Annotated in this window: 41 protein-coding genes (2 of these 41 running past the window's edge); 15 read left to right on the forward strand and 26 right to left on the reverse strand. The window is 68.8% G+C overall.

The window, feature by feature from the left end; all coding sequences use genetic code 11:
• The 6 genes from KEG57_RS16030 to KEG57_RS16055 all read right to left on the reverse strand — a co-directional run.
• On the reverse strand, positions 1–1,617 hold the beginning of the coding sequence (locus KEG57_RS16030; RefSeq protein WP_272418764.1) for a serine/threonine-protein kinase. The gene continues 2,049 nt to the left of window position 1, outside the view; 1,617 of the gene's 3,666 nt are visible here — the first part of the coding sequence; it begins with the start codon at positions 1,615–1,617; its stop codon lies beyond the left edge, outside the window.
• A 131-nt stretch (positions 1,618–1,748) separates the two neighbouring features.
• Positions 1,749–2,198: a hypothetical protein gene (locus KEG57_RS16035; RefSeq protein ID WP_272418763.1), complete on the reverse strand. Its 450-nt coding sequence runs from the start codon at positions 2,196–2,198 to the stop codon at positions 1,749–1,751.
• Positions 2,199–2,603: 405 nt separating this feature from the next.
• Positions 2,604–3,023 (reverse strand): hypothetical protein, encoded by a 420-nt coding sequence (locus KEG57_RS16040; RefSeq protein WP_272418762.1) that lies wholly within the window; start codon positions 3,021–3,023, stop codon positions 2,604–2,606.
• On the reverse strand, positions 3,020–3,406 hold the full coding sequence (locus KEG57_RS16045; RefSeq protein ID WP_272418761.1) for a hypothetical protein: 387 nt from the start codon (positions 3,404–3,406) through the stop codon (positions 3,020–3,022). Before KEG57_RS16045 ends, KEG57_RS16040 begins: the two co-directional genes overlap by 4 nt.
• Positions 3,393–3,941, reverse strand: a complete 549-nt coding sequence (locus tag KEG57_RS16050) for an RNA polymerase sigma factor (protein WP_272418760.1) — start codon at positions 3,939–3,941, stop codon at positions 3,393–3,395. The genes KEG57_RS16045 and KEG57_RS16050 overlap by 14 nt, the downstream gene beginning before the upstream one ends.
• A 12-nt stretch (positions 3,942–3,953) precedes the next feature.
• A complete protein-coding gene (locus tag KEG57_RS16055; protein WP_272418759.1) occupies positions 3,954–4,952 on the reverse strand; it encodes a Spy/CpxP family protein refolding chaperone in 999 nt (332 codons plus the stop codon).
• A gap of 704 nt (positions 4,953–5,656) precedes the next feature.
• Between KEG57_RS16055 and KEG57_RS16060 the strand changes: the two genes are divergently transcribed.
• A complete protein-coding gene (locus KEG57_RS16060) occupies positions 5,657–6,667 on the forward strand; it encodes an AraC family transcriptional regulator (RefSeq protein ID WP_272458594.1) in 1,011 nt (336 codons plus the stop codon).
• Positions 6,668–6,752: 85 nt separating this feature from the next.
• On the forward strand, positions 6,753–9,143 hold the full coding sequence (locus KEG57_RS16065; RefSeq protein ID WP_272458595.1) for an Ig-like domain-containing protein: 2,391 nt from the start codon (positions 6,753–6,755) through the stop codon (positions 9,141–9,143).
• Here the strand turns inward: KEG57_RS16065 and KEG57_RS16070 are convergent.
• Positions 9,133–9,867 carry a tetratricopeptide repeat protein gene (locus KEG57_RS16070; protein WP_272458596.1) on the reverse strand — a complete coding sequence of 245 codons (735 nt, stop codon included), beginning with the start codon at positions 9,865–9,867 and terminating at the stop codon, positions 9,133–9,135. The genes KEG57_RS16065 and KEG57_RS16070 overlap by 11 nt on opposite strands.
• A 67-nt stretch (positions 9,868–9,934) precedes the next feature.
• Between KEG57_RS16070 and KEG57_RS16075 the strand changes: the two genes are divergently transcribed.
• From KEG57_RS16075 to KEG57_RS16090, 4 genes are all read left to right on the forward strand, one after another.
• Complete coding sequence (locus tag KEG57_RS16075; protein WP_272458597.1) at positions 9,935–10,492, forward strand: endonuclease dU; 558 nt, start codon at positions 9,935–9,937, stop codon at positions 10,490–10,492.
• A 10-nt stretch (positions 10,493–10,502) separates the two neighbouring features.
• On the forward strand, positions 10,503–11,051 hold the full coding sequence (locus KEG57_RS16080) for a glycine cleavage system transcriptional repressor (RefSeq protein ID WP_272418754.1): 549 nt from the start codon (positions 10,503–10,505) through the stop codon (positions 11,049–11,051).
• A 151-nt stretch (positions 11,052–11,202) separates the two neighbouring features.
• The gene (locus tag KEG57_RS16085; protein ID WP_272418753.1) at positions 11,203–11,700 is read left to right on the forward strand and encodes a bactofilin family protein; all 498 of its coding nucleotides are present in this window, start codon (positions 11,203–11,205) and stop codon (positions 11,698–11,700) included.
• 170 nt (positions 11,701–11,870) lie between these two features.
• A complete protein-coding gene (locus tag KEG57_RS16090) occupies positions 11,871–12,536 on the forward strand; it encodes a type II toxin-antitoxin system RatA family toxin (protein WP_272418752.1) in 666 nt (221 codons plus the stop codon).
• On the opposite strand, the gene KEG57_RS16095 is transcribed toward KEG57_RS16090, so the two are convergent.
• The 8 genes from KEG57_RS16095 to KEG57_RS16130 all read right to left on the reverse strand — a co-directional run bounded on the left by KEG57_RS16095 (position 12,537) and on the right by KEG57_RS16130 (position 25,483).
• A complete protein-coding gene (locus tag KEG57_RS16095) occupies positions 12,537–14,477 on the reverse strand; it encodes a DUF2169 domain-containing protein (protein ID WP_272458598.1) in 1,941 nt (646 codons plus the stop codon). It lies immediately after the preceding gene.
• On the reverse strand, positions 14,474–15,121 hold the full coding sequence (locus KEG57_RS16100) for a TetR/AcrR family transcriptional regulator (protein WP_272418749.1): 648 nt from the start codon (positions 15,119–15,121) through the stop codon (positions 14,474–14,476). Before KEG57_RS16100 ends, KEG57_RS16095 begins: the two co-directional genes overlap by 4 nt.
• The gene (locus tag KEG57_RS16105) at positions 15,121–15,954 is read right to left on the reverse strand and encodes an SDR family NAD(P)-dependent oxidoreductase (RefSeq protein WP_272418748.1); all 834 of its coding nucleotides are present in this window, start codon (positions 15,952–15,954) and stop codon (positions 15,121–15,123) included. The genes KEG57_RS16100 and KEG57_RS16105 overlap by 1 nt, the downstream gene beginning before the upstream one ends.
• A gap of 416 nt (positions 15,955–16,370) precedes the next feature.
• Positions 16,371–17,018, reverse strand: coding sequence for a hypothetical protein (locus tag KEG57_RS16110; RefSeq protein WP_272418747.1), 648 nt, complete (start codon positions 17,016–17,018; stop codon positions 16,371–16,373).
• A complete protein-coding gene (locus KEG57_RS16115) occupies positions 17,015–18,418 on the reverse strand; it encodes a selenium-binding family protein (protein WP_272418746.1) in 1,404 nt (467 codons plus the stop codon). The genes KEG57_RS16110 and KEG57_RS16115 overlap by 4 nt, the downstream gene beginning before the upstream one ends.
• 173 nt (positions 18,419–18,591) lie before the next feature.
• The gene (locus tag KEG57_RS16120) at positions 18,592–19,692 is read right to left on the reverse strand and encodes a hypothetical protein (RefSeq protein ID WP_272418745.1); all 1,101 of its coding nucleotides are present in this window, start codon (positions 19,690–19,692) and stop codon (positions 18,592–18,594) included.
• A gap of 12 nt (positions 19,693–19,704) precedes the next feature.
• Entirely contained in the window at positions 19,705–24,063 is a 4,359-nt protein-coding gene (locus tag KEG57_RS16125; protein WP_272418744.1) for a sigma 54-interacting transcriptional regulator, read from the reverse strand.
• A gap of 19 nt (positions 24,064–24,082) precedes the next feature.
• Complete coding sequence (locus tag KEG57_RS16130) at positions 24,083–25,483, reverse strand: hypothetical protein (protein WP_272418743.1); 1,401 nt, start codon at positions 25,481–25,483, stop codon at positions 24,083–24,085.
• A 305-nt stretch (positions 25,484–25,788) separates the two neighbouring features.
• On the opposite strand from KEG57_RS16130, the gene KEG57_RS16135 reads away from it, so the two are divergent.
• Positions 25,789–28,902, forward strand: a complete 3,114-nt coding sequence (locus tag KEG57_RS16135) for a GAF domain-containing protein (protein ID WP_272418741.1) — start codon at positions 25,789–25,791, stop codon at positions 28,900–28,902.
• Positions 28,903–28,909: 7 nt separating this feature from the next.
• On the opposite strand, the gene KEG57_RS16140 is transcribed toward KEG57_RS16135, so the two are convergent.
• Entirely contained in the window at positions 28,910–29,365 is a 456-nt protein-coding gene (locus tag KEG57_RS16140) for an STAS/SEC14 domain-containing protein (protein ID WP_272418740.1), read from the reverse strand.
• A 381-nt stretch (positions 29,366–29,746) separates the two neighbouring features.
• Here KEG57_RS16140 and mxcK point away from each other — a divergent pair, with 381 nt between their 5' ends.
• From mxcK to KEG57_RS16170, 6 genes are all read left to right on the forward strand, one after another.
• A complete protein-coding gene (gene mxcK, locus KEG57_RS16145; protein WP_272418739.1) occupies positions 29,747–30,955 on the forward strand; it encodes a myxochelin export MFS transporter MxcK in 1,209 nt (402 codons plus the stop codon).
• Positions 30,956–30,974: 19 nt separating this feature from the next.
• Positions 30,975–32,441 carry a 3-deoxy-7-phosphoheptulonate synthase class II gene (locus KEG57_RS16150; RefSeq protein ID WP_272418738.1) on the forward strand — a complete coding sequence of 489 codons (1,467 nt, stop codon included), beginning with the start codon at positions 30,975–30,977 and terminating at the stop codon, positions 32,439–32,441.
• 86 nt (positions 32,442–32,527) lie between these two features.
• A complete protein-coding gene (dhbC, locus tag KEG57_RS16155; RefSeq protein WP_272418737.1) occupies positions 32,528–33,754 on the forward strand; it encodes an isochorismate synthase DhbC in 1,227 nt (408 codons plus the stop codon).
• On the forward strand, positions 33,754–35,400 hold the full coding sequence (locus KEG57_RS16160) for a (2,3-dihydroxybenzoyl)adenylate synthase (protein WP_272418736.1): 1,647 nt from the start codon (positions 33,754–33,756) through the stop codon (positions 35,398–35,400). The genes dhbC and KEG57_RS16160 overlap by 1 nt, the downstream gene beginning before the upstream one ends.
• A gap of 19 nt (positions 35,401–35,419) precedes the next feature.
• Positions 35,420–36,349, forward strand: coding sequence for an isochorismatase family protein (locus KEG57_RS16165; RefSeq protein ID WP_272418735.1), 930 nt, complete (start codon positions 35,420–35,422; stop codon positions 36,347–36,349).
• Entirely contained in the window at positions 36,333–37,109 is a 777-nt protein-coding gene (locus tag KEG57_RS16170; protein WP_272418734.1) for a 2,3-dihydro-2,3-dihydroxybenzoate dehydrogenase, read from the forward strand. Before KEG57_RS16165 ends, KEG57_RS16170 begins: the two co-directional genes overlap by 17 nt.
• Positions 37,110–37,128: 19 nt before the next feature.
• Here the strand turns inward: KEG57_RS16170 and KEG57_RS16175 are convergent, their stop codons facing one another.
• From KEG57_RS16175 to mxcG, 5 genes are all read right to left on the reverse strand, one after another.
• Complete coding sequence (locus KEG57_RS16175) at positions 37,129–38,022, reverse strand: PepSY domain-containing protein (RefSeq protein ID WP_372518165.1); 894 nt, start codon at positions 38,020–38,022, stop codon at positions 37,129–37,131.
• Positions 38,023–38,096: 74 nt separating this feature from the next.
• Positions 38,097–39,350 carry a DUF4374 domain-containing protein gene (locus KEG57_RS16180; protein WP_272418732.1) on the reverse strand — a complete coding sequence of 418 codons (1,254 nt, stop codon included), beginning with the start codon at positions 39,348–39,350 and terminating at the stop codon, positions 38,097–38,099.
• Positions 39,351–39,381: 31 nt separating this feature from the next.
• Complete coding sequence (mxcH, locus tag KEG57_RS16185) at positions 39,382–41,937, reverse strand: TonB-dependent siderophore myxochelin receptor MxcH (RefSeq protein ID WP_272418731.1); 2,556 nt, start codon at positions 41,935–41,937, stop codon at positions 39,382–39,384.
• Between the two features lie 7 nt (positions 41,938–41,944).
• Entirely contained in the window at positions 41,945–43,264 is a 1,320-nt protein-coding gene (locus KEG57_RS16190; RefSeq protein ID WP_272418730.1) for an aspartate aminotransferase family protein, read from the reverse strand.
• A 35-nt stretch (positions 43,265–43,299) separates the two neighbouring features.
• Positions 43,300–47,670: a myxochelin non-ribosomal peptide synthetase MxcG gene (gene mxcG / locus KEG57_RS16195; RefSeq protein WP_272418729.1), complete on the reverse strand. Its 4,371-nt coding sequence runs from the start codon at positions 47,668–47,670 to the stop codon at positions 43,300–43,302.
• A 633-nt stretch (positions 47,671–48,303) separates the two neighbouring features.
• Between mxcG and KEG57_RS16200 the strand changes: the two genes are divergently transcribed.
• Complete coding sequence (locus tag KEG57_RS16200; protein WP_272418728.1) at positions 48,304–48,960, forward strand: 2-hydroxychromene-2-carboxylate isomerase; 657 nt, start codon at positions 48,304–48,306, stop codon at positions 48,958–48,960.
• Positions 48,961–48,981: 21 nt separating this feature from the next.
• Here the strand turns inward: KEG57_RS16200 and KEG57_RS16205 are convergent, their stop codons facing one another.
• The gene (locus tag KEG57_RS16205) at positions 48,982–50,646 is read right to left on the reverse strand and encodes an Aq_1262 family (lipo)protein (RefSeq protein WP_272418727.1); all 1,665 of its coding nucleotides are present in this window, start codon (positions 50,644–50,646) and stop codon (positions 48,982–48,984) included.
• 4 nt (positions 50,647–50,650) lie between these two features.
• On the reverse strand, positions 50,651–53,056 hold the full coding sequence (locus tag KEG57_RS16210; protein ID WP_272418726.1) for a PhoX family protein: 2,406 nt from the start codon (positions 53,054–53,056) through the stop codon (positions 50,651–50,653).
• A 119-nt stretch (positions 53,057–53,175) separates the two neighbouring features.
• On the opposite strand from KEG57_RS16210, the gene KEG57_RS16215 reads away from it, so the two are divergent.
• The gene (locus tag KEG57_RS16215) at positions 53,176–55,194 is read left to right on the forward strand and encodes a serine/threonine protein kinase (RefSeq protein WP_272418725.1); all 2,019 of its coding nucleotides are present in this window, start codon (positions 53,176–53,178) and stop codon (positions 55,192–55,194) included.
• 19 nt (positions 55,195–55,213) lie between these two features.
• Here KEG57_RS16215 and KEG57_RS16220 read toward each other — a convergent pair whose 3' ends face one another.
• The 3 genes in view from KEG57_RS16220 to KEG57_RS16230 are tightly spaced (at most 22 nt apart) and all read right to left on the reverse strand, a layout consistent with a single transcriptional unit that may run on beyond the window.
• The gene (locus KEG57_RS16220; protein ID WP_272418724.1) at positions 55,214–56,476 is read right to left on the reverse strand and encodes a type 2 periplasmic-binding domain-containing protein; all 1,263 of its coding nucleotides are present in this window, start codon (positions 56,474–56,476) and stop codon (positions 55,214–55,216) included.
• A gap of 19 nt (positions 56,477–56,495) precedes the next feature.
• Positions 56,496–56,906 (reverse strand): hypothetical protein, encoded by a 411-nt coding sequence (locus KEG57_RS16225; RefSeq protein ID WP_272418723.1) that lies wholly within the window; start codon positions 56,904–56,906, stop codon positions 56,496–56,498.
• A gap of 22 nt (positions 56,907–56,928) precedes the next feature.
• Positions 56,929–57,671 carry the 3' portion of a PEGA domain-containing protein gene (locus tag KEG57_RS16230; protein ID WP_272418722.1) on the reverse strand. Its footprint extends 253 nt past the window's final position, so 743 of the gene's 996 nt are visible here — the last part of the coding sequence; its start codon lies beyond the right edge, outside the window; the stop codon is at positions 56,929–56,931.

Genomic DNA, 57,671 nt, shown 5'->3' on the forward strand with positions numbered 1-57,671 from the left:
GCATTCGGCGGCGAGCCAGTCCTCGAACGCGCGGCGGACGTGGTCGCCCATGAGCCGTGCGTCCTGCCGCGCCGCGCGGAGCGGGACGCTCGTGTCGTCCGGGAAAGGCACGTCCGTGAGCTCGCCGAGGAACTCGACCACGCGGCCCGCCGACGCGGGCGAGAGGTGCCGCGCCAGGCGTTCGAGCAGTTTGTCGCGCCTCGCGGAGAGTGAATCCGCGCGGGAGAGGCCGGCGGCGTTACGAACGAGGTCGGCCGCGAGGGCAAAGGCGGCGCCCTGGGCGAGCGGCGCTGCCTCGGCGGTGAAGACGGAGACGGGGCGGACGATGCCCTCGGCATCGAGCAGGCCGCCGCGCTGATCGAGGGCGCGGACGACCTCGGCGACGAGGCGGGACTTTCCCACCCCGGGCTCGCCGGTGACGACGAGCGCCGAAGGTTTGCCCGTGGAGACGACCGCGCCGAACGCCCGCAAGACCTCGTCGATCTCGCGCTCCCGACCGACACACGGCGAGGGCCGGCCGAGGAGCGTGTGGGGGACGAGCGTGGTGTCGTCCTCGGAGCCTGCGAGCGCGAGCGCGGCGCCGGGGAGCACCTGCGTCTGCGGGGCGGAGGCGGAAACGCTCTGGCGATACCAGGCGTCGAGGGGCAAGGTCGACGCGCCGCCATCGGGACGCGGGGACGTGTTCAAGGTGGGCACGTCATCGGGGAGCCCGACGCCGGTGACCTCGAAGAGATCCTCGATCGGCGTGGCCGCGCCGAGGCGATGGAAGGGCACGCCGCCCTGGACCCACGCCGTCTCCGCGTCGTCGAGCATGGCGATCTCGACCGCGACGGCCGCGCCGTCAGCAGGCCTGTGCGCGGGCTCGTGCGAGAGCATGCGCGCGATGATTTCGTCGAGCGCGGCGGGCGTGTCGGGACGAACGTCGGCGGGGCGCGGCGGCTCGGGCGCGAGCATCTTGGAGAGCAGCACCATGAGGTGCTCGGCCTCGAAGGCGGGTCGCCCCACGAGGCACTCGTAGAGGACGCACCCGAGCGCGAAGACGTCAGCGCGAGGATCGACGGTGCGCGCGCCGAGGGCCTGCTCGGGGGCCATGTAGCCCGGTGTCCCGAGGAGGATGCCCGTGCGTGTCGCAGGCCGCGTCGCCTGGGGCCGCGCGATGCCGAAGTCGAGGATCTTCACGCGGCCGATGTCGCGATCCGGGAGGAAGAGGTTGCTCGGCTTGATGTCGCGATGCACGACGCCACGCGCATGCGCCGCGCCGAGGGCCTCGGCGACACGCACGCCAAGGGTGAGCGTCTCGGCGATGGAGAGCGGTCCGCGCTTCAAGCGCTGCGCGAGGTCCTCGCCTTCGAGCCACTCCATCGCAAGGAAGAGCTCGCCAGAGGGCGCGGCGCCATGCGCGACGTACCGGACGATGCCGGGGTGATCGAGCTCGGCGAGCACGTAACTCTCGCGCGCGAAGTGGCCGGCAAACGGAGCGCCCGCGGCGTGCAGGACCTTGAGCGCGACACGCGCGCCGGTCGCCCGATCGAGCGCGCGATACACCTCGGCCATGCCGCCCGCGCTGGCGAGCCGCTCGATGGCGAAACGGCCGCCGAAGAGCTCGGCCGGGGTCACGGGCGGCAGCCTACCTCCACGACGCGGGGCGCGTAAAGCCGGCCTCACCTCCATCCCCTCTCCACGCGGTTGCGAGGTCGCTCTCCGCATCCGTCACGACGGCACCGTCGAGGGCCCGACGTGCTGCGCCGTCATTCTCGCGTCGATATGCGCACGACCAGCCGGTCCTCGGTCGTCTCCAGGATCTGGATATCGAACACGAGCGTCTTGCGCGTCAGCGGATCATAGCACTGGGCTCGCAGTGTGCGCTCGGTCAGCGTGGCGAACGTGCCACGGCACAAGTAGTGCGCATCCGCGGGGTGGAGGCGGAGCGTCGAGAAAGAGCCGTCGCGGCCAAAATGTAGCGTGTTTCGGTAGCGCGAGGGCCCGAGGTCGACGCGCTGGGGCACGAAGACCATCCGGTCCTCCGTCGAATTCGCGCGATCCTCGTGCCAGTCGCCGTGGATCGTCGCCCGAAATTCCGCGATCCGGAGCAACGGCAGCGCGTCCTCGGAGACGTCCGCGCGACCGGCAGCGGGCGAAAGGAGCAAAAGGGCGCATAACGCGCGGGACGCGCGCGGCCGACGGGTCGTTGTTTTCACGAATTCCTCCTGGACGATGGCCCAGTCGGGATCCTGGGGCGGGCGGAGGCAGCCGTCGACGGGCGCCGTGCTGAGCATTGGTCTCATCGCAGGCCGCCGCGCCGGGGCGCCGCCCCGGACCCCGCGGGGGCTGTTCGCCCCTCGACCCGAACCAGCGCAAGCGCTGGACCTTTTGTGGAAGAACTGCGCTCCGCGCAGTTCTTCCGCAGGCCGGTGGGACCGCCCCGCCCGTCGAGACGTCAGCGCTGCTGTCGCCCGTCTCGACCGGGCCTGTGCGATGAACTGCGCATCGCGCAGTTCATCGTCCTGGGTCCAGCCCCTGGCTGGTCCGGGTGCAGGGGCGGACAGCCCCTGCTGGGGCCTGGGGCAACGCCCCAGCACAGCGGCGTCGACATGAGACCGAACTCATTCAGGCGGCGGGCCTGGCGGCGGCGGCGGCGGGAACGGGCCGTGTGGCCTTCGCTTGCGCTTCTCGACGAACTCCTGGAAGCGCACGCGCTGGGAGGCGTCGAGGACCTCGACGATACGATCGTCGGTGCTCTTGTGCAGCGCTTCGAGTCCGTCGCGACAAGGCTTCATCGTGCGCTCGAGCTCGCCGTCGGAGTCGCGGAAGATGGATTCGACCCGGACCACCTGATCGGCCGTGAGGTCGAGGTGCCGGCGCATGGACTCGACCCGGAGGTGCGTGCGCACCTCGCCCGGCGGGCCGCCGAAGCGGGAGCGGAGGTCCTGGAGCATGTACGCGCGCATCGCGCCCGCGCCGGCGACGCCGCCGAGCACGAACACGCCCGCGAGCACGAAGGCGGGGAGCAGGCGGGATTTCATTCGTACACCTCGACGGAGGCCACCGACTCGAGGACGGCCGAGTCGTAGCCTGTCTCCGCCGTTCGCGACAGCCAGAGGCCGAGGACCGCGGCCGCCGCGGCGCCGATCAGGGCGAACCGGCCGAACCGGACGACGCCGGACGACCACGGAGGTTCGGCCGGACGCGCGCCGCGGCCCGCGCCTACCTTGGCCATCACGGACGACGCGAAATCCTCGCTCGGGGCGAGATCCGAGGTCTCGCGGGCGATGCGCGCGAGCCTTTCGTTCGGAGGCTCGATGGCGAGGAGCACGGCCTCGGTGAGCTCGTCGGTCGGGCGCAGATCCTCGGTGGCGTGGGCGAGGGCTGCGAGATGCGAAAACGGATCTTGTTCACGCGTGACCATCGGACACCTCCCCCGCCTCGGTCTTCGTGCGTAGCGCGGCCCTCGCTCGCACGAGGCGCTGCTCGAGCGCCCCCTCGCTGCATCCGAGCGCCTCGGCGGCCTCCTTCGCCGAGAGTCCCTCCACGGTCACGAGCACGAGGGCCGCGCGATCTTGTGGCTGGAGGGCCTTGAGCATCGCGTCGAGCTCGTTCAGGGCGACGCGCGCCTCGGCGCGCACGAGCCCGTCGAAGCGGGGCTCGCCCGTCTCCTCGGCGGGACGCTCGCGGCGCTTGCGAAGGAGGTCGACGCACGCGTTCGTCACGATTCGGTAGAGCCAGGTCTCTATCTTGGCGCGGCCATCGTAGCGACCATCCGAGAGGGCGCGGAAGGCGCTGGCGTAGGCGTCCTGGAGCGCGTCTTCGGCGTCGGCGAGGTTGCCGACGAGGCGCGCCGCGAGCCGATAGAGCGGCACGCGCGTGTGGTCGACGATCGGCCGGAAGGCCGCTACGTCTCCACCGGCCACGCGCGCTGCGACGAGCCTCAGATCGACGGACATGCGCGCCGGACTCTACCGCGAGGGCGGCGCCTGCGTCTCGCCGTGTTCGCGTCCGCCGTGCTTGCCGCGGAAATGCGGCGGCATCTGGGGGCCTTCCTCGATCCGCTGAGCGAGCGTGCTCCGCTGCTCGGCGTCGAGCACCGGCACGATGGCGGAGAGCGCCTTCACGAGGTGATCACCCATCTCCGGCCGCATCTCCTTCGAGGGCAGGAGCGCCTCGGCGTCGAATTTTTCGCTTCGGAACGCGTCGAGCCCTGCCTTCATCCGGGTGCGCATCTCCTCGTGCTTCTTCGCCCACGCCTCCCGATCCATCCCCTCGGGCTTCTCGGGCCGCGACGCCTCGAGTGCCGACTTGATCTGCGCGCGTTGCTCGTCGCGGAGGTCGAGCCCGTGCAGGAAGAAGCCCATCGGCCCGTGCTCGCCGCGAGGACCACGCATCGCGCCCTCGGGGCCGCGCGGACCACGCTCGCCGTCCTCGGGACCACGCGGGCCGCGCGCGTGCTTCATGCCTTCCGGCCCGTGCTTCGCCATCCGCTCCTCGACGTGCGCCACGAGCTCCGCGCGCTGGGCCGGGGTGAGCGTCGCGTGCAGCGTGTTGAGCGCCTTCGCGACGGCCGCGCGCCGCTCGTTCGCGATCTTCTCCCCGTCGCCGAGCTTCGCCTTCACGGCGGCCTCGTCGATCTTGCCGGCGCGCACGCCGTCGGCGAGCGCCTTGTGGAATGCCTTCCGATCGGCCTCGTGCGCGTCGCCGAGCGTCGAGAGCGCGCCCTCGATGGTCTTGCGCTGGGCGTCCGTCAGGTCGAGCTCGTGGAGCGCCGTCACGAGCAGCTCGCCGCCGCCGTGGTGACGACCGAACTTGCCGCCGCGCTCGTGCGGGGCCGCCTGGGCTTCCTGCGAGGCTTCCGAGGCCGAGGCGACCTCTTCGTCCGGGCTCGCCGACGCACAACCGCCCAGGGCGAGGGCAAGAGCGAAGGTAAGGGGCGCGAAGAACTTCTGGGTACGGGTGAACATGATGGTCTCTCCTCGGCCTCGCTCGTGATGCATCAGCGAGGTCTCGATCCAACTGACGGGGCGAGCCGGCCGATCCCTACGCGGGAGCGATGTTTTTCTCTCCGGCGGCAAGGGCGGAGGTTCGTTCCGCAAGGGCGGGGTCGTGTTCCGCGACGGCGGGGGCGTGTTCCGCGACGGCGGGGTCGTGTTCCGCAACGGCGGGGTCGTGTTCCGCAACGGCGGGGTTTCGTTCCACTTGGGCGGGGTCCTGTTCCACTTGGGCGGGGTCCTGTTCCACTTGGGCGGGGTCGTGTTCCGCGACGGCGGGGTTTCGTTCCACTTGGGCGGGGTCCTGTTCCACTTGGGCGGGGTCGTGTTCCGCGACGGCGGGATCGCTCGCGCCAAGGGCGGGGTCGTGTTCCGCAAGGACACGATGCCTCGCGCCAAGGACACAACCGCTCGCGCCAAGGACACAGCCGCTCGCGCCAAGGACACAACCGCTCGCGCCATGGACACAGCCGCTCGCGCCATGGACACAGCCGCTCGCGCCATGGACACAGCCGCTCGCGCCATGGACACAACCGCTCGCGCCAAGGACACAACCGCTCGCGCCAAGGACACAACCGCTCGCGCCAAGGACACAACCGCTCGCGCCAAGGACAAAGGTGCCTTTCGTTCCGGCTATAGTCTTCGCCGCGATGCCTGCGCGTGCCCTCGTACGACCGATGCGCTCCCAGATCGTCGGCCCGATCCTGTCGCGTCTCCGGAGCCTCGGCGTCGATCCTTCCCCGCTCGTCGAGGCCTTCGGTCTCCCTCCCAGCGCAGAAACCGAGCCCGACGTCGTCCTGCCGCTCGCGAAGCTCTACGCGTTCCTCGACGAGGCCGGGCGCCTCGCGAACGATCCGTTCCTCGGCGTGCACCTCGCCGCGCAGCTCGAACGCGGCACCTACGACCTGCTCGAGTTCAGCTGCCTGAGCGCGCCGACCGTGCGCGAAGCCCTGGTCCGCGTCGCTCGTTACACGGCGCTGCTGAACGATCTCGTCGTGGCGACCTTCGAGGAGCGCGGCGGCGTGGGGCTCCTCCAGCAGCGGATTCCAGGCGCGCCGCTGTGCCTCGGGAGGCACGCGAACGAGTGCTTCGTGGTCCTCGTGCTCCTTCGCACCCGCGCGCTTTCGGGTGTTTCCGTCGTGCCGGAGCGCGCCTGGTTCGGCCACCCCGCGCCGCGCGATACCTCGGCGCTCGCCGACGCGCTGGGGACGCATCGGTTGGAGTTCGACGCAGGCGCGACAGGGCTCGCGCTCCCCGGCGACGCGCTCGATCTCCCGCTCGCGACCTCGGATCCACGGCTTTTGTCGGTCCTCGATCGTCACGCCGAGCGCTCCCGCGTGGCGCGCGAGCGGCCGCACGACTTTTGCGGGGAGGTGCGGCAGCGCGTGTTCGAGAAGCTGCGTGATGGCGCGCCTGATCTCGAGGTCGTCGCGCGCGAGCTCTCCATGAGCCCGCGCACGCTTCAGCGACGCTTGACAGAGGAGGGCACGACGTTCCAGGAGCTCGTCGACGGGCTGCGCCGAGAGCTCAGCGGCGCCTACGTGCGCGATACGGAGATGCCGCTCGCGGAGATCGCGGTAGTCTTGGGGTACCGCGAGACGGGCGCGTTCTTGCGCGCATTCAAGCGCTGGTACGGCGTCGCGGCGAGCCAGATGCGCGGCGCGCGGGCTCGCTCTGGCGCGCCCTGATCTCATTTCTGGCGCCCGCGGATCTCGCGTGAATCGGAGGGGCAATGGGAAGATCGCCCCGTCACCCCATTCACGAGGAGCCTTCATGCAGAGCCGCGTTGCCATCTTCCTTTTCACCGTCGCGAGCCTCGCGGGCGGCGTCGGATGCGACGCCGAGTCGCAGACGACGAGCGGGAGTTCCAGCAGTGGGACGGGCGGACCGGGCGGACAAGGCGGCATGGGTCCCGGCGGCGCCGGTGGCACGGGCGGCATCGGCGGGATGGGTCCCGGCGGCGCCGGTGGAATGGGCGGCGAGGGCGGCGCAGGCGGGAGCGGAGGCGCTGGCGGAAGCGGCGGCGGGAGCGGAGGCGCTGGCGGAAGCGGTGGCGCTGGCGGAAGCGGAGGCGCGGGCGGCGCAGGCGGCATGGGGGCGGGCGGGATGGCCGGCTCCGGTGGCATGGGCGGCGAGGGCGGCTCCGGTGGAATGGGCGGGGCCGGCGGCATGGGCGGCATGGGCGCAGGCGGCGCGGGTGGCATGGGCGGCGCGGGTGGCTCCGGCGGCTCGGGCGGCGGCGCCCCGATGTGCGTGACTCCCGCCGATTGCCCCTCGCCCGGCACCCCGTGCATCGTCGCCACGTGCGAGGCCGGCGCCTGCGGCACTTCGTTCGTGGCCGCGGGGACGCCCACGGCAAATCAGCACGCCGGCGATTGCCGCGTCGAGCAATGCGATGGTGCCGGGAGCACGACGAGCGTCGTCGATGCGAACGACATTCCGAACGACGGGAACGTCTGCACGAGCGATCTTTGCGACGCGGGCGTCCCCGTGCATCCGCCCCTCCCCGCCGATACGGTCTGCAACGCGAATGACGGCAAGCTCTGTGATGGAAGCGGTGCCTGCGTCGAGTGCAACACCGGCCCGCAATGCCCGAGCGGCGTGTGCATGGGCCACGTTTGCCAGCCGGCGAGCTGCGACGACGGCGTGAAGAACGGCTCGGAGACGGACGTCGATTGCGGCGGCGGAACCTGTTTGCCCTGCGCCTCGGGGCAGGCCTGCACCACGGCGGCCGATTGCCAGACCGGCGCGTGCATCGGAGGCATCTGCGATGCCCCCGCGGTCGTGAGCACCACGCCGACCGACGCGGCGACGGGCGTGGCCGCGGGCGCGACGGTGGCCGTGACGTTCAGCATGCCCATGAATCCGGCGACGCTCGGCGCGCAGACGGACATCGGCCCGTGCACGGGCACGATCCAGCTCTCGACCGACGATTTCGCCTCGTGCCTCGGCTTCGCCGCCCAGGCGCCCACGATGTCGAACGGCGGCACCGTCGCGACGCTCGTCCCGGCGCCGGCGCTTTCGTACGGCACGACGTACAAGCTGCGCGTGACCACGGTGGCAGAGGATCCGTATGGGAATGCCCTCGGCGCGGCGTACACGCAGATGACGGGCTTTTCGACCGGCGCGCCGCCGCCATCGTGCATCGGCTCCGTGGTGATAAGCCAGGTCTACGGTTATGGGGGCGAGTCCGGTGCGACGTACTTGAACGATTACATCGAGCTGCACAACCGCGGTAAGACGCCGGTGACCCTGAAAGAGTGGTCGCTGCAATTCGCGTCCGGAAACGGGCTCTTCTACACCTCGTCGTACCTGACCAACAAGACGATTCCGCCCGGCGGTTATTTCTTGATCCAGGAGGGTTCCGGGATCGGGAGTTATGGCACCTGGCTCCCGGTGCCGCCGGACGTCACGCACACCGCCTCGGTCTACAGCGGCAATGGCAAGGTAGCGCTCGTGAGCAGCTACACGCAGGTGACCGGCGGTTGCCCCCTTGGCAACACGTCGCTCGTCGATTTCATCGGCTATGGGCAGTTCGCGGATTGCTACGAGGATGTGGACAAGGAAGACGCTTTGCCCGGGCCCTATACGGGCGATCCGAAGAAAGCGGTTTTCCGCGTCGACGACGGTTGCAAGGACACGAACGACAACGGGGCCGATTTCGTGGTCGGCACCGCCGCCCCGCGGAGCACCTACGGCACCCCGGCCCACATCTGCGATTGCGGCGCCGACGACGCGACCATGAACGAGTCGGATCTGCCCGCCGAGATCGATGATTGCAATCTGCAATTCCCGACGTCGCTCACGGTGGCCGCCGGTCAGGCGACGCCGCTCGTCTACGGCCGCGTCTACGAGGCCGACATCACGAATCTGAACGGCGTGAATGCCACGGTGAAGGCCGAGGTCGGGTACGGCCCGGCCAACGTCAATCCGACGAGCCAGAGCGGCTGGCAATGGTTCCCGGCCACGTTCAACCAGCAATACGGCAACGACGACGAGTACCAGCGCTCGTTCACCGCCCCGGCCGCCGGCACCTACCGCTACACCTACCGCGTGAGCCTCGACGGCGGGCGCTGGACCTACTGCGACACGGACGGCGCGGGCTCGAACCCGGGCCTCAGGTTCGACCCGGCCAAGCTTCCGGTCCTCACCGTCACGCCTTGATGATCGACATCTGGCGCAGCAGGATCTCCCCCAGCAGGCGCTCGAGCCGCTGACGGAACCCGCTCTCCCTGCCCGGCGGCGGCGCTGGAAGAGCCTCGAGACAAGCTGTCACATGCGCGCGAGCTTCCTCGCATCGTCCGAGATCCAGGAGGCTCCGTCCGATGAAATAACCTGCGATCCGCAGAAGCCGGCTTTCGGTGCGGCCTTGCGGCATCTGCTCGACGGCTCGGCATAACCGCTCGGCGAAGTCGAGCGCTTCCAGGGGCTCTCCGAAGTCCAGCAAGAACTCACAGAGCCCGAGGTGCCTGTCGTCGACACGGCTCGTGGTGGAATCGCCTTGGCTCCACGCCTGCACGGCTCGACGCACGAGGGCAAGGGCCTCGTCACGGTGACCCATGGCCTGCTTGTAGATGGCCAGGTCCGCGGCCACGGCGACGATGTAGCGACCCTCGGCCGGAGGAGACGTGCCTGCCAGCCGAAGGGCCCGTTCGCCCAGAGCCACGGCCTCGGCCCAGTCACCCGGTTCGTCTTCTTGCCACGCGGAGAACGTTTGAAAGACCCAGAGAAGACAAGGCCGCAGCTCGGGGGCATCCGGGCCGTAGCGTTGCTCTGCGAGGAGGACGGCCTGGCGAAAGACTTCCCTCGCGCGCACGAGCTCCTTGGCTCGGAAGAGGGATTGCCCTCGAGCCATGAGCTCGCGCAGGTCGGGATCCTCGATGGGCATGGGCTGGCCTTCTCCTGTATCAAGGATGGCAGGGGGCGCGCGAGTCATCCTCCGCGCCCCGAAGCCCATGAGCCCTTTCTCCCACGTCATCGGCGTCGACGACGCGCCCTTCCCGCGCGCGCACCGCGGCGACGTGCCGATCGTGGGCGTCGCGTTCGCCGGAACGAGGCTCGAAGGTGTGCTCTCCTCGAAGGTGCGGCGCGACGGCGCGAACGCCACGGATGTCCTCGCCTCGATGATCAGCCGCTCGCGCTTCGCCGCGCATACACGGCTCGTGATGATGGAAGGCATCGCGCTCGCGGGCTTCAACGTGGTCGACATCCACGCCCTCGCCGCGCGGCTCGGCATGGCCGTGCTGGTCGTGTCGAAGCGCGAGCCGAACGTCCCGGCCGTGCGGCACGCGCTGCTCGAAAAGGTCCGCGGCGGCGCCCGGAAATGGAAGCTCGTCGAGAAGGCGGGGCCGATGGAGCCGTGCGCCGACCTCTTCATCCAGCGCGCGGGCCTCGGCATGGACGAGGCCACGGCGGTGATCCGACGGCTCGCCGTCCACGGTCGCCTCCCCGAGCCCGTCCGGGTCGCGCACCTCGTCGCCAGTACGCTCGCGGTCCCCGGCGCGATTGACTAGGATGCGCCGCATGACGCAACAAGACGTGTACGTGGTCCTGTCCTGCCTGGGACCCGATCGGCCGGGCCTCGTCGCGGAGGTGACGGAGTACCTCACCAAGCACGGGGGCAACGTGGAGGACAGCCGCATGGCCATCCTCGGCGCCGAGTTCGGCATCCTCCTGCTCGCCTCGGGTCCCCCGGAAACCGTGGGCGCCATCGAGAAGGACCTCGGCGAGCTGCAGAAGAGCACGGGCCTCACCGTGCTCGCGCGCCGCACGAAGGCGCCCGAGGAGCACCGGCGCGCCCCCACGATCCCGTGTGCCGTGACGGCCGAGGCGCTCGATCACGAGGGCATCGTGCGCGCCGTGACGCGGGCGCTCGCGCACGCAGGCGTGAACATCGTGTCGCTCGAAGCCACCGCGTACGCCGCGCCGGTCACGGGATCGCAGCTTTTCCGCATGGAAGCGCGCATCGACGTGCCCCAGTCGGTCGGCGTGAGCAAGCTGCGCAAGGCGATGGACGTGGTCGCCGAGGAGCAAAACCTGGAGATCGAGGTTCGCTCGCTCATCAAGTCCTAGAGCGCCGAAACGTTCGGCGCTCTGCGAGATCGCGAAGCGAACTCGCCTCGGGGGTGAATCGGCCGGGCTTTGCCCGGACGAGAGGGGGACGCGAGGCGTCCCCCTCGGGACGGTTGCTCTTGGGGGTGGGGGTGGAGTAAGGCACGGAGGCATGGAGCCGCTCTCCGGACAGGATGATCTGCCGCCGCGCGTGGAGGCCTCGGCCGCACAGGCTGGGCATCGGCCCACGGAGATCAACGCCCTGCTCGGGCGAGGTACCCGCTTCGAGGGCAAGCTCTACTTCGAGGGCCGCGTCCGCCTCGACGGCGACTTCCAGGGCGAGATCCGTGGCGACGACGTGCTCGTCATCGGCGACGGCGCCCGCGTCTCCGGCGACATCCTTGTCGGCGCGTGCATCGTCACGGGGGGCGAGGTCAACGCGAGCATCCGCGCCCGCACCGCCATCGAGCTCTACGCCCCCTCCAAGGTCACGGGCGCGCTGCACGCGCCGGCCATCTTCATCGATCGCGGCGTCCAATTCGACGGTACTTGCAAGATGGCCCCCCTCGACGAGGCCGATACGCGCACGAGCAAGGAAGCGGCGCCGCCTCCCTCGACGCCGGCGCCGCCGACCCCCGCCTCCCCGGCACCGCCGGCAGGGCGGGAGTGAACGAACTGTCACGCCCCCGCAGGATCCGCGCGCCGGAGAACGCCGCGATCCTCTGAAATCCTGCGGTTTTCGTGGGTCACTCCCATCTTCCGACGTGGCCGGCATGCCTCGTGCACTTCGGGAGGGCGACGACGACGACGAATCCACGTTGTCGTTTTCCGGAGACACCCATGATGCTTCGCCTGCGCCACATCGCCTTCGCGTTGCTCACGACCCTGACCACCCTCGGCGCCGTGCCGAACCTCGCGCGCGCGGGCGATGAAGAAGCCGCGCGGCTCGAGGCCCGCGGCAAGGCGCAGCGATACACGCAAAAGACGACGGATCCGGAGAGCTCGATCGACACGGGCGGCGCGGCGATCCTGGTGCACGCGCCGATCGACGAGGTGCGGCGGATCGTCACGGATTACCGGCACTACGAGAAGGTCATCAAGCCCTTCAAGCAGAGCAAGCTGCTCTCGCGGACGAAGGGCGTGAGCGAGGTGTACCTGGAGGTGCCGATCCTGCACGGCGCCGCGACGGTCTGGGTCGTGACGAAGATCGGACAGCCTGTCAAAGACGGGAACGAGGAGCGCATCACCGCGAAGATGGAGCGCGGGAACGTGGACGATTTCCGCGCCACGTGGAGGCTGCGCGCGGTGGACGGGGAGCGGACGATCGTAAAGCTCGAGATCCTCGTCGACCCGAAGATGCCCGTGCCCTCGTCGGTGGTGACGCCGGAGCTCTGCACGGCCGCGGACAAGGCCGTCACGGGGGTGCGTGATCAGGCCGAGAAGAACCACGCGGCGTCCTCGGTCGCGCGCGCCGAGAAGCAGAGCGTCTCCGCCGAGGGCATCTGATCACGAAGCGCGCGCCGCGCCGAGCGCCGCGGCGAGCTTCGACATGAGGCGGGGGTCGTCGACCAGCCGCTCTGCCCACACGCGTCCCAATCGCGCCTGATCCGAAGGCTCGAGCCCGAGCTCGGCGAGGACCTCCGCCGTCGTCCCGCGCTCGGCGGCGACCTGGAGGCGTGCATGCTCGGCGAGCCCAACAGGCAAGCCGAGCCGCTCCTGCGTCGCGTGATAGGCGGTGTCGTAAGCGAGCAACAACCGACGCTCTCCCTGCGTGGCTTCCTGGGCCATCGCGTCGGCCCAGTGCCGCTCCACGGAGGCCCACGACGCGCTGGAGAGAGCGTTCAGCGCGAGGAGCGCGTCGCGACCGTCGGGACGATGGCGCAGCTCGGCGGCGACCGCAGCGCAGCGGTCGATGGGGATCGAGGCGGGATCGAAGGGAACGGGGGAGCTCGACGGCGGAGGATCGGCGGGAGCGGGCGCGGGTGCGGCTGCGGGCGCAGGCGCGGACACGCGCGGGGGCGCGGCGACCTTTCCTCCCTGCACCGGCCCCGGACGCGGCGGCGAGGGGCGCGGGGGGCCTGCACTCGGACCCGCGGGTTTCGCGAGGCGCGGCGCGAGCGGCGCGGGCGGCTTGATCGGCAGCTTGCTCGCCGGCGTGGCCGGCTTGCCGGTCGAAGGCGGCGGGGCGGGCGCGTCCGGAAGCGGCTCGACCCGGCGTCCGATCTCACGCCCCTTCGACGACGGCGGCGCCGCGGCCTTCGGCATGTCGAGCGTCGTGTCCTCGGTGAGCGGCTCCGCGATGAGCTTCGGCGACGGCGACGGCGACGGCGGCGACACGGGCGGCGGCGGCAGCGGCGGCGCCGCGATGGGATCCGGGGGAGGAGGACGGAAGGGCAAGGCGGCCGTCAGGCTCGGCAGGCCGACCTCGTTCCGATCCGTGGGCATCGGTATCGTGCGCGTGCGCTGCCGCTGCGAAGCATCGGGCGGCGCGGGATCCACGAACCGGATCGGCGGCGCCTCCGCCTGCTCCGGCAGCACCATCGTATCGCCGCTCTTCGGGGCGATGAGCACCGCGTCGTGCCGCATCTCCAGGAGGTTCAAACCCGCCTCGACGTCTTCCTCCAGCGACTCGCCGAGGCGCAGGAACCGATCGATCCGCTCGGGCCGGATGCGCTTCCCTTCCGGATGCGCGGCGACCACGATCTTGCCCACGTCGGCCTCAGCGCCGCTCTTCAGATCGGCAAGCCCGCGGAACGTGAGGACCATCGTCTTTTGCTCGGCGTCGATGCAGAGCGTGTCGCAGCGGAGCGCGATCTCGGTGACGCGCCCGCCCTTTGGATCGACGCGGAAGGCGTGGGGGCGGCGCTGCGGCAGGCGCGTCTCGATCCGGCCGGGCATGGGGAGGATGCGGTCCATGCCGATCGAAGCGGCGATGCGAAGCAGGTCGATCCGCTGCTCACGCGGCGCGCACTGGAAGAAGGCGAACTCGAAGCCCTCGGGCGGCGGGCCCGCGGCGAGCGCCTCTCCGGCGAGCACTCCCTGCGCCCAGGCGTACGCCTCGTCGCCGAGGAGCAGCCTGCGCGAAGGCGCTTGCGGCGGCATCGGGCCGCCGGCCGGGAGGATGGCACCTTCGACGGCGACACGCGCCTCGGGGTCGGTCGCGCCGAGGACGAGGACGTCCACGCGGGGCTTGAGCGGCGAGAGATCCTCGGCGCCGCCCTCGGCGAGGGTCGTCACGGGTACCTGCGTCTCCGTGACGGTCGCCTCGCCGCCGGGCACGATGGTGAACGTCGCCTTGACGATCACCGTGAGCGAATAAGCGCCCGGCGCAGCCTGCCAGATCAAGGCCCCGGCGCGAAAGGGGCAGAGCGAAAGGACCTCCACGCGGCGCGCAGTGTACGAAGAGCGAGCGGCGTCGGCGAGGGCTTCTTCGTGGGTCCCCGTCAACGATCCTTCCGCCGAGCCCTTTGCCGGAGGCCCGGGGGCCGCCGCCGGGGCGCACGGCGGAGCGCTTGCCAGATGCGCTCGGGCAGCTCCCGGGCCGCCTCGTCGAGGTCGATCTCGGGGGCGCCGGCGAGCCAGCGCCGGGCCGTCTCCGCGACCGGGCCGATGACGAGCATCTCGATCAAGGGCTCGGGCAGGGCCACGATGCGGCCGGCCTTCACGTGGGGCCGGAGCCACGCGGAGATGGCGGCGATGCGGTCCTGCTTGGAGGCGGCGATCGTGGCTGCGTGGGCGGGCAGGAAGCTCGCATACGCCGAGGCATGCACGAAGCGCGCGGACGCGGGCTGCGCGGCGGTGTGTCGCAAGTAGGCCTGCACCAGGGCCGCGACGCCGGCGCGGGCCCCGCGTACGCCTTCGAGCGAGGCCACGAGATCATCGAGCAGCGCGCCCATGCAGCGGGCATACAACGCGGCGGCGAGGCCGTCGGCATTGCCGAAATGGTGATACAGGCTGCCGAGGCTCACCCCGCTCGCGGCCACGACGGCGTGCACGGTGAATGCCTCGTGCCCGCCTTTCGCGAATACGTCGAGCGCCGCATCCAGCAAGCGCTTCGTCGTATCCTCGCCGCGCTTCTGCTTCGGCGCCATCAACCCGCCTCACCAAGCCCGGACAGCTTTTGCGCCTGCGCCCAGAGCCCGGCCGCGAGCGTTTCCTTCCGCGCGACGGGGTGAAGCTCCGTCTCCATGTCGAGGTGATAGTACCTTCCCGTCACACCTTCGAGCGCCGGATCGAGCGCGAGCTTCACGACGGGCCGCGCGCCCTCCTCGGGTGATTTCCAAAGCCGCTTCACCACGCGCAAGAGTCCGCCGAGCAGCCCCTTCCGATCCCCGAGCCCCGTGCGAATGACGCCCGGATGCAGCGCGAGGATCGTCGGTCCGCGCTCTTTCCACCGCGCCGCGAATCGCGGGACCAAGAGCAAGTTGCAGAGCTTCGTCGTGGGATAGGTCCCGAGCGGATGAAAGTCGTCCCCGGTGGGCGTTTTTTCGAGATCGGGACGACCCTTCACGTAAATGCCCGCGCTCACCTGCACGACGCGGCTCCGGCTCTCGACGAGGCGCGCTTCGAGCAGGTGATTGAGCATGAAGGGCGCGAGGTGGTTCACCACGAAGGCCATCTCGAGCCCGTCCTCGTTCAGGGTCCGCTCGCTCGGCCAGAGCCCCGCATTGTGGATCAACACGTCGATACGCGGACAGGTCGCGAGGATCGCCTCCGCCGTTTCTCGAATGCCACGTTTCGTGGAGAGATCCCCCCAGACGAGCGTGACCTCCCCAGGCCCCGCGCCGCCGAGCTCGTCACGCGCTCGCTCCCCGCGCTCCCGGTCCCGCGCATGCAGCACCACGCGGCACCCGCGCGTGACGAGCTCCCGCGCCACGGCATGCCCGATGCCCCGGTTTCCCCCCGTGACGACGACGGTCTTCATACGCCGAGCGTAGCCCGGAACTGGAACAAGGTTCTAGAACTTTGTTCCAGTTCTTGCCTGCGCCCAGAGGGTGCTCCACGGCGTCGCGCCGGGGTTTCACCCCGGGCCCCACCAGGGGCTGTCCGCCCCTGGACCCGGACCAGCGCAAGCGCTGGACCCGGGGTCGATGAACTGCGCGATGCGCAGTTCATCGAACAGGCCAGGTCAAGACCAACGACGATCCTGCCAACCAAGACAGAAGCGTTGACGGTTCAACGGGCCACGCGCCCGTCGCCAGCGTGCAACGCACCTCCATGGTCTTGCCACCGGCCTGTGGGAAGAACTGCGCATCGCGCAGTTCTTCCCCAAATGGTCCAGGGCTTGCCCTGGCGAACAGCCCCCGCGGGGTCCGGGGCAGAGCCCCGGCGCGGCGCCGTTCAGAGCACGAGCCCGATCACCCCTGCGAGGATCAAGGCCCCCGCCCAGACGCGATCGAGGTCGAACCACGCGCGCCGGAGCATCGCGAGCCCGACCTTGTAGTAGACGATCAGCGCCACGATCGCCGAGACCGCCAGCATCGCCAGCGTGTGCAGCGAGATCGCGGCCAGGTATCCGCCGGGACTCGACAGCGAGATCCCCGCGGCGTCGTGGCACGACGGGCCGTGGCAAGGCGCGGGGTTGTCCTCGCCGAGCACGAAGACCGGCAGCAGCATGAGCCCCGCGCCGTGCGCCGTGGCCATCAGGAACGACCACACCACGAGGTCACGCGCGCTCACGCGCATGCCCACCCAGCGCGGGTGCCGCGGGCGCACGAGCTTGAAGATGCCGAACGCCACGAGCACCCCGCCGGTGATCCACGGCAAGATGCCCGTCGGAATGCTCGCCTTGCCCGCCGCGAGCAGCCCCACCGCGAGGCCCACGCTCGCGGCGTGGCCGATCGCGATGGGGACGAGCGCGCGTAGCACGGCTTTTCCGCTCTTCTCTTGCAGCCCGAGCGCCACCGCGAAGAGCCAGCCCATGCCGGGGCTCAAGCCGTGGTAGGCGCCGAGGGCCGCGAGCGTGATCCAGGGCCAGATGCTGGTCACGGGTAGCAGAACGAATCCGAGGAAGCGTCGCCGCCTTCGAGCCGGACCTGGTGGGCCCGGCGCGGCCCGAAGTCCACGAAGAAGTCCGGATCCAGCTCGATCCCGCCGCCTTCCTTGACGTCGACCTTGACCATCCAGCCCTTGAGCCCGTCCGGGTAGAACTGCTCATCCCAGGTCGTGTAGAGGCCGCTCGTGAAATAGATGCGCTTGCCGTCGCGGCTCACCTCGACCATCTGCGGCGCGCCCGTGAGCGGACCGCCCGAGCGCGGGTGCGGCGTGCGCCGCGCGATGCCGCCGATGTGCACCGAGCCCACGTGTTTCGGCTCGTGCGGGTTCGACACGTCGTACTGCCGGAGCTCGCCCGTGCCCCAGCAGGACACGTAGAGGTACTTGTCGTCGAGCGACAGGTTGATGTCCGTCACGAGCGGCGGCACGGCGCCGAAGCCCTTGAGCAGCGGCGGCAAGAGGTCCGCCGAGGCGGGCTCGGCCGGGATCGTGATCACCTTCTTGATCGCCCAGCGCTCGCCTTCGCGGTACCAGAGCCAGACCGAGGCCGAGAGGTCCGCGACGCTGATGACCACGCCCATGAAGCCCCAGGCCTTCGTGGGATCGTGGGCCGGGCGCAGTTCGAGGGCCATCTGGTGCTCGTCGCCGATGTCGAGCGCCTGGACGTGCTTGCGGCGCCTGAGATCCCAGACGTGCAGCCGATGGCCGTACTTCTTGCCGAGGAGCAGCTCCGGCACCACGCCGTTCTCGATCATGTTCGGTGTGCCCCACTCGCTCGAAATCAGCGTGTCGTGGCCGAGGTGCCACCAGAAATCGTAGTGCAGGTGCTGCGGCCCGCGGTCGATCTCCCAGCGGCCGAGCACGTCGAAGCTCTCGCAGTCGAGGACGAAGATGCCGCCGGGGCCCTCGCCCGCGGGGTTGCCGAGCGCCGAGACGTAGATCCCGTCGGGCCCGCAGTGCAGCGTGTGCGGGCGCGAGTAGCCGGTGCGCGAGGCGATCTCCTCGGCCTCGATCGTGCGGACGAGCTTGGGCCTGCGCGGATCGAGCTTCGTGTCGAAGACGTAGATGCGCGACGAACGCAGGGCCGGCAGCATCAGGTAGCGGCGCTCCACGTGGGGGTGCGGCGCGTACGGGCAGAGCGCGGCGCTGCACGCGTTCCAGCCGGAATGATGCAGCTCGTCGCCGAAGTTCGGCACCTCGGCGAGGGCGATGATCTGGCTGTACGTGGGCGACCGCGGGTCGAGGTCGACCGTGGCGAGGCCGTCGCGGAGCGGGTTCGGGCGTCCGAGCACGGCGTTCGCGTCCGGGGCGGCGACGTAGGCGAGCCGCTCGCGCGGCGCGTCCATGGCCATACGCGGCGACGGATAAAACGTGGGATCGGGTCGGAAGGGCATGGCTTCTCCGGGGAGACGGCGCGAGCATAGGGCCATGTCGTGCTTTCTTGAAAGACAAATGATGCACGAAAGGCTGCTCTCATAACGCTGTTTGCCGCGGCAGGCTGCGGCCCGAGCGTCGACGTGGATTCGCCTCCGCACGTGGTCTCGTTCGAAAAACCAGGCGCTGAAGCTCACCGCTCCGCCGCGCGGATCACCATCGCCCCGGCCGCCGCGCGCGCCGCGACCACGGTCATCCCCTCCCCCGCGACCGGCGCATGAAGCTCATCGCTCTCCATGCCCGTCACCACCGTCGCTTCCGCGCCCAGATCCGCCGGCTGCCGGAACAGCGTGGCGGGCGCTCCATTCCGCCATTGCACCCATTCGATGAAGCCCCCCCGCGCCGTCGGCCGCACATACGGCCGCGCCGTCTCGATGTCCACGACCGCCACGTCCGTCTCCCCGGACGCACCCACGTCCCCCACGATCAGCGTATACGCGCTGAACTTCGGCTCCGGGTGCAGCGGCCCCCATTCGAGGTAGACCACACGCTCGTCGGCGCCGAGAAGCGGAAAGGCTTGTTTTCCCGGCCGCGCGCGGCGTGTCGTTCGTCCCGTCCCGCGCTCCATCACGACCACATCCGAAGCGTCGGTCGCATTCTCGTCGAACCGGCCGTCGGCGTCCTCCGCGAAATCGGCAAACGCCACGTACGTATCCGAAATATCGGGAAATCGCTGCTGTCCGGGTCCGCTCGCCACGACGATGACAGAGGCCTTTCCCGGCTCGTAAAGAAAAATATCCGTATCCCCCGCCTCCTCCGCCGAGAGCCAGGCCGTGAACACCACCGCATCCCCCGCGGCGCGAGGCTCCCCCGCGTGATCAAACGGGCCCGTCACCGTCCGCGTCGCTCCCTCCGCGCGCACCCGCACCACGCGCTGCCCCGCCTCCAGGGCTTCCCAGGCCACGACCCCGCCGAACGCCGTGGGCCGCCGCGGCGCCTCGACCGCCTCCGCGAGCGTCTCCTCGCCGCCCCGCGCGAGATCCCGCGCCCGCAGCGATCCATCCGGATGCACGTACACGAGAAGGCAACTCGCCACGGCGTGCGGCGCATATCCCAGCGAATACCCGTTTTCCCCCGAGCCGTCCGTCGCCGCGACCTCGATCCCCTCCGCCGCCGTCGCCGCGCAAACGAGCGGCGCCGTTCCATCGGACGAACCCTCCGCCTCCGCGCCGCAACCCGCGAGACAAATCGCCCCGAAAAACGCCACCCATGTCCGCATTGCATCCCTGCCCATCACGTCCACCACCTACCCGAGCTTTTTCCGCGAAGTGGTCGGCTCGCGCATCCCGAGCCGCACCATTCGTTTCTTCAGCCCCTGCCTCGACAAACCCAAGAGCGAAGCCGCCTGGCTGATGTTCCCTCCCGTCTCCGCGAGGGCCCGCCGGATCGGCGCACGCTCGTCCGCTTCGGGGATCGCCGCGCCCCGCCCCCGGATCGCCCGCGGCAGGTGCGCCCGTTCGATCCGCGACGCGCCGAGCACGCCGAGCCGCTCCATCACGTTGCGTAGCTCGCGCACGTTGCCGGGCCAGGGATGCGCCGAGAGCGCGGCGAGCGCGTCCTCGGCGAACGTCGCGCCCGGAAGGAAGGCGCGGCAGAGGAGCGGCACGTCCTCGGCCCGCTCGCGCAAGGGCGGGACGCGGATCGTGATCGCATTCAATCGATAAAAGAGGTCCTGCCGGAACGTTCCGTCGGCCACCGCCTTTTCGAGGTCGCGGTTCGTCGCGGCCACGATCCGTACGTCGAAGGCGCGCTCCTCGTCGCTGCCGATCGGCCGGAATCGCCGCGCTTCGAGCGCCCGCAAGAGCGAGGCCTGACGGAGGAGCGAGAGCTCGCCGATCTCGTCGAGCAAAAGCGTCCCGCCGTTCGCCTGCACGAGGAGCCCCGTCCGCGCGCGCTCCGCGCCCGTGAAGGCGCCACGCGCGTGCCCGAAGAGCTCCGCCTCGAAAAGCGTGTCCGGGATCCCGCCGCAGTTCATCGCGACGAACGGACCCCGCGCCCGCGGACCAAGGTCATGCAGCGCCCGCGCGAAAATCTCCTTCCCCACGCCGGTCTCGCCGACGACGAGGACCGGCAGATCACTCGGGAGCGCCGCTTCGAGCCGCCCGAGCGCGCGCGTGAGCGCCGGGGAATCGCCCACGATCCCGGGAAAACTGCGGCGCGGCCCGGAGACCGGAATCAACGTCGTCGCGCCCGGCGGATCCGGCGCAGGTTTCCCTGCCAAACCCGGATCCTTCCGGGTCACCGGGCGCGGGGCGAGCGTCTCCTCCTCCGGCTCGGCAGCGGCCGAGAGTCGAAAGACAAGCGCCGCGAGAATGCCCCATCGACGCGCCTCCGCGGCCGTCACGCGATCGAATGCGCCGGGCCGGAATCGATGTTCGACCACGACGATCGCGCTGCCCTGCGGCCCCTCGGGTCCCGCGACGACGAGCCGCGCGCCTCGACCGCCCGCGGTGGGTATGTCCCGCTGATACAATGGCTCCGCGCTGCCGAGCGCCTCTCGCAGGAGGCCCGCGTCGAGCCGCTTCCCGGCCTCCGTGAGGGCGAGCCCGTCCAGATCCGCGCCGTACACCGAGCCGATCCGCACCGCCCCGCAGGCGAGCACCACGAACGCCCGCTCCGCGCCCGCGCGCGAAGCGATGCGCCGCGCGAGGTCGAGGCCAAGCTCCTCGGGAGACGCGCGCGCCGCGCCGGCGAGAAATTCCCAGAGCGCTTCCTCCCCCGCGTCCTCCGCCGCCATGCGCGGAGCATATCGAACCGGTCGCCGCGCCGCGAGCGCACGCGAAAGGGCTTCCCGCGCTTCGGCCTCGCCCTCCACGAGCCGCGCCTCCCGCGCGCGCCGGAGCGCCCCGATCGCGATCCGCCCCGCGCGCCGTGGCTCTGTCGGCAACGTCGCGAGCCTCGCCTCCACCTCCGCGAGTCGCGCCCGCACATCGACGAGCGCATCCCGCGCCCGCGCCTCGGCCGAGAGCTCACCGAGCGCCGCGAGCGCGCCCGCGCCGTCGCCCGCGCGCGCCCGGATCCGCGCGCGCAGGATCAAAAGGTCGGCCCGCACCACCGCGGGCAGCGATTCCCCGAGCGCCCACGCCTCCACGACGAACGGCGCCGCCGCCGCGAAATGGCCGCGACGAACCTCGAGCTCCGCGCGCGTAAAAAGGCACCAGCCGAGCCCCGCCTCTTGCCCGAGGGATCGCGAGAGCAACGTCGCCTCGGCGAGCGCCGCCTCCGCCTCGGCATGCCGTCCCGCGCGCCCGAGCGCCATGCCGAGGTTCATCAAACACGAGCGCATCCCCGCGCGATCCCCGAGGCCCCGCTTCTCCCCGAGCGCCCGCGAGAACGTTTCGATTGCCTGCTCCGCGCGATTCCGATACAGGGCCACGACGCCCGCATTGTGGTGGATCCGCGCGAGCTCCTCGGGATCGTCCGAGCCCCGCTCGCCGAGGATCGCCTGCACGCGGGCGAGATGCTCGGCCGCGTCGGTGTAATCGGCGGAGAACAATGCCACGAGGCCGAGCGTGCCGTGGGCAAACGCCTCGGCCTGCCGATCGTGCGTGCGCCGCGCCGCCGCGAGCGCCTCCTCGGCGAGCGCGCGCGCCTCCGGCGTCGCGCCGGCGCGGGCCTTTTGCTCGGCGCGCCGTCGCAACGAGAGCGGGCGCAAGCTCGCGTCCTGCGAGGCCGCCTCGTCGAGCCAGCGGAGCACCTCGGGATGCGCCCCGGGCAAACCCGCGTCGCGGACCAGCCGCTCGAGGCGGCAAAGCAAGTCCCGTGTGCGCTGCGCCGGGTTTTGCAAAAGCAACAAAAGCGCCTCGATTTCGAGCGAAAGAAGCCCGCTCTCTCGCGCCGCCCGCGCCGCCCGCGCGAGGAGTTCGTCCCGCCGCGTGGACAGCGCCGCCGCCTTCGCCACGGAGAGCAGCGCCGCGGCATCGGCATTTGGCTCGCTCAGCCAAACCTCGGCCACGAGGTCCACGAGCTCCGGTGTAGCGAGCGCCGCCGCGAGATCGGGCCCGAGCTCGGGCGAGGAAAGCACGTACCGCACGTCCCCGGATACCCGACGTCCGATCAAGGACGCCGACAGAAGCTCCGCGAGCAGCGACGCCCCCTCGCCCCCGAGACGCCGCGTGATCACATGACAAACCCCCTCGGGCATGGCCCCGCCCGACAGCGCGATCGCCGCGAGCACGCCCCGCGCCCCCAGAGGCAAACCAGAGGCCCGCCCAAGCGCCGTATCCCGTTCGAGCGGCACCCGCCCGAGCGACGCGAGGAGCCACCCGGGCAAACCCTCCGAGGCCGCCCGCGCGCGTTCGATCGCCGCCGCGTCGGACAAACCGAGCGAATGGCAAAGCGCGACAAACGCCTCCCCCGCGAGCGGCTCGATCCCGAGCACATCCGCGCCCGCAGGCGCGGCGCGCGCCGTCACCACCACGTCGAGCCCCGGCGCCCGTGCGTTGCGGCAACGATACGCATCGAGGGCCGCCGCGAGCTCCGGCGGACCCGCTTCGAGCCCGTCGATCAAGAGCAGCGCCGTCCCGCCCTCCGCCGCGGGCGCGAGCGGCGGCGCCGGCTCCATTCCGCGGAAAAACCCGATCAGACGCGGCACGATCGAGCCCGCCTCCGCGGGCAACGAGACAAGCCGCGCGGCCCGGCCCGCGCATAACGTACGCGTCAAGAGCTCCCGCGCGAGGTGGCTTTTTCCCGCGCCGCTCGGCCCCACGACATAACGAACGGGCGATACGGACGGCGCGGAGAGCGCGGCGATCTCCGCCTCCCGTCCGACAGGCGTTGGCGGCGCCCCGAGCCGCTCGCCCGCCCTTGTCGCCGAGGCCCCGAGGAACGACAGAACCCGACGCGTATCCTCGGGCCGATCGAGCGGGTGCACCTCGACGAGCGCCTCGACGATCTCGGCGAGCGTGGGCCGGAGCCACGGGCACGACGCAGACAACCTCTTTTTCGTATTTCCCAGCGGCGGAGGCGCGCCCGTCGCCGCGGCCCAGGCGAGCGCACCGAGGCCATACAGGTCCGAACGAATCGTCGGCGCCGCGCCCGCCAGCACCTCCGGCGCCGCATACCCGGGCGAGGCCGCGATCGATTGTCCCAGCGCACGCGCCCGGAAAAACACCGCCGCGCCAAGGTCGAGCAGGACGGGCCGCTCGCGGTCCGTGTCGGGCCGCATCCGCACGTGCGCCGGCTTGAGATCCCCGTGCAAAAAGCCCGCGTCGTGCAGCGCCGCGAGCGAGGCCGCGACACCCGCGCAGAGGTCCGCGAGCCGCCGATTGCGATCCGCGTCGCCCGTCGCGCCTCGCACCCATGTCGCCGCATCGAGCCCCGGCACGAAATCCTCCACCAGAAAGGGCGCTCCCGTCCGCTCGTCGTGGCCGAGGTCGTGCGCCCGCACCACGCCGGGCAGTCGCAGCCGCGAGAGCAACGCGAACTCGCCCAGCAAGGCCGAAGGCTCGAACGCGCCCGGCCGGAACACCTTCGCCGTGAGCGAGCGGCCCGGATCCTCCCGATCCACCACGCGCAGTACGATCCCTTGCGCGCCGCGCCCGAGCGGCTCGCCGGCCGCATATCGGGCATGCACGAGAAGCGCATCTCGGTCGCGGCGTCCCATGGCGTCCGAGTCTATCCGCTCATTCGCCCACCGTGGCGCGCGTCTCGGCGGAGGTCACCGCCGCGAGGAACGGCTCGCCCCAGGAAGGCTGGCCGAGCAGACCGAGGGCGCGGCGCAGGCGTGGCTCGGCGAACCGGCCGAGGCCCTGGAAATGAGCCTTCGACGCGACCTCGGTCGCCGGATCCGCGAGGCCCTTCGCTGCGGCGACGTCGCCCTCCTCGAGGTCGGGCGTGATCACCTCGACGCGAATCATCATGACGCGGGTCACGCTGTCCGGCGCGGGGTCGACGGAGAGCGGCAAGGTCGCGTCGGTCCACGTTTGGGGCGCGAGGTAAAACACGCGCAGGCCCGGGGTGCGGAACCATTGCCGCTTCCAGGTCGCCACCATGGCGAGGGATTCGTCGTGGTAGAGCCCCGCGCCGTCGAGCGCGCTCGTCACGGCCTCGCCGAGCGCCTCGGCGAACGCATCGAGCGGCGCGGCGGAGGCGAGCGTCGGGGCGTCGAGGTCCACGGTTTGGCCGGGCGAAACGCCCGCGGGGACCACGGAAAACGCGCCGCCCGCGGGGCCGACGTTCACCACGAAGAGCGCCCCGAGCGCATCGGGTAGGGTGTTCTCGACGCGGACCGCGCCCGCGGCCGCGGTCACGCGCGCGGGCGGCGTGAGGTTGCCGAGGCCTCGATAAAAAAGGAAACGCTCGGCCTCGGGCGAGCCGCTCGCCGTCGGCGCGGCCGTCACGCGCACCGCATTCGCGTCGACGGCGCGCGCGTGGCTCCACGTGAATGCGTCGAGCGAGGCCTCGGGCAGCGGAACGTCCTCGCCACGCGGCAGGATCTCCACCTCGCCCCAGTCGAGCAGCCCCTGCCCGACGGCGCCGTATTTCTCCTGGCAGGTCGGCCCATTCCAGGGAAACGCCGGATCGAGCACCGGATCACCGGCGGCGACGAGGCCCGGCACCGCGTACGCCTCGGCCACCCACGGGTAAAAACTCGCCACCGCGGGGTACCATTGCGTGAGCACGCCGCTCGGGAACGCCACCTGCACGCGCGCCTTCATCGGTTTGTCCGCGTAAAAGTACGTGACGGGCGTCTCCATTTTCAGATGCACCGAGGTCGAGCCCGGCAACGTGCCGGCGCGGACGCGGTCGTAGACGAAGCCCGGGAGATCTTCCTCCTCGTGGTGCAATCCGCGTTGCAGCGAGCCGTCCGAGCCGACGACCACGGTATCGGTGCCCCATTCGTGCACGACGAACCCCTTGCCCGCATAGGCCGCGGGCTCGTTCGAGGGTTCGGGCACGCTGGGCGGGTTTCCCTCGCCGGGTTCTGCGCCTCCGCCGGAGACGATTTCGACAGCGCAGGCCGGTACGAGCGCGAGAACGAGGGGGAGCAGGGCGAGACGGGAACCGAAGGAACGAAGGGTCATGGTAAGCCTCCGCGCCCCACCCGAGCAGGGCACGTGCCATCCGGAAATCCTCGGGTTTTCGGGCCATCACGCGCCGGCAGGTGGGAACCGGTTCCCAGCGCCGGTGGGAACCGGCCCCGGCTGGTTGCCGGCAGACGCGCGAGCGGTCCCCTCAGAGAAATCCCTACCTCATCCTTTCCCCCCTACTCATTGCCCCGAACCATTAGGTCAGTTACTCTGGCTTCCTATTCAGGTTTCCACGGACCAGGGTCATGCGTGTACAGCCGGGCCCCCCGAGCGCAGGGGACTCTCTGCAAGATTGCGAGGTGGAGCTCGCACGTCGCACGTCCAGGCAGCCTGATCATGCAGCCGAAAACCGCGCCCTCGTCGCGCTCGCCGAGACGCTGACCGGGGCCCCGGAGGCCATTCTCCCGAAGCTCGTCGAGCTCGCCCTTTCCCTCTGCCAGGCAGACACGGCCGGCGTCAGCGTCATCGAGCGCGACGGCAACGAGGAGGTGTTCCGGTGGCGCGCCCTCGCAGGAGCGGACGCGGGCAGCCTCGGCGCGGTGATGCATCGGTGGAACAGCCCCTGCGGCGTCGTCGTCGCCCGCAATGCCCCCCTGCTCTTCCGCGACCCCGCGCAGATGTTCCCGCGCGAAGGGGTGCCCGACATGGGCATCGTCGAAGCGCTCACCGTCCCCTTTCACGACGGCGACAAACCCGTCGGCACGGTCTGGGTCTTCACACGCAACGAGACGCGGAAGTTCGACCGGGAAGACGCCCGGATCCTCACGAGCCTGTCGCGGTTCGCCGGGAGCGCCACGAAGGTCCTCACCCTGGCCGAGGAGCGAAAGCAGGCGAACGAGGCGCTCCGCGCGAGCGAAGGCCGCCTTCGGTTCCTCGCGGAGCTCGCCGCCGCCACGCAGCCGCTCACCGATCCCGACGAGATCATGGCCACGACGGCACGCCTGCTCGCCCAGCACCTCGGCGTCGACCGCTGCGTTTATGCCGAAATCGAGGACGAGCGTGTCTTCATCGTCACAGGTGACTACACGCAGGGCGTCCCGAGCATAGCCGGGCGGTGGCCGTTGGACGGCTTCGGGCCCGCGTTCGAGCAGGCCATGCAGGCGAACCAGCCGTACGTGATGGACGACGTGGACCAGGATCCGCGGGCCGCGAACGACCTCTCGGCCTATCGGGCGGCAAGGATCCAGGCCGGCATCTGCGTCCCGCTACACAAGGCCGGCAAGCTCATCGCATTGATGGCCGTCGATCAAGCGAGGCCGCGGCGCTGGACGTCCGAGGAGGTCGAGCTCGTCCGGACCGTCGTGGGCCGCTGCTGGGAGGCCCTCGAGCGAGCCCGGACGGCGCGTAGCCTGCGCGAGCGAGACGAGCGGCTCGATTTCGCGGTCGAGCTCGCCGGGATCGGCTTCTGGCATTGTGATCTGCCGTTCGACGAGCTCAACTGGGACGAACGCGTCAAAGAGCATTTCTGGCTCCCGCCCGACGCCCGCGTGACGATCGACACGTTCTACGAGCGCATTCACCCGGACGACCGGGCGCGGACGCGGCAGGCCATCGAGACCTCGATCCACAATGCAACGCCGTACGACATCGATTACCGGACGGTCGATCCGGAGACCGGGGCCATCAAATGGATCCGCGCGCTCGGCGGGACGGCGTACGGGCCGGACGGGCTGGCCAGGCGCTTCGACGGGGTGACGGTCGACGCCACGGTCCGCAAGCTCCACGAGGAGCGGCTCGCGCGGTTGCTCGAACGAGAGCGCGAGCAGGCCCGGCTGCTCGAGCAGGTGGCCGACGCGGCGCTCACGATTCACGCGACCGCGTCGCTGGACAGCGTGCTCCGGGTGATCACGGAGGAGGCGCGGCGCATCATCGGCGCGCACCAGTCGGTCACGAGCCTGACGCTCGGCAACGACTGGTCCCAGGCGGTCAGCGCCCCGTCCCTGTCGCCGAAGTACGAGGCATTTCGCAATTACCAGGGGGCGCCCACGGGCAAGGGCATCTACGCGCTCGTCTGCCAGACGAACCGCCCGATGCGGCTCACGCAGGCCGAGCTCGTGTCCCATCCGGCGTGGCGAAACTTCAGCGGCGAAGCGGACCGGCACCCGCCGATGCGAGGCTGGCTGGCGGCGCCGTTCATCGGGCGGAGCGGGAAAAACCTCGGCCTCATCCAGCTCTCCGACAAGTACGAAGGCGAGTTCACGGAGCAGGACGAGGCCATTTTGATCCAGCTCGCGCACATCGCGTCCGTGGCGATCGAGAACGCGCGGCTCTACGATGAATTGCGCGATCAGGACCGGCGCAAAGATGAGTTTCTGGCGACGCTCGCCCACGAGCTCCGAAACCCGCTTGCCCCGATCCGGACGGGCCTGACGCTCCTGCAAATGGCCCGCGACGAGGCGCAGGCGCGGCGCATTCGCGAGATGATGGAGCGGCAGGTCGGGCACATGGTGCGGATGGTGGACGATCTGCTCGACGTCTCGCGCATCACGCGGGGGAAGGTGGAGCTGCGCAAGGCGCGGGTGGAGCTCGGGACGGTGCTGGAGAGCGCGCTCGAGACGAGCCGCCCGCTGATCGAGGCGGCCGGGCACGTGTTATCGGTGTCGCTGCCGACCGAGCCGCTGTGGCTCATGGCCGACCCGACGCGGCTTTCGCAGATCCTGGCGAACCTGCTCAACAACGCGGCGAAATACACGCCGGCAGGGGGCCGGATCCGCGTCGCGGCGGAGCGGGAAGGCGCGCACGTGGTCGTGCGCGTGGAGGACACCGGCGTAGGCATTCCGCCGGAAATGCTGCCCAAAGTGTTCGACATGTTCACGCAGGTCGGCCGCTCGATCGAGCGAGCGCAGGGGGGCCTGGGCATCGGTTTGACCCTGGTGCGGCGACTCGTGGAGCTCCATGGGGGCACCGTGGAAGCCGCAAGTGATGGTCCGTCCCGAGGTTCGATTTTCACGGTGCGCCTACCCCTCGGAGCTGCCGAGGAAGCCAAAGCGGTGGGTCCGAGCGGGGATGCGCCGGCCAAAGGAGCGACTGGCGGTCTGAAGGTGCTGGTGGTCGACGACAATGTCGACGGCGCGGAGAGCCTGGCAGAGCTGCTCCAATTGACGGGACACACGACCGAAGTGGCGCACACGGGCCCCTCGGCGCTGGTCGCGGCGCGCGCGTTCGAGCCGGACGTGGTCTTCCTGGATATCGGTTTGCCGGGAATGACGGGCTACGAGGTGGCGCAGCGGCTGCGGGCCGAGGAAGGGCTCGGTCGGGTGGTGCTGGTGGCGCTGACGGGCTGGGGGACGGAGGAAGACCGGCGGCAAGCACGCGAGGCGGGATTCGATTACCACCTGACGAAGCCGGTGGACCTCCAGGAGGTGCAGCGGATCGTGGACGGGGTGGCGGCGAAGATGAAGCGGGTCGCCTGAAGCGGCGTCACTGGCTCTCGCGCATCGTGAGCACGCGCCGGCGCTCGTCGATCCAGGCGCGCGCCTCCGCCTCGGTGCTGGAAAAGACGAGCGGCGGGGTATTCGGTTGAAGCAGCGACGTGGCCTTGTCGACGAGCTTCACGACCACCCGTTGCCGGAAGCTCCCATTGAAGAGCACCATGCCCTTGTTTTCAGGTCGCACCGGCGTGGTCGCGGCGCGCGTGCGCGCTCCGGGTAAGACGGCGCCGAGCCGCCCGATGTCGATGAGCCAGAACACGTGCGAATGCCCGCGCTCGTCGCAGAGCCACGCGAATGCGTCGAAAAGGGCGGCCACGTGGTCCTCGGCGAGATCCCCCCCGGTGCGGATGAACAAGATGCCCGCGTCCTCGCACCGATACGTGTGGCCACCGGTGCGGTACCAACCCTCGGAGCCGAAATCATTCGTCGGGAGGTCCGGACGCATGGGCAGTGCAGATACCACGATTCGCCCACACGAGTGAAGCAACGACCGAAGCCGACGTGAAGCGCCGGCTCGCCCTGGACCACCTCGACGGGCATCCCTCGAAGGCGATCGGGGAAGACGCGACAGCGTCGTTCGACGCGTGCTCGTCCCCCGAAAACGTGTCCCAACACTCATTTTGTACGAAAAACTTCCAACAAAGACGTAAAATTACACCCCTTCGGACGAAATTCTGGCACGCCTCCACACGATCACCTTGACAGTTGATAATGGGTTTCATTATCACTTTCATCAAGATCGCGGTTCTCTGTAGGTGAGGGTAGGCAACGCAACAGTTCGCACACCCCCGGGCGTCCCTGGAGTCTTTTCGTGGCCGATTCCCCCATGACACGGCAAGAGCGCCACCTCGTTTGGCTTCTCGGTGCCGTTCAACTCACGCATACGCTCGATTTCATGATCTTAATGCCGCTCGGGCCGGAGCTCATCGGCAAGTTCAATATTTCGGCGGCGGAGTTCGGGGCCATGGTGTCGGCCTACACGCTCGCCTCGGCCGCCATGGGCCTGCTCGGCGTGCTCTGGCTGGATCGATGGGACCGCAAGCGCGCGCTATTGCTGCTTTATATGGGTTTCATCGCGGCCACGTTTTCGTGCGGCGTCGCGAACGGCCCGACGTGGTTGCTCCTCTCGAGGACCGTGGCCGGCGCCTGCGCGGGCCTGATGAGCGCCGTCGTCATGGCCATTCTCGCCGATCGCGTGCCGGCCGAGCGCCGCGGCCGCGCCATTGGCACGGTGATGTCATCCTACGGAATCTCGGCCGTCGGCGGCGTGCCGCTGAGCCTCGCGCTCGCCAATCAATGGGGCTTTCGTACCCCCTTCTGGGCCATCAGCGCGCTCGCCGGCATCCTGTGGCTCCTTTCGTGGCGCATCCTGCCCGCTGTCGATCATCACCTCACGGGAGCGCGCGGAAAGGGCCCGAACGCTCCCGCCCCGCTCCTCTCGATGCCAGGGCTTCCGCTCGGCTGGGCGCTCACGTTCAGCGTGGTTTTCGCGGGCTTCTTGCTGATTCCCTACCTGAGCACGTTCATGGTGGGCAATCTCGGGCTCCGCCTCTCGGACCTGCCCTGGATCTATCTATGCGGCGGCGCGGCGACGCTCTTCACGTCGCGCTGGATTGGCGCCCTCGTGGACCGTCACGGTCCGCCCCGGGTGCTCGGCATTCTGCTCGTCGCCACCCTGGCGCCGTTTCTCCTTTTCACGCACCTGCCCATCCTTCCGAAGGCGGGCGTGGCCGCGCTCTTCGTCCTCTTCATGACCCTGACCTCCGGCCGCGCCATTCCCACGATCGCATTGATCACGTCCCGGGTGCCGCCTGCGCTGCGCGGGCGTTACCTCGCGGTCAACATGGCAGCGAGCGACGGCGCCTCCGGCCTCGCCGCGTGGACGAGCGGTCTCTTCATCACGACGACCCCCGAGGGCGCGCTGGTCGGCTTCGGCCCTATGGGATTCCTCGCGTCGAGCGTGTCGCTCCTCGCACTTTGTATTCTGTGGGTGCTCGGGCGCAGCGCCGCCCCGCAGCGCGCAGCGCAGACCTGAAAACCGTGAGCAACTTTCGATGATTCACGAAATCGCCATGGGCACGCCGGTGAGGAATTCCTCGAACCACGAGGCCGCCGTGCAGCATCCGCCCGGAGACATCCCGCCCTCGCGCCCGCGCGCGCCTTCGCGTTCGCGCACGAGCGAATGGAGCCCTACGTCCTGGAGATCGAGGCCCGATTCGCAGGCCGTGCGATACGACGATCCCGCCGCGGTCGAGCGCATCGCTTCGCGCATCGAAGAGCTGCCACCGCTCGTGAGCTCGTGGGAGGTGGAGCGATTCCGCTCCCTCGTCGCGGAGGCGCAGCTCGGCCGGCGCTTCCTGCTCCAGGGCGGCGACTGTGCCGAAACCATGCGCGAATGCCGCTCGGAGACGATCGTCAACAAGCTCGACATCTTGCTCAAGATGTCGCTCGTGCTCATCGTCGGCGGCGGCAAGCCGGTGGTGCGCGTGGGGCGTTTCGCCGGGCAATACGCGAAGCCGCGCTCGCGCCCCACGGAGGTGCGCGGCGGGATCGAGCTGCCGAGTTATTTTGGTGATCTCGTGAATGGATCGGAGTTCACGCCCGAGGCGCGGCGCCCGGATCCCGAACGGATGCTCGCCTGTTATCACCACGCCGCGATGACGCTCAATTTCGTCCGGTCCCTCTCGGCCGGCGGATTGTCCGGTCTCGAACGCCCGGATCGCTGGGATCTCTCGTTCTCCGAGCGCACAGATCTGCCCGCCCCCGTGCGCGAGTGCTTCCAGGCGACGACGCGGCAGCTCGAAGACGCGCTTCGATGCATGGACGCGCTCGGCGGCGCGGGGAGCGAGCTCTCGCGTGTCGAGTTCTTCACGTCCCACGAGGCGCTCAACCTGCATTACGAGTCCGCGCAGACCCGCGCGGCGCCGCACCGGGACGAGTATTACGATCTCACCGCGCACATGCCGTGGCTCGGCGAGCGGACGCGGTCGCTCGACGGCGCGCACGTCGAGTTTCTCCGGGGCATCAGCAATCCGATCGGCATCAAGCTCGGCCCGTCGGTCACGCCGGTCGAGGTCCTGCGCTTGCTCGATACGCTGAACCCCACCGAGATCCCCGGACGCATCGTGCTCATCACGCGCATGGGTGCCGAGCGCGTCGACGCCACACTCCCGCCCTTGCTCGAGGTCGTGAAACGCGCGGGCCGGCGCGTGCTCTGGGTGTGCGATCCCATGCACGGCAACACGATCACCACGAGCTCGGGCGTGAAGACGCGTGAATTCGCGGCGATCGTGCGCGAGATCGATCGGACGTTCGACGCGCACGACGCCTGCGGCACCTACCTCGGCGGCGTCCACTTCGAGCTCACGGGCGACCACGTCACCGAATGCATCGGCGGGAGCGTGCGTGAGGAGGACCTCTCCCACGCATACGAGACGGTCTGCGATCCCCGATTGAATCAATCGCAGGCACTCGAGCTCTCGTATTGCATCGCGCGGCGCATGCGGGCGATGCGCCCATGACCGTGGCGCCGCGGCGCGCCCTTTCCGCGAGAGCCCAGGAAGAATTCGTTCATGGCCCCGTCCGGGCCAGCAAGGAGAGTCGCTCGATGACCTCGATTTCGACGCCGGAAGCCTTCGCCGCCACCGTGCGCAGCGGCACGGAGCTCCTCCAGGCGTACAACCAGGAATCGTCTTTCTTCTTCTCGTCCCCGACCCGCACCGTTCTCGCGCAGGGTGTACGCGAGATCGTCGGCGGAACGGCGCACGGCGAAGGCATTCCCGAGCGCGTCGCGGCGGTGCTCGCGTCGCTCGAAAAGTCCGGGCACGAGCGCCCCCTGGCGGTCGGCGCCGTGCCCTTCGATACCCGATCCCCGGCCCACCTCCTCGTGCCGCGAACCACCCGCATCGCCGGCCCCCTGGATGCGGCGTCGATATCGCTCCCCGCACCGCCGCGGGTCTCTGCAGAATGGATGCGTTTGTCGCCCGACCGCGACGGGTTTCTGGGCGGCGTCGAGCGCGCCCTCGCCTTGATACGCACGGAGGCGCTCTCGAAGGTGGTCCTCTCCAGAATGCTGGAGCTGCGTTCCTCGGAGCCGGTCGATCTCGCTCTCCTCCTCGAGCGGTTGTCGAAACGGAACACCTCCGGGTACACGTTCGCGCTCAAGCTCCCCGAGGCGCGCGGAGCCCTCGCGCCCGAGCCGCGTACATTGATCGGCGCGAGCCCCGAGCTCCTCGTGTCGCGCTCTGGGAACACGGTATTCGCCAATCCACTCGCGGGTTCCGCGCCCCGGAGCACCGACCCCGAGGAAGACGAGCGGCGGGCGAGCGCGCTCCTCACCTCCGAGAAAGACCGGCGCGAGCACGCGGTCGTCATCGACGCCGTCGTCGAAGCGCTTCGCCCCTTCTGCAAGCGCCTCGTCGTCCCGCCGCGCGCCTCGCTCTTGCACACGCCGGCCATGTGGCACCTGTCGACGCCGATCACGGGAGAGCTCGCGGATCTCTCGACCTCGTCGCTCGCGCTCGCAATGGCCTTGCACCCGACGCCGGCCGTGTGCGGATACCCTACCACGAGCGCGCGCGCGGCCATCGAAGCGATCGAGCCCTTCGATCGTGGCTTCTTCACGGGCCTCGTGGGTTATTGCGACGCGGCCGGCGACGGTGAATGGGCCGTGACCATCCGCTGCGCCGAGATCGGCGGCGACGCACTTCGCGTGTATGCCGGGGCCGGCGTCGTCGCCGGTTCGTCGCCCGAACGCGAGCGCGCCGAGATTGCGGCCAAGATGCGCACCATGCTCACCGCGCTCGGCCTCGATCCCTTGCCGGAGGATCTCTGATGCGCACGGACGAATTGCGGGAAACGGGGACGCTCGCGGGGTTCACGCCCTGGCCTGCCGATTTCGCCGAGCGGTACCGGCGAGCGGGTTACTGGATCGGCGAGACATTCGGCGATTTCTTGCGCGACCGAGCGGAACGATTCGGTGATCGCACCGCGCTCGTCGACGACCGGCGCCGCCTGAGTTATCGCGAGCTCGATGCCCGCGCCTCGCGCCTCGCGGCCGGCCTCGCGCGACTGGGCATCAAGCCGCGGGATCGCGTTGTCGTGCAGCTCCCGAACATCGTGGAGTTCTTCGAGGTCTGCTTTGCCCTGTTCCGCCTCGGCGCGCTCCCCGTGCTCGCCCTGCCCCCGCATCGGCGGGCCGAGATCTCGTACTTCTGTCAGTTCACGGAGGCCGTTGCGTACATCATCGCCGACAAGGACGGTGGATTCGATTATCGCAAGCTCGCCGAGGAGATCCAGGCCGAAGCGAGCACCGTGAAGCACGTCCTCGTCGCCGGCGAGCCAGGGCCGTTCACCGCGCTGGAGAGCCTCTATGACGAGCCTGCGCCGCTCCCGACGCTCGCGCCCGAAGACGTCGCCTTCTTTCAGCTCTCGGGTGGTAGCACGGGAATCCCCAAGCTGATTCCCCGCACGCACGACGATTACCTTTACAGTGTCCGTGCCAGCGCCGACATCTGCGCGCTCGATGGAGACAGCGTCTTTCTCGTCGCGTTGCCCGTCGCGCATAACTTCACGCTGAGCTCTCCCGGCAGCCTGGGCGTGCTCCATGCCGGCGGCCGCGTCGTGCTGAGCCGGCGCCCGAGCCCGGACGAGGCATTCCGCTGGATCGAAAAAGAGCGCGTCACCGTGACCGCCGTCGTGCCGCCGCTCTGCGCGGTCTGGCTCGAAGCCGCGCGGAATGCCCGGCAGAATCTTTCGAGCCTTCGCTTGCTGCAGGTGGGCGGCTCCAAGCTGAGCGCGGAGGTCGCGCGCCGCGTGCGAGGCACGCTCGGATGCACCTTGCAACAGGTGTTCGGCATGGCCGAGGGGCTCGTCAATTACACCCGCCTCGACGATCCCGAGGACGTCATCATCGAAACGCAGGGGCGGCCCATTTCTGCGGACGACGAGGTCCGGGTCGTCGACGAGGACGACCGCGACGTCGAGGTCGGCCAGGTGGGCCACCTGCTCACGCGGGGTCCCTACACCATTCGCGGATATTACAAGGCCGAAGCCCACAACGCGAAGGCATTCACGCGCGACGGGTTTTACCGGACCGGCGACGTCGTGCGGCGTACGCCGGCGGGGTATCTCGTCGTGGAGGGACGCGCGAAGGATCAGATCAACCGCGGCGGCGAAAAGATTGCGGCCGAGGAGATCGAGAATCACCTCCTCGCCCATCCAGCGGTGCGGGACGTGGCGCTCGTCGCCATGCCGGATGCTTTCCTCGGGGAGCGCTCGTGCGCAGTCGTCGTCCCCCGCGAGACGCCGCCGGCCCCGCGTGAGCTCACCACATTCCTGCGAGAGCGCGGACTCGCTGCCTACAAGATCCCGGACCGCATCGAGCTCACGGGCGACCTCCCCAAGACGAACGTGGGGAAGGTGGACAAACAGGCGCTCCGTCGCTGGATCGCCGACAAGATCGCCCAGAAGGGCCAATGACGACCGGAGGACATCGACCATGGGAATCCCCAGCATCCAGCCTTATTTCATGCCTCGGAAAGAGGAGCTGCCCAAGAACCGGATGTCGTGGACGCCGGATCCGGGCCGCGCCGTCCTTCTGATCCACGACATGCAGCAGTACTTCCTCGATTATTACGATATCCGGGCCTCACCGGTCGTCGAGCTCCTGGAGAACATCCGGCAGGTGCGAGAGCGGTGCCGTGCGCTCGGGATCCCCGTCGTGTATACGATGCAGCCCTCCGAGCAGACGGCCGAGGAACGTGGCCTGCTCCTCGACTTCTGGGGTCCCGGGCTGACGGCGCAGCCGCACAAACATGGGATTGTGCACGAGCTCTCGCCGGCGGAGTCGGACACCGTCCTCACGAAATGGCGCTACAGCGCGTTTCAACGGACCGAGTTGCTCGAACTCATGCGCCGGTGGCGGCGCGATCAGCTCATCATCTGCGGCGTCTATGCGCACATCGGATGCATGTTGACGGCCGGCGAGGCCTTCATGAACGACGTGCAGCCGTTCTTCGTGGCCGACGCGACCTCCGATTTCACGCGGAACTGGCACGAGATGGCCATGACGTACGTGGCGCAGCGGTGCGGCGTGGTCGTGTCGACCCGCGACGTGCTCGACGCGCTCGCAGAGAAATCGTCCGGCGCCGCGACGTTCGACCTCGAGCACCTGCGCAGCGAGGTCGCCGGGCTCCTCGAGCGCCCCGCCTCCGACATCCAGAGCGGCGATTCGCTCCTCGATCTGGGCCTCGATTCCATCCGCCTCATGACGCTCGTCGAACGGCTGCGCGCCGCAAACTTCGACATTTCGTTCGTGGAGCTCGCGGAGCGCACGACGCTCGACGATTGGTGGGAGATCCTCTCCGCGCGAATGCCGCACGGGCGATGGACCGGAGCCGAGGAGCAAGCCCATGGAGTTCGAGGGTAAAATCGCGCTCGTGACGGGCGCCGCCCAGGGAATCGGGGCGGCCGTCGCGCGAGCGCTCGCGGCGCGTGGAGCGAGCGTGGCCGCGGTGGATTCGAACCGCGACCGCCTCGACGTGGTGGCCGCCGAAATACGGGCAAGCGGCGGCCGCGCGGCATCATTCTCTGCGGACGTCACGGACCGGGAGGCGGTCGACGCCGCGGTGGACCAGATCGAGAGCGAGCTCGGCCCCATCGATTTCCTGGTCAATGTCGCGGGTGTGCTGCGCGTCGGTCTCGTCGAAGCGCTGCGTGACGAGGACTGGGAGCAGACTTTCGCGGTCAATGCCCGGGGAGTGTTTTACCTTTGCCGTGCCGTGGCCCAGCGCATGGTGCCGCGCAAATCCGGCGCCATCGTGACCGTCGGATCCAATGCCGGGCGGACGCCACGCATGCACATGTCGTTGTATGCGGCCTCGAAGGCGGCCGCCGCGATGTTCACGAAGTGCATCGGCCTCGAGCTCGCGCAGCACGGCATCCGGTGCAACGTCGTTTCTCCGGGATCGACGGATACGCCGATGCAACGATCGTTGTGGAAGGACGAGAACGGAGCGCAAGCCGCCATCGACGGCGCGCCCGGCGCTTATAAAGTGGGAATCCCCCTGCAACGAATCGCGGACCCGACGGACGTCGCGGACGCGGTGTTGTTTCTTCTCTCGGATCGGGCACGGCACATCACCATGCACGATATCTGCGTCGACGGCGGCGCCACGCTCGGCGTGTGACGCCGCCGCCGTGCGGCGCTCAGGGGCCGTCGCCCTGCACGCGGCCGAATTGAACCTCCGAGGCCGTCCCGCGCATGACGAAGGCGGCGGCGGCCACGGCGATCATGATGGCGAGCGCGCCGAGGACCCGCGTGGGCTTCATCTGCCACCACATCGCGAGGCCGCTGAGCGCCCACACGACCAGCGTGATGCCGGTGATGTCCGCGAAGAGCGCAAAGAACCAGGCCATGTCGCCGTGAACGGGGAAATGGTGCGTCGTGTGCAGCTTCTCCAGAAGCTCCACGAAGCGGAGCTGGCCCGGACCGGCGGGTCGCCCGTCGATTTGACCCGAGCCGAGATCGTAGACGACGTTCCAAGCGCGGCCACTTTGATCACGCACACGGAAGCGCAGCTCGGGGTGGACCTTCGGATGCGCCCGCAAGGGTCCCTCCGCGTCGATCCCCAGCTTGGGCAGGAGCTCCTTCACCTGCTCCTGCACCGCCGCCATCTTGTATTCGGGCAATTCGATGGTCGCGCCGGCAAAGGGAGGAGGATCGGATTTCGGCTCCGGGGCATGCGTGGAGACCGTCGCGCCGCCGCCGTCGAGGCTGAGGATGAGCACGTGACGCCCTCCCGCGCGGCTCGGCGTCGCGAGCAGGGGCCAGCCCGAGAAGGAGCTCGGGGCCCCCGGATCAAGCGCGTACCCCCCCGGGGATCCGGCGTTGATCTGCCCGACGACCTTTTGCGCGATCTCGTTCGGATCCCAGGGTTTCATTCCGGTGAGTGTGGAGAGCTCCGCCGCGGAGAGGTCCCGCTCCTCGATATCTCGCCCGATCTGGGGATGATTAAAGAGCGCGCCGCTCAGCCCGAAGAGAAGCACCCACGGGAACACCAGCAGGCCGAGATACATGTGCAGGCGCCGGACGAATTTCATGACGGCGCCATACCCTCGGCGGCGAGGGGGCTCGGCCCGGGGCGGCGGGGCCTCTTTCGCGGAAGCCGGATTCGTCATCGGATCTTCAGGGCCGAGAAAACGAGGCCCGGCGTGCTCAGCGCCACTTCACCCGGGCCCTTCGCCTCGAGCTCGAGGAGCTTCGTCGAGTCCTGGCCCTGGAAGAGCGACACGAAGCTCCGGTCGCCGAACTGCAGCGGAATGACGCTTCCATTGCTGGGCGCGGCGTCGAGCACCTCGGCCGTCGGGGTATCCCCGAGCGTCACGGTCGCCCACTTCCAGGCCGCCGCGCTCGCGAGGACGCGCGGGTGCGTGTCCGGCATGATCGGGAAGGCGCTCTCGTCGAGCACCCGCAGGAAGGCCTCGTTGCCCGGCCCGCGGAGCAGGGAGCCGGCGGTTTGTCCGCCAAAGAGCGTGTTCAGCTCGACATGGAACGCGGCGTCGAACGTCTTCGTCGCCGGGTCGAACCGCAGCATGCAAGGCGGCGCGGCATTGGCTTCGTTCAGCCGGTGCACGGCCGCGCCGTAGGCTTCCGTGGCGAGATAAATCTTTCCATCGGGCCCTTCGATGCCATCCCGCACGTAGCCGCAGCGATCATCCGTGACGATGGTCGCCTGATCCGTCTTGCCATTCACGACGACGACCACCGCCTTGCTCGGGACCTCCGGACCCTTTCGATACCCGGCGAAGGTGATCACGTCGTCGCCCAGGCGCAGCGGCGCAGCCGTGAACGTCAACGTAGTATCCGCGATGACGAGCTCATTCAGGGAAATGTCCCCGGTGACCGTCATGTCCTTCGGATTCCAGACGACGACCTGGGCCGTGGGGCCGTCGAAGAAATATGCCTTCGTCTCGGAGACGAACTGAAATTGACCGTGATACTCGCCGAGCGCGGCGATTCCCTTGCCCTGGAAGCTCACCGTGGTGCCCAAGCGCAAGGTGCCGTCCGCTTGCAGGTCGTAACGCGTCACGGTCGGCCCGGCTTCGCCCGCGATGAATACGGCGCCCCCGTCCTCGGGCCCGACGCCGAGGGCGCGGCCCGCGATTTCGACGCCGTTGTCGAGCGTGAGCGCGGCGTCGCCCCCGAGCTTGTCGGTCACGAGGATATAACTCGTGTTGTCCCCGCCATTGGCGCCAAAGACCTGAGTCGTGAGGGCATACAGGGGTCCCGTCGCGGAACCGCCCCCGGCACCCTGGCCGCCCTGGCCACCGGTGCCGCCGGTGCCGCCGGCGCCGTCGCCGTCACCGCCGCTGCAGGCGGCGAGAGCGGGGAACACAAGGGTGATCAGGAGCGCTGTGACTTTTTTCATGGATGTATCTCCTCGGGAAGGAATGGGTGGGTCAGAGCTCGAGAACGAGCTTGGCGTTCGCCGCTCGCCCCGGTTGCTGGACCCCGAACGAATCGAAGACTTTTTCATCCGTCAGGTTCTGCACCTCGAGGGTCCCGCTGACGGACCCGTCGCCGTGCTTCATGGAGTACGTGAGCGCGAGCGCGTGGACGAGCTGCGAGGGAATGACGAGCTTGGAATCGATGGCCCCGATGCTCTCCCAGCCGCGGAAGTAGGCCTCGACGTAGCGCGCCTGCCACGTGAGCGAAAGGACGTCGCGCGGACGGAGCAAATCGGAACCTTGCACGCGAGCGCTCGCGCCGGCGAACAGGTAAGGGCGGTTCGGGATACGATCCCCCTCGAATTTGCCGAATGCGCCTTCGCTCGCGGTGTTGCGGAAATCATGCCAGGTGGCGTATCCGTCGAGCGCGACCCAATCTCCCGGGGACGTCCATCCGAGGGACGCCTCGACGCCGACCGACCGAGCCGAGAGGACGTTTTCGTGCTGAAAATAATTGCCGTTGCTGAGCAGGACGATGAGGTTCTCCGCGAAGCGCCCGAAGCCGTTCACGTTGAACCGAAAGAGGCCGGCGGCGGTCTCGGCGCGCTCCAGGGTCAGGCCGAGGTTCACGTTGTGGCTCGCCTCCGGCTCGAGGTGCAGGTTCTCGATGATGAGCGCGCCATTGCCGAACATCTCCTCGGGGTTGGGCAGACGGGTCGCGTACTCGTACGATGCCTTGGCGTAAAACGCTTCGGTGAAGCGGAATCGCAGGCTGTCGCCGATCCCCCCGCGCTGGGTCGTTCGGTCGAGATCGCGGAGATTCCCGTTCGGCAATTGCTCCTTCGTCCGGGCCATCTGCACATATGCCTTGGCGAACGCGATGTTCGCGAGTTTTCCCGCAAACGGGCGCGCCTCGTATTCGGCGCCGACCACGCTGCTCAGGAGCGCCCGCTGCGCGGTGAGCGGGTCGTATTCGTCCGCGGGAATGGCATGGTCCTTCCCCGTCCGGATGGCATAGGTGGGCGAGAGCCCGAACCGGAGCGAATGCCAGGGCGCTGGGTTCCACACCAGGTTGAGGCGGGCGAAGACATTGTGTTGCTCGATGGCCTGATCGATCGCGCGGGCCTCGATCTCACCGCGTTGCGGGAGCTCGAAAACGCAACGGCCGAACCAGTCGTAACGACACGTGGAGAGATCCTGGAATTCCCTGTGCGTGTACGTGTACCCGGCCACCGCGTCGAACCGCGTCCTCCGGGAGAAAGGATTCGCATATCGCAGGTGTGCGCCCGCCGATTGCTTGCCGTAGGTCACCGCGCCATAAGGAACGGACATGAGGGCGTTGTGTTGAACATCCCTCCGGTGTTCGGTGTAGAAAGCGCGCAGCAGGAGCTTCTCCGCCCGCGGACGCCCGACGAACCCCACCTCGACGCTCCCGCCGCCGGCGCGGTAGCCGTCGTGGAACCGATGAACGCGGGCCGGCGAGAGGCGGCCTTGCTCGTCGAAGACCTCGACGTCGATCGGGTAATCGTTTCGGGTGTAATCATAGAACCCATTCACGCGAGCGAAAAACCCGGTGGGCTCGTGCAGATGCCGAGCGCTCAGCGTCAATCGGTACGTCTTGAAGGACCCGACCTGATAGGACGCCGAGGCGTGGGTGCCGCGGACGTCCGCATCGGTCACGAGGTTCACCGCGCCGCCGAGTGCATCGGCGCCGAAACGCACGGGGACGACGCCGCGGTAGACCTCGATGCGCTCCACGAGGTTCACCGGGACATTGGTGATCCCGTGCGCATACCCGGCGAGATCGAGGGGCACACCGTCCAAAAAGAAGCGGATCTGATCGCCCGTGAGACCATTGAGCGAGAGGCGCGCGTTCGATCCGAGCCCACCTTCCCGGCGCACCCCCACGCCCTCGGAGCGCGCCAGCACCTCGCCGAGGTCCGCGGTTCGTCGCTGCGCTTCCTCGGTCTCGATGACCTGGACCGCCTGCGCGGACCGGCGGAGTCGATCGCCTTCGGACGCGCCGCGGACCGTGACGTCGATCGATGGTTTGGCAGGACCGACCATGGCCTGCGCTGCAGGCGCCGCCGGCTCGGGCCCGGGCTCGCTCGCGGCCGGGGTTATGGCGGACTGCGCCTCCGGGGGCGGGGCTGACTCTGGCGGCAACCTGAATTCGTAAGCGTAGAGGATGATCGCCGCGACGGCCTTGTCTCCCCGACGAGCTGGCGTGAAACGGAATTGCAGCGCCGCCTCCTGTGCGGCCTCGTCAAACCCGTTTCCGCCCGGCTCCACGACCTCGGCCTTCGTGACACGCCCCGCGACGTCGATGCGGAGCTTCAGCACCACGCGGCCTTCCCGCCGGGCAGCGCGTGCTTCCGCCGGATACGCCGCCTCGACCGCCTCGATGAGCTCGGGCGGGTGCACCGTGCGCTCGGTCGTCGCGCTCGTCTGCGCAGGCGAAGGGCCACTCGGCTCCGCGTCCTGCGCGAGGGCGGTCGGACAAACCGAGAGGACGAGGGCCAGGCCCCCGGCCCATCCGGTGCACGAAAAACGGCGCGTACGAACCATCAGAGATTCAGGACCTCGCGCCGGCCAGGCTTCCCTCGAATGCGCCGTGCTTCGCCATCTCGACGAGCGCGTCGTGCGCCGCCTCGATCGTGAAATCGATCTGCGCCTGCGTGTGCACGCCCGAGATGAAGCTCACGTCACGGCGCAGGAGAACGCCGCGCCTCGCCATGGCGCCGACGAACTGCGCGGCGAACTTCGTGTGCGTCGCGAGATCGTCCGCGAAAAGGAAGAACGGAATCGCGTCGTAGCCCACCACGCGCAGCGGCGCCCCGACCTTCGTGGCCTTCTCGTTGACGCCTTCGCGAAGCCGCTTGCCGAGCGAGGCGATCCGCTGGATGTAATCGGTATCCCGGTATTCGCCGAGGACCGCCTTGCAGACCTCCAGGGAGAGCATCTCGCCGCCGAACGTCGTCGATACCTGCAGCTCCGCGAGGCGGCTCATCACCTCCCGCGGGCCCGCGATGGCCGAGAGCGGCATGCCCGCCGCGATGCCCTTCGAGAGACACACGAAATCGGCCACGATTCCGTAATACTCCTGGGCGCCGCCGAGCGCGAGCCGGAAGCCCGTCACGACCTCGTCCAGCACGAAGAGCACGCCGTGGGCGTGGCAGGTCTCGCGCAAGGTACGCAAGAACTCCGCCGAGACGACACGCTTGTAGGGCAACGAGAGCAGCACCAGTGCGATTTCGGAGCCCTTTTCGGCGATCAAGTCGAGCAACGGCTTCTCTTCCGCCTCGGCCATGAGCGGCATGCGATAGGTGTAGTCGCGCAGCACCGCCGGCACGCCGGGCGTGTCGAACATGAAATGGTCGTGCCAGCCGTTGTAGCCGATGGTGACGACCTTCTCTCGCCCCGTCACGTGTCGAGCGAGCCGAATCGCCGCCGAGGTCGCGTCCGCGCCGGTCTTGAAGAAGCGGGCCATCTCCGCGCCGGGGATGAGATCGACGAGTGTGCGCGTGGCCGTGACCTCGATCTCCGTCGGCAACGAATGCAGCACGCCATTCGCGAGGCTCTCGCGAATGGCGCGGACGACGGCGAGGTGGTTGTGCCCGAGCGTGTTCGCCCCGAGGCCGCAGATGTAATCGATGTACTCGTTACCGTCGACGTCGCGCACGAGCGCGCCCTCGCCGCCCTCGAGATACACCGGGAACGAGCCGAGGGCATACATCTCCGGCCGCTTCATGAGCGACTGGGTGACGCCGGGGATCAGCCTGCGCGCCTCCGCGAGCAGCGCATTCGATCGATCGAGCTTCCATTCCCCTGCGATGGGTCGCGGGAGACCACGCTCCCGGCTGTCGACGTCTACACCAAGGGTCCGTGAGGTCATGGGTGATTTCCTTTGGTTCGGGTGGAGGCGTCGCTTCAGGCTCGGCCCGCTCGCCCATTCGAAGGGCGCGGCAGCTTGCCGGTCTCGACGCAATGATCCAGATAACGAAACACGAGCGAACGATCGACGGCGGGGCAATCGATTCCGCTGTCGGACAGGCCACGAATCACGTTGTCGCAGCGCACGCGCCCGAGGCCGAAGTTTTGCGGTTGATCTCCGGCGTCGGCCTGGAGATCGAAGAAGGCGAGCGTGGCGCTCTCGGCGGCGCTGGCGCCGCTCCCCAGGCGCGCGCGGAAGGCCGGGACCGAGCAGGTTTCGACGGTATACCCATACTCCTGTACCCAGCGGAACACGTCCCTCAGTCGGACGTCGGGCGCGGGAGCGAGGTTATACACGGTGCCACGTTGCGGACGGGTGAGGGAGAGCGCAACGATCGCGCGCGCCACGTAATCGACGGGCGTCCATGTCTCCGCGACGTCGAGGTCGGGCAAGACCCCTGCCGGAATGCCGGCGAGGAGGAGACGAAAGACGAGGTCCTGTTCATTGACGATCCCGGAATCGGGAGCGCCGACGACACGACCGAGGCGATACACGGCGACCGGCACTCCTCGCTCGCTTGCCTGCTCCGCGAGCCGCTCGGCGATCCATTTGCTCTGCTTGTAGCCGTCCAGAAGCTCCGGGTGCGGCGGGACGAACGCCTCGGGGACCTCGGGGCTCCTGGCGATCGAAGGCGCCACGGCCAGCGTCGACACGTGATGCACGGGCTTCGGGCGCGCCGCGGCCGCGAGCCTCAGCACCTCGCGTGTCCCAAGCACGTTCACCGCGCGCATGCTGCGGTAATCACGCACGAGGCTGACGATCGCGGCGTCGTGATAGATCACGTCGCATTCCGTGGCCAGGCGGTCCCACGTCTCGGCCCGCAGCCCGAGGCGGGGCAACGAGAGGTCGGCCGGAATGGCCACCACCCTGTCCTCGAAATGCTCGAGCGGCAGACGCTGTTTTTCTAGGGCCGCGCGGAGCCGATCGGCCGCTTGCTTCTCGTCCGCCGCGCGTACCGGACAAACCACACGCGCGACCGTCCCCAAAAGGAGCGCATGCAAGAGATGCACCCCGACGAACCCGGTCGCGCCGGTGAGCAGGACCTGTCGGGGCGACGGGCGCAACGTCGCGGGCGCAAGCGAGGGCGGGACGATGTCCTCCGGGAGCACGGCGTCGGCGAGCATTGCATCCGTGAGCCCCGCGGCGACCTTCGTGACGCCCGCGGATTGCTCCAGGGCGCGCGAGAGCTCCGCGATCGTCGGATGACGAAACACCATCGCCACGGGGATCTCGCGGCCGAGCGTGAGGCCGAGGCGCGTGGCGACCTGAATGGTTTGCAGCGACTGCCCGCCGCGCTCGAAGAAATCGTCCTCCAGGGAGAGATCAGAGACCCCGAGGATTTGCTCCCAGACCGCCATGACGACCTTTTCGAGGTCCGTCGTCGCTGCCGCCGACGTGGCCGTGCGGGTGGCGGCCGCGTCGCGAAGCGCGGCCCGGTCGATTTTGCCCGTGCTGGTCCTCGGCAATCGATCCGTGAACAGAAAGGCCGAAGGGACGGAGGCGGGAGGCAATGCCGATTGCGCGTGGCCGCGGAGCTCGGCCGGTGACGAAGGGGGCGTATCGGCCACGATGTGCGCTGCGAGGCGCTTGATACCACCTGGCAAAGCGGATCCGACCACCGCGACCTCGCGCACGCCGGGGAAACGAAGCAAAACGGTCTCGATTTCGCCCGGATCGACGCGATGCCCGCTGATCTTGAGCTCCTCGTCGACGCGGCCGACGAAAACGAGCTCACCCGCCTCGTTTTGCCGGACGAGGTCTCCGGTGCGATACGCGCGCGGCTGTCCGGGCAGCGTTTCGAGCATCCGGAAACGCGCGGCGGAGAGCTCCGGCTGCCCGAGATACCCCGTGGCCAGCCCTTCGCCCATCAGATACAGCTCCCCCACGGCGCCTCGCGCGACGAGCTGTCCATCCGCGCCGAGGACGGCCGCGCAGACGCCGGGCAGCGGCGTGCCAATCGGGACTTCCTGCGCGCTCTCGGCCACGGATTCGTCGCCGCACAGCGTGGCGCACGTGGCCACGACGGTCGCCTCCGTGGGACCATACGTATTGAGCAATCGGACCGCGGGCCCGACGGCGCGACGAAAACGGGCGACGCGCTCCGGGAGCGCGGCCTCCCCGCCGATGATGACGATGCGAACGCTGGGTGGAAGCGACGCGCCGGTCGAGAGGCTGTAGGCCACCTCGTGCCATAACGCCGTGGGCAGGTCCAGCACGGTGATCGCGTGCTCGGCGCAAGCGTCGAGCAACCTGAGGACCGATTGCAACATTTCGTCCGTACGGAGCACCAGCGTACCGCCCACGCACAGGCTGAGAAAAATTTCCTCCACGCTCGCGTCGAAATGCATCGGCGCGAACTGGAGCACGCGATCCTCGCGGTGGAATCCGTAACGTGAAGCAGAGCCGGCCACGAAATGCGCAAGCGATGCGCGACTGATCACGACGCCATTGGGCCGGCCCGTCGAGCCGGACGTGTAAATTACGTACGCCGGCTGCTCGTCGCCCTCGCGGATCGGCGCTTCGAGTGCGTCCGAGAGGACCTCTTCGTCCAGCACCACGACGCGGGCTCGCGTCGCTTGCCTCGCTTGCTCGGCGTACGCAGATGTCGTGACGAGCAACGTAGGGCCGGCATCCGCGAGGATCGCCGCTGTCCTGCTGCTCGGCCCCTGGGGATCGAGCGGCAGGTATCCGGCGCCGGAGAACAACGTGGCGAGAATGGCCGTGATGGCCTCCACGCTGCGAGGCAAGAGCAACGCGACGAGCGTGCCCGGTTTGGCGCCGAGCGCCGCGAGGCGGGCCGCGAGCCTCTGGGCCGCGAGCACGAGCTCTGCGTACGTCATTCGCCGCGATTCGTGCTCCAGAGCAATGGCGGTGGGCTGCTCGCGCGCGTGCTCCAGGATCCGCTCGACGACGTCACGCGCGGGGGAAGGAAGTGGGCCGCCGTCGAGAATGACGCCGGGCGAATCCATCGCCACGGAGGGAGCAGGCTCCGCGAAGCCGGGAATTTTGACTTCGGAGATCGGCTGCGCGGGCGCGGACAGGGCCGCGTCGAGAAACGCGAGGAATCGCTGCTCGTGCGCCGCGAGGTCGTCAGAGGTATAGCAGTCCGGATTTGCGTCGAAATCGATGCGGGGCCCGCGTCCGTCCGAGCGCGCGTACACGTTGATCGAGATGTCCTCGACCGGCCCGGCAGAAATGTTGTGCGCGATCGCGCGGTGACCGCCGAACCGCAGATCGTAATCGAACGGCATGATGTTCACGACCGGGCCGAACAGCCGCCGCTCCCCGCCGACGAGCTTGAGATCCCGGCGGAGATGCTCATAGCGGTAGCGCAGATGGGACCGGCTCGCGCGCATCTCCCCCGCGACGTGCTGGGCGAGCGCAGAGAGGCTCGCACCCTTCGGAATCGGGACGCGCAAGGGCACGATGTTCATCACCATGCCCGGGATACGCACGGCCACGGAGCCCAGGCGGCCCATGACGGGGAGACCGAGGACGAGCTCCGGCGCGCCGGTGAGGCCATGCCCATACGCCGCCGTCGCGGCGACGAACACGTCGGGCCAGCTCGCGCCCGCGCGGTGTGCCGCCGCCTGCATTCGCTCCATCGTGGAGGGCGAAAGCGAGGTCATCCTTCGTAATGCAGGGCGAGAGACCATGGTGGGTCGACCGCCGAAGCTCACGGTCGCGGGGCGATCGGCGAAACGTCGGAGCCAGAAATCACGGTCGCGATCGCAATCGGGCGACGCGCGGTAGGCTCGGTCTTCCTCGATGACCCGGAGCAACGAGCCGGACGGCGGGCCGACGCGGGAGCGGCTATCGATACGGGCGGTATAGAGCTCCGCCACGCGCCGCGCGATGAGCGAGAATCCAAAACCGTCGAGCGCGATGTGGTGTGCCCGCTGATACCAGTAAGTCCGGTCGGGCCCGGCCGTGAAAAGCGCCTCCGTGAAGAGCGGACCGCGCATGAGATCCACGGTCTTTTCGAGGTCCGCCTGCATCCACGTTTGCACGAAGGCCCATGGATCGGCCTCCGCACCGACGTCGATTCGATGCATGGGCCAGTCGAGGGATGGTTCGAGGATCTGCGTCGGGCCGTCCTCGGTCGGGACAAACCGCATGTGCAGCGTCTCGGCCTCGGAGGCCGCCTGGCGTACGGAGGCCTCAAAGATCGCCGGATCGACGGCTCCACGAATCTCGATGCATTCGCCGGCGTTGTAGAGCGGGCTCGCCGGGTCGAGCGCCTGGCCCAGCCAGATACCGTGCTGCGCTGCCGAGAGAGGCCAGCGCTCTTTCCGGGAATCAGGCATTGCCCGGTCCTCCCGGAGGAAGACGGGTTGGAGCGTGTCGTCTGCACATGTTTGCACGGACACTTTTCACCATGAGCTCCACAGGATTTATTGAAAATGATGTTCAAAGTCAAGACCATCTCTTCCACAAATTGCGTGAACTCAACAACCATCCATCTGTTGACGAAGGAAATTTACGACAGGAGCGTAGAACGAAGGTTGAAGAGGGAGGGCTGGGTCCGCGACCGGTGCCCGATCCTCCCACTTGCCCCGTCCGGTCGTTCGCCCAAGGAGATGCAGAGGGTGACCAACCGAAAAGGGAGGGGAATCATGAAAAAGGTGATCACGACGCTGGCGCTCCTGTCTCTGTCGGCCGTGGGGGTCGGAATGGCACCGACGCGGGTCGCAGAGGCGAGGACGCATTCGTTCGAGCGCACGTGCTGGGACTAGAAATGGAAGCGAAACGGGGATCTGTGCTCGCAGTGCCGGACGCGGAACGGTCGCGCTCACTATAGTTGTCTGCCGAATGCGCGCGCCTGCCGCGGCGACATCTCGAATCAGAATGGCTGGCTCGTCTGCGGCAGCTGACGCTTCACGACCGGACGAGCATCGAATCGTCGACAGCCCGAGCGGTACGTACTATCGTTTTTCCGCATGCGTACCGTCCGGTTCTACTTCGACGTCATCAGCCCGTACGTTTGGCTCGCGTGGGCCCAGGTTCCCGAGGTCGAGGCGCGCACGGGCGCGCGCTTCGACCTCCAGCCGGTGCTGTTCGCGGGGCTCCTCCAGGCGAACGAGAACAAGGGGCCTGCGGAGATTCCATCGAAGCGCGTCCACATGCTCCACGACATCGCGCGCTGGGCCATGACATTGAAGCGGCCCTACACGGGCCCGCCGGCACATCCATTCAATCCGCTCAAGGCGCAGCGCATGTGCGCCGCCCTCGACGACCCCGAGGCGCGGCGCAGCCTCGCCGGCGCGTTGATTGTCGCGACGTGGGAACATGGGCGCGACCTGATGAACGACGCCGAGCTCCGCGCCATCGCCGATGACGCAGGCCTCGACGGGTCCGCGCTGCTCGCCGCCACCGAAGAGAAAGTGGTGAAGGAGCGCCTCCGCAAGAACACCGAACAGGCCATCGCCGAGGGCGTCTTTGGCGTCCCCACGTTCCTCGTCGACGATCAGCTCTTCTGGGGCAATGACCGACTCGGTTTCCTCGAGACGTATCTCACCGGCGGGCTCCGTATCGACAAGGCCGAAATCGAGGAGCGGCTCGCGCGGCCACGCGCAGCGGACCGCAAAAACGTGTAGCCACCGGTCGGCGCGCCTTTCTCACCGGGGCCTGGCCACCCCCCAATCGAGGCGCAGGCGGCCGTCCCTGTAAATCCGATTCGCTTCTCCGAGCCCCGTCGAGCCATTCGTGATGGTGGCATGCACGTTCACCGCGGCCGTGGGCAGCGCGTCGCGGCCGAGATCGAAGCGCTGCCCGCGTACGAGCACGCGATAGGCCTTGTCGAGGGCGAGCGCACGCGCGCGTGACGGGAGCAGGAGGAAAGCAAGATCTCGATCGCCGCCGGGGGCCGCACGCCTCACCTCGGCCTCGGCGAGCGTGCCGCCCGGGAAAAACCGCGCCGTCATTTCGTCATTTGCCCGGAGCTCGTCGCCGCCAAAGACGCGCTGGAGATACACGAGCACCTCGGGCTCCGCGTGCCCGAGTTGCGGAACGTCGGGGATTCCGCGGAGGTCTTGTACGCGCCAGCCCGCTTCGCCGGGCACCTTGCGGGCGAACGAAAACGTTTGATCGACCGTCACGCCCAGGTTCGAATGGCAGCCCATGCAAAACCGATGCTCCTCGTCCGTCGAGAGGCGCAGCCGCCCTGCCTCGTCCTCGAGGAACCCCTGGAGCTGCCAGCCGAAAGCATTCCGAAGGCCGCTCATCGCCGACCCGGCATACACCGGCAGGAGCCCCTCGTCCTTTTCGTCCTGCTCTTTCTCCTGTGCGCGCAGGAGCGCCCATCGATCGGGGGCGAGGACCTTCTTCGCATACCGGAGTTCTTTCATTCGCCGCGCGGCATACCCGGGCGCGTCGGGGTCGAGGTAGCGGACCGAATGCAAGAACTCGACGCCGCGCGGATAAAGGCCTCGTTCGAGTGGGACGTTCGACGCGCCGCCAGCGTAGGTCTTCGGCAAGCGCCGCACGCGCGTGACGCCGGGCGAGAGGGCCCCGTCGCCGTCGAGGTCGAAGCCGAGGAGGCGCTCGTCGACGGGTTCGATTTCGCGATCGATTCGATCCGTCGGGGCATCGGGATCCGAGGCAATCGCGGCTTCGAGCAGCGAAAGGTTGAGCGCGTAGATCACGCGGGACGTGTTTCCCTGCACGTCCCGTCGAAAGGGCTCGGGCAAACGGATGAAGACATCGTCGGTGCTGCCGTTCGTCGGCCAGAACGCGCCGGGGAAGGGCTTGTACCGCACCGCGCGATAGCCGCTCCCGTCCCTGGCGAATCCCTGTTCGTCGAAGCCACGTTCGAGGTCGAGGTCCGGCACGTAGCCCTCGAATCCTCGGGCCCCGGCGAGTGCGCGCCGAAGCGGACCATAATTGTCCTCGCGGACGTAGCGGAGAATCTCCTCGTCCGAAAGGGTCGCCATGTCGGCCGTTCGATCGACGAAGAGGTTTTCGTAGTGGTTCTTCTGGGCCGCCTCGGAAAACGAATACTCGGCCTGGAGCTCCCAGTCCGAGCGTGTATTCGGACCATGGGCGCTCGTGTGGCAGACCCAGCAAGGATTCGAGGTGCCGTTCGTCTTGGTATAACAAAGCGGCGGCACCGAGGCCTCGGGGTTCAGCACGCGCCCCGCGGCCTCGCGGGCGCGAGCGAGCGGGTCGTATCCGGCCTCGGCGCCGCGCTCTTCGCGGCGGCCGCACGAAGCCGCCGCCGCCAGGGACAACAAAAGCGTGACGGCGAGCCACGATCCGGGGCGAGCTTCGTGCGTCCTCTTCATGGCTCTACCCTCCGTTCGGCCAGACGCTCCATACGCTCTCGCCGGGATGCTGCACGCTCACGAAAAGCGTGCGCATGTCCGGACCGAGCGCCGGGCCGGTGGCCTCCGCGTCGCTCGGCACGGCGACGACGCGGAACGCCTTGCCAAACGTCGCCGAGACGACGCCGGGCTGCCCCGCTGCGTGCGCCGGATCGAGGTCGAGGAAATAAATGGCGTCGGCGGTCTTGTTCGTGCCGAAGTTGCCATCCGTGCCGAACCAGACGCCGCCGTCCCGATCGATGACGAGGTTGTCCGGGTTTGCCGCGTCGTACGGTCCTGCGGCCTTCGTGCCCGCCCAGACACGGAAGAACGTGAAGGACGTCGACGCGCCCGGATCGGCCGGATTCGCCTCCTGGAATGCGAAGACGTTTCCGAGCGCGTCGGGGCGCTTCGGCGAGGTCGCGTCGTGCTCCGCGGGCGCAATGAGCTTGCCTTGCTGATCGAGCTGCGTCTTGCGGCCGTGGTTCGTGAAGGCCACGTAGAGCCGAGGCGTGCCGCTCGGATCCTTCGGGTTGTATTCGACGTCCTCGGGCCGGTTCAGCTCCATGATGCCGACCTTCGCGCAGGCCGTGAAGAGCGCGCGGCGCACGTCGTCGTCGCTCAGGAAGCCGCCGAGGCCATTGTAGTCGATGTCCATCAGGGCGGCGCCCACAGTCTTGCCGGGCTCGCCCAGCGCGGCCGCGTTCGGCGCGATTGCCGTGCTCGTGGTGCTGAGGAGGATCCATTGCCCCGTGCCCGGCTGCGACTCCGTCGGCGCCTGCCCCGTGGCGAGCATCGTGATGCCGGTGGTGCTGTCGAGGCCGGCGAAATGCGCGACGTAAAGCGAGCCCTCGTCGAGCAGCGCGCGTGTCTCCGCCCTCGTCATGCCGGCCGTGTACGGGTTCTTGGAGACAAACTTGAAGATGCGGCCGCTCCGTCGATCGTCCCCGGCATAGACGACGATGCGCTGGTTCGGCACGAGCTTCCACTGTGCGTCGACCGCGAACGTCGCGTTTTCCCAGCGCGCGCGCCCCATCGCGCCGAGCTTCTTGTGCCCCACGCCTTTCGTGGTCTTGCCCTCGTATTCGCCTTCCGGCTGCCCGGGATCGATCTCCACGAGGTATCCATACAGATCCCGCGCGTGGTGCGTCAGCGGATCCGGCGACATCCCATATTCGCTCGTCGGGCTTGCCTTCGTCTCGAACGTGATCGGCCCCCCCGGATCGGCTCCGGCCCCGAGGACGAGCTTCTGCTCGCTGGTCCAGAAGGCCTCGAGATCACCATAAAAATCCTGGACGTTCTCCTCCGCGGTGATCACGGTGCCCCAGGGCGTTTGTCCTCCGGAGCAATCTCCCATGATGCCGCTGACGACACCGGAGGGCAATGCATTGCCCTGATCGTCGTGATCGTCGGCGACCGCCGTGATGCCCGTGATGCGCAAGAGGGTATGGCTCGTCGCGTCGTACCGCACCGCCTTCGCACCGCGATCAACTTCCCATTCGCCCGAAGCCGGATCCTGCACCACGTGGAACCACGAGCCGCCGTTCTGCCGCTTCGCCTCCTGCACGTACGTCGAGCGGCTCGCGTCCGACCATTCGTTCGAGGTGACGTCATTCTCGAGGACGCCCATGGACCGGAGATAGGTCGCGAGCGTGAGGTGTTGCCCCACCGGAGCCGTCGTCGCCGTCGGGGCGGTGTTCGAGATGTATTCGTGGTTGACCCACATCCAGCCGGAGGCCCCGCTGCCGTTCCATTGCGGCGCCGCGCCGGCCGCGGCGTCCCAGCCGTCCCCGAAGAACGCGACGTAGTCGTTGTTCGCGCCAAACCGCGGCGCGGTGTGACTCTGATCGAACGTGAGGGGATCGAGCCAGGTCGCGACCACGTTGCCCGAGAGGCCCGCAATGGCGCGCACGCTGTCGGTCGCCGCATTGGCCAACGGAAACTGCACGCCGGGCGGCAAGGTGCCCTTCGCGACTTGATCCACGCGCGTCCGCACGTACTGGCCGAGATCCGCCGCGCCCGTGCCGAGGTCATCCATGAACGCAAGCGCGACCATTCCGGAGAGCGGCCGCGAAGGGTCCGGCCACGTGATCCCCGGCTCTCCCGCGGGTCCCTGCGGACCGGGTTCCCCGGGCGCCCCGGGATTGCCCTCGGGCCCTTGGGTCCCCGGCTCCCCGGGCGCCCCGGGATCACCCTGCGGCCCCTGCTCCCCTTGTTGGCCCGTTTCGCCCTGCGGCCCTTGCGCCCCGTCCTGCCCGTCGAGGCCATCCCGACCATTCGCCCCGTCTTTCCCGTCGCTCCCGCAGGCCCCGAGCGCTGCGGCGAGCAGCACACCGGCGCTCGCGAACATGAAGACATGGCGCGGCCCGGCTCCAGCAATCCTTCGTTTCATTCGCAAGCACCTCGCTTGATTCGTTCCTCTTGGAACGGTCGCGCGCGAGGGTGACGCGTCTCCGTTGCGGAGCGGCGTGGAGCCTGTCACGATTGCGTGACGCATACGCAAGTTTCACGTTGTCGACGTTCTCGTTACGATTGTGTGACAACCACATCGACGCCGCGCGCCACGATTTTCACGGCGTGACACTCGTCACGTTTGCAAGCGCGAAGAAAAACGCGAAACACGGGATCGTGCTTGCTTCGTCACCGGAACGAGCGGATCATGACGCCGTGTCTGCTGCCCCGCCCCTGCCCCATCACGACGGCGATTCGAGCATAGGCAAGTACAGGTTCATCGCGAGCCTCGGTCACGGCGGAATGGCGGACGTTTACCTCGCGGTCGTCCCCGGCCCGGCCGGCTTCAACAAGCTGCAGGTCGTGAAGCGGCTCCGGCGCGATTACGTCGAGGATCCCGATCACGTCGAGATGTTCCTCGACGAGGCGCGGCTCGCGGCGCGGCTGAACCACCCGAACGTCGTGCAGACCTTCGAGGTGAGCGAGTCCGACGGGGAATACTTCATGGCCATGGAGTACCTCGAGGGCCAGCCGTTCAACCGCATCATCAATCGTGCGAAGAAGGACCCGCCTCCGCCCGGGCTGCTCTATCGTATCGTGGCGGACGCGCTCGCGGGCCTGCATTACGCGCACGAGCTCACCGACTACGACGGCACGCCCCTCCACATCGTCCATCGCGACGCGAGCCCGCACAACGTCCTCGTGACGTACGACGGGCACACGAAGATCCTCGATTTCGGCATTGCGAAGTCCGAAGTGCGCTCGGGCGAGACACGCGCCGGCATCGTCAAGGGCAAAGTCGGCTACATGGCGCCCGAGCAGGCGCGGTGCAAGCCGCTCGATCGGCGCGCCGACGTCTTCGTGCTCGGAATCGTGCTCTGGGAAATCGCCGCGGGCCGCAAGCTCTGGGACAAGGCCACGGACATCGAGGTGCTCCACAGGCTCGCGACGGGAGAATATCCCCGCGTCCACGACGTGGAGCCAAACGCGCCCGAGGAGATCGATCGGATCTGCGCCAAGGCGATGGCCCGAGATCCGGCCGATAGATACGCGACGGCGTCCGAGATGCGCGCCGACATCCTCGCGTATCTGGATCGAGCCGGCCTGCGCGTCTCGAGCGAGGACGTGGGTCGTTACGTGACGGGCGCGTTCGGGGACAAACGGGCCGACATCCGGAGGGTGATCGACCAGCAGATCAGCAAGCTGAAGGCGCAACAATCGGGGGAAAGGCTGGCGATCCCCGACGTCGCGGGCCCGCCCGACGCGGCCCCCGATTCGCTGAGTATCCCGAACCTCGGAGGCTCCGGGCGGCACAGCATGAACGGCTCGGGATCGAATCCGAAGGGCGCGACGGGATCGAACGCGCGTATTCCAGGCCCGAGCAGCTTGCCCCCCGGGGCGCCGCCAGAAACGACCATGCAGGTGGCGGCGGCCCCCGTGTCGAACCGAGGGAGCATGATCATTGGCGCCGCGATCGTCCTGGCCGCGGCGATCGGCGCGTTCGCGTTCATGAAGTCGAGGACGCCGGCCCCGAATGCGGCGGCGCCGTTGGCCGAGAGCACGCAAGCGGAAGCGGCTCCGCAACCGGCGCCGTCGGCCGCGCCCGTCGGAACGGCATCGATTGCCACGACAAACGCGCCCGAAGGGACGGCGATGGTGGAGATCAAGGTGCGCGCGATCCCGGCACAAGCGGAGCTCTTCCTCGACGGCGCGCATCTGCCGACGAACCCGTTCACCGGCAAGTTCCCCGCGGATGGAGCGAGCCACCGCGTCCATGCGGAGGCGCGGGATCATCGATCGGCCGCGCAGATCGTCACCTTCGACAAGGACGCGAAGATCGAACTCGTGCTGGAGCCGAAGAGCGGCGCAGCTCAGGCAAACAATACGGCGACGGGCGAAAAGCCGTCCGAAGAGCCGGCGGCGACGCCCACGCCGCCGCCGGCGCCCGCGTCCACCGCGACAACCAGCACACGCGCCAAGCGGAAGCTCGGGGATGGAGATCCGTTCAATACGGCTGCGCCGACGGCCACGACGACGGGGAAGAAGCGCGCGCTCGGCGACGGCCAGAGTCCCTGGTGATCGAGCCGAGCGGGGGCGATCACGGCATTTCGCAATAACCGTAGCTGCAGGCGGGGGCGCTCGCGGGGCATTCCGAGGACTGCGTGCACGCCTGGCAGCTCGTCTTTCCGTTGACGATCTCCTCGAAGTAGCAATCGCAGCGCGAGTCGGTCGTGTACGTCTTCAGCGGGCCCATCTCCGCGGACCGGTCGACGCGCATCGCGCACTTGGGGACGAGGTGCTTCTTCGTGATCGCCTCGACGAGCGCATTCGAGAGCTTGGGCGCGGCGAAGCGGGTGACGAGCACGCCCGCCTGCTCCGTGGGAATGCCCGCGCTGACGCGGGTGTAGAAATGAAGGGGGCCCCAGATCGGGTAATGCCCGTCGCGCACGTTCCGTTTGTCGAAGAGGAACGGCGTCGAATCCGGGTAATATCCGCAATTCTGCCCGAACGCTTTGAATGCGAGGACGCGCAGATCGGAGCGGGCATCGTCCGCGACGTCCGTCGAGAGGATGCCAATCGCCTGCTCGGCGAGGGAGGCGTCGAGGAGGATCTTGAGTCCGTCGCGAACCGCGCTCGATCCGCCGCGATCCTTGCCCCACCATTTGTCGGCAGGCACGTTGATGGCACGCGCGATCATCTGCTGCGTGCCGGAGCTCGCATTTCGAACGAAATAATAGGTGGGATCCGTCCACGGCGCGGCGGCGCCCATGTGGCCGCCCGTGCCGAAGATCATGTACGCCGCCTCCGCGCTGATCGATTTTTGCGTCGAGAGGGCCGGGACCACGAAGGTCATCGGCTGGATCGGGCCCTGATAATCGGCGATTTGCACACCAGCGGGCGCCGTGGGGAAATCGCAGGTGTTGGCGTACACGTCGGAGACGCCGACGTCGACGGTGTTGCCAGCTGGATCGAGGAAGCACTCCTCGGTCGTGCCGTCGGCGTTGTAGAATCTGGCATAGTTCGCGGGTTTGCCGCCGGCGGCCGGGATGTCCTTGATGAGCCGCGCGGCGGGGTCCTCGGAATACACCGCCGAGACGCCCGTGCAGGAGCCCTGCGACTGATACACGATCGTATACGGCGACCCCTCGGCCGCGAGGATACCCTGAATGACGCCGAGGAAGCCGCTCACCGCGCTCGATCCGGCGACGTAGACGACCTTGGGTCGCTCGACGGAGTCGAAGCAGTTTTTCGTGGGAACGGCGGATGCGCCCTCCGCCACGAGTGTCGCCGCGAGGCCGAGGGCGAGCGCGGCCCCGAGATGACGCATCGTCTTCGTGCTGGGGAATCGGATCTCGTTCATGACCATGCCTCGGGAAGACTCAAGGAACGGGGGTTGGCTCGACGAGCGGGGGCAACGCGGCGCCGTTGCAGAGCCCGAGACGGGCGCAATTGTCGAAATCGACGCACGTGGCGTCCGTGCATTTGTTGAGATACTGCTCGTCGTTCGTCGGCTCGCCGGAGAAACACGCCTCCCCGCCGCCCGAGCCGCCCGAGCCGCTGCTCGAGCTCGAGCCGCCGGGCAGGACGCACACGCCCTCCTGGCAGACGGAGCCATTGCCGAATTTGCTGCAATCGGCGTCCGTGGTGCACTGATCCGTCGCGCCCTCGACGATGAGGTTGCAGGCGCCCGCGAGTCCCGCCATGGCCAGAAACGCGAGAGCCACGAGGAGCCAGCCAAAGGCGGGAGGCTGACCGCGACGATGCGGCGATTGGACCTTGGTCTCTTTCATGTTCGTCCCGTACGAGCTTCGATCAGAAGGTGCCCTTGATCCACACATTGCCTGGGCCCACGCCGACGTGGACAGGGACGAGCCCGGCCTTTTTGGGACCACTCGGCCCGGCCGTGAGCGTGAGGATCAACGAAGTCACGCCCGCGACCGCCGTGGCGCCGAGCAAGACGTCGGTCGCAATGGCGAGGTTTCTCATGTTGCCATACGACTCGTCGAGCGTGGGGCGCGTCGTGCCAAACGTGTCGAGCTGGCTCCGGTAATCGGAGCTGGCGCGGAGCGCGAGGCCTCCGACGATACCCGTGCCGACAGCGAGCGCGCCCGTGATGATCCAGGGGACGACAGGCACTTTGCGCCCCGCGCCCTTGTCCCCACCCGGCTCACCCGAGCCCGGCGCGGACGTCCCGTCGCCCGATGAAGGTGCGGCCGCGGTGCTCCCGCCGCCCACGTCGAGCGCGACATCGACGACGTCAGTGCCGGCCACTTCAATCACCCGGGTCACCGGCTCGGCGCCCTCGACGCGCGCCGTCACCTTGCGTTTACCTGCGCCGACGATGACGGGCGCGTCGAGCGGGGTCTTGCCGACGACCACGTCATCCACGAGGATCTCGGCGCCTGGCCGACGCGTGGTGATCTTGAGCGTCGCGACGCGGCCTTCGAGCTTGCGGACGTCGTTCTCGACCTCGGCGCGGCGCTGCGGGTTGATCTCCCCGCCGCCCTCCTCGAGGTATTGCTTGAAGCTGCGAAGCGCGCAGGGATAATCCGGGA

The sequence above is a fragment of the Polyangium jinanense genome, assembly GCF_028435365.1.

What these genes read in the sequence shown, in the direction of transcription:
- KEG57_RS16040 (WP_272418762.1), bottom strand. Translation starts at nt 3,023, where the DNA reads ATGAAATCCCGCCTGCTCCCCGCCTTCGTGCTCGCGGGCGTGTTCGTG.
- KEG57_RS16045 (WP_272418761.1), bottom strand. Translation starts at nt 3,406, where the DNA reads ATGGTCACGCGTGAACAAGATCCGTTTTCGCATCTCGCAGCCCTCGCC.
- KEG57_RS16050 (WP_272418760.1), bottom strand. Translation starts at nt 3,941, where the DNA reads ATGTCCGTCGATCTGAGGCTCGTCGCAGCGCGCGTGGCCGGTGGAGAC.
- KEG57_RS16055 (WP_272418759.1), bottom strand. Translation starts at nt 4,952, where the DNA reads ATGTTCACCCGTACCCAGAAGTTCTTCGCGCCCCTTACCTTCGCTCTT.
- KEG57_RS16060 (WP_272458594.1), top strand. Translation starts at nt 5,657, where the DNA reads ATGCGCTCCCAGATCGTCGGCCCGATCCTGTCGCGTCTCCGGAGCCTC.
- KEG57_RS16065 (WP_272458595.1), top strand. Translation starts at nt 6,753, where the DNA reads ATGCAGAGCCGCGTTGCCATCTTCCTTTTCACCGTCGCGAGCCTCGCG.
- KEG57_RS16070 (WP_272458596.1), bottom strand. Translation starts at nt 9,867, where the DNA reads ATGCCCATCGAGGATCCCGACCTGCGCGAGCTCATGGCTCGAGGGCAA.
- KEG57_RS16075 (WP_272458597.1), top strand. Translation starts at nt 9,935, where the DNA reads ATGAGCCCTTTCTCCCACGTCATCGGCGTCGACGACGCGCCCTTCCCG.
- KEG57_RS16080 (WP_272418754.1), top strand. Translation starts at nt 10,503, where the DNA reads ATGACGCAACAAGACGTGTACGTGGTCCTGTCCTGCCTGGGACCCGAT.
- KEG57_RS16085 (WP_272418753.1), top strand. Translation starts at nt 11,203, where the DNA reads ATGGAGCCGCTCTCCGGACAGGATGATCTGCCGCCGCGCGTGGAGGCC.
- KEG57_RS16090 (WP_272418752.1), top strand. Translation starts at nt 11,871, where the DNA reads ATGATGCTTCGCCTGCGCCACATCGCCTTCGCGTTGCTCACGACCCTG.
- KEG57_RS16100 (WP_272418749.1), bottom strand. Translation starts at nt 15,121, where the DNA reads ATGGCGCCGAAGCAGAAGCGCGGCGAGGATACGACGAAGCGCTTGCTG.
- KEG57_RS16105 (WP_272418748.1), bottom strand. Translation starts at nt 15,954, where the DNA reads ATGAAGACCGTCGTCGTCACGGGGGGAAACCGGGGCATCGGGCATGCC.
- KEG57_RS16115 (WP_272418746.1), bottom strand. Translation starts at nt 18,418, where the DNA reads ATGCCCTTCCGACCCGATCCCACGTTTTATCCGTCGCCGCGTATGGCC.
- KEG57_RS16120 (WP_272418745.1), bottom strand. Translation starts at nt 19,692, where the DNA reads ATGGGCAGGGATGCAATGCGGACATGGGTGGCGTTTTTCGGGGCGATT.
- KEG57_RS16125 (WP_272418744.1), bottom strand. Translation starts at nt 24,063, where the DNA reads ATGGGACGCCGCGACCGAGATGCGCTTCTCGTGCATGCCCGATATGCG.
- KEG57_RS16130 (WP_272418743.1), bottom strand. Translation starts at nt 25,483, where the DNA reads ATGACCCTTCGTTCCTTCGGTTCCCGTCTCGCCCTGCTCCCCCTCGTT.
- KEG57_RS16140 (WP_272418740.1), bottom strand. Translation starts at nt 29,365, where the DNA reads ATGCGTCCGGACCTCCCGACGAATGATTTCGGCTCCGAGGGTTGGTAC.
- mxcK (WP_272418739.1), top strand. Translation starts at nt 29,747, where the DNA reads ATGACACGGCAAGAGCGCCACCTCGTTTGGCTTCTCGGTGCCGTTCAA.
- KEG57_RS16150 (WP_272418738.1), top strand. Translation starts at nt 30,975, where the DNA reads ATGATTCACGAAATCGCCATGGGCACGCCGGTGAGGAATTCCTCGAAC.
- dhbC (WP_272418737.1), top strand. Translation starts at nt 32,528, where the DNA reads ATGACCTCGATTTCGACGCCGGAAGCCTTCGCCGCCACCGTGCGCAGC.
- KEG57_RS16160 (WP_272418736.1), top strand. Translation starts at nt 33,754, where the DNA reads ATGCGCACGGACGAATTGCGGGAAACGGGGACGCTCGCGGGGTTCACG.
- KEG57_RS16165 (WP_272418735.1), top strand. Translation starts at nt 35,420, where the DNA reads ATGGGAATCCCCAGCATCCAGCCTTATTTCATGCCTCGGAAAGAGGAG.
- KEG57_RS16170 (WP_272418734.1), top strand. Translation starts at nt 36,333, where the DNA reads ATGGAGTTCGAGGGTAAAATCGCGCTCGTGACGGGCGCCGCCCAGGGA.
- KEG57_RS16175 (WP_372518165.1), bottom strand. Translation starts at nt 38,022, where the DNA reads ATGAAATTCGTCCGGCGCCTGCACATGTATCTCGGCCTGCTGGTGTTC.
- KEG57_RS16180 (WP_272418732.1), bottom strand. Translation starts at nt 39,350, where the DNA reads ATGAAAAAAGTCACAGCGCTCCTGATCACCCTTGTGTTCCCCGCTCTC.
- mxcH (WP_272418731.1), bottom strand. Translation starts at nt 41,937, where the DNA reads ATGGTTCGTACGCGCCGTTTTTCGTGCACCGGATGGGCCGGGGGCCTG.
- KEG57_RS16190 (WP_272418730.1), bottom strand. Translation starts at nt 43,264, where the DNA reads ATGACCTCACGGACCCTTGGTGTAGACGTCGACAGCCGGGAGCGTGGT.
- mxcG (WP_272418729.1), bottom strand. Translation starts at nt 47,670, where the DNA reads ATGCCTGATTCCCGGAAAGAGCGCTGGCCTCTCTCGGCAGCGCAGCAC.
- KEG57_RS16200 (WP_272418728.1), top strand. Translation starts at nt 48,304, where the DNA reads ATGCGTACCGTCCGGTTCTACTTCGACGTCATCAGCCCGTACGTTTGG.
- KEG57_RS16205 (WP_272418727.1), bottom strand. Translation starts at nt 50,646, where the DNA reads ATGAAGAGGACGCACGAAGCTCGCCCCGGATCGTGGCTCGCCGTCACG.
- KEG57_RS16210 (WP_272418726.1), bottom strand. Translation starts at nt 53,056, where the DNA reads ATGAAACGAAGGATTGCTGGAGCCGGGCCGCGCCATGTCTTCATGTTC.
- KEG57_RS16220 (WP_272418724.1), bottom strand. Translation starts at nt 56,476, where the DNA reads ATGAACGAGATCCGATTCCCCAGCACGAAGACGATGCGTCATCTCGGG.
- KEG57_RS16225 (WP_272418723.1), bottom strand. Translation starts at nt 56,906, where the DNA reads ATGAAAGAGACCAAGGTCCAATCGCCGCATCGTCGCGGTCAGCCTCCC.